The 57,671-nt window shown below is 42.3% G+C and carries 54 protein-coding genes and 1 tRNA gene (1 of these 55 running past the window's edge); 30 read left to right on the top strand and 25 right to left on the bottom strand.

The window, feature by feature from the left end:
* The 5 genes from V7K40_RS28320 to V7K40_RS28300 form a co-directional block, all read right to left on the bottom strand.
* Positions 1–187, bottom strand: partial view of an LL-diaminopimelate aminotransferase gene (locus V7K40_RS28320; RefSeq protein WP_334965677.1) — the start only. Its footprint begins 1,016 nt before the window's first position; only the first 187 of its 1,203 coding nucleotides appear in the window; the start codon lies at positions 185–187; its stop codon lies beyond the left edge, outside the window.
* A gap of 345 nt (positions 188–532) precedes the next feature.
* Complete coding sequence (locus V7K40_RS28315) at positions 533–871, bottom strand: thioredoxin family protein (RefSeq protein ID WP_298905159.1); 339 nt, start codon at positions 869–871, stop codon at positions 533–535.
* A gap of 392 nt (positions 872–1,263) precedes the next feature.
* Positions 1,264–2,040: a PspA/IM30 family protein gene (locus tag V7K40_RS28310; protein ID WP_298905158.1), complete on the bottom strand. Its 777-nt coding sequence runs from the start codon at positions 2,038–2,040 to the stop codon at positions 1,264–1,266.
* A gap of 333 nt (positions 2,041–2,373) precedes the next feature.
* Entirely contained in the window at positions 2,374–3,129 is a 756-nt protein-coding gene (locus tag V7K40_RS28305) for a PspA/IM30 family protein (RefSeq protein ID WP_334965882.1), read from the bottom strand.
* Between the two features lie 257 nt (positions 3,130–3,386).
* Positions 3,387–4,751 carry a hypothetical protein gene (locus V7K40_RS28300; protein ID WP_334965674.1) on the bottom strand — a complete coding sequence of 455 codons (1,365 nt, stop codon included), beginning with the start codon at positions 4,749–4,751 and terminating at the stop codon, positions 3,387–3,389.
* 372 nt (positions 4,752–5,123) lie between these two features.
* Between V7K40_RS28300 and V7K40_RS28295 the strand changes: the two genes are divergently transcribed.
* The gene (locus tag V7K40_RS28295; RefSeq protein WP_334965880.1) at positions 5,124–5,663 is read left to right on the top strand and encodes a DciA family protein; all 540 of its coding nucleotides are present in this window, start codon (positions 5,124–5,126) and stop codon (positions 5,661–5,663) included.
* 468 nt (positions 5,664–6,131) lie between these two features.
* Positions 6,132–6,446 carry a hypothetical protein gene (locus V7K40_RS28290; RefSeq protein ID WP_334965672.1) on the top strand — a complete coding sequence of 105 codons (315 nt, stop codon included), beginning with the start codon at positions 6,132–6,134 and terminating at the stop codon, positions 6,444–6,446.
* 123 nt (positions 6,447–6,569) lie between these two features.
* Here V7K40_RS28290 and menB read toward each other — a convergent pair whose 3' ends face one another.
* Positions 6,570–7,403, bottom strand: coding sequence for a 1,4-dihydroxy-2-naphthoyl-CoA synthase (menB, locus tag V7K40_RS28285; protein ID WP_334965670.1), 834 nt, complete (start codon positions 7,401–7,403; stop codon positions 6,570–6,572).
* 140 nt (positions 7,404–7,543) lie between these two features.
* Here menB and V7K40_RS28280 point away from each other — a divergent pair, with 140 nt between their 5' ends.
* From V7K40_RS28280 to V7K40_RS28265, 4 genes are all read left to right on the top strand, one after another.
* Positions 7,544–8,392 (top strand): Rpn family recombination-promoting nuclease/putative transposase, encoded by an 849-nt coding sequence (locus tag V7K40_RS28280; RefSeq protein WP_334965668.1) that lies wholly within the window; start codon positions 7,544–7,546, stop codon positions 8,390–8,392.
* 178 nt (positions 8,393–8,570) lie between these two features.
* Positions 8,571–9,734 (top strand): hypothetical protein, encoded by a 1,164-nt coding sequence (locus V7K40_RS28275; RefSeq protein WP_334965666.1) that lies wholly within the window; start codon positions 8,571–8,573, stop codon positions 9,732–9,734.
* A complete protein-coding gene (locus V7K40_RS28270) occupies positions 9,724–10,137 on the top strand; it encodes a hypothetical protein (RefSeq protein WP_334965664.1) in 414 nt (137 codons plus the stop codon). The genes V7K40_RS28275 and V7K40_RS28270 overlap by 11 nt, the downstream gene beginning before the upstream one ends.
* A gap of 2 nt (positions 10,138–10,139) precedes the next feature.
* Entirely contained in the window at positions 10,140–10,802 is a 663-nt protein-coding gene (locus V7K40_RS28265; RefSeq protein ID WP_334965662.1) for a hypothetical protein, read from the top strand.
* Positions 10,803–10,921: 119 nt separating this feature from the next.
* Here the strand turns inward: V7K40_RS28265 and menD are convergent, their stop codons facing one another.
* Both menD and V7K40_RS28255 read right to left on the bottom strand, forming a co-directional pair.
* Positions 10,922–12,682, bottom strand: coding sequence for a 2-succinyl-5-enolpyruvyl-6-hydroxy-3-cyclohexene-1-carboxylic-acid synthase (menD, locus tag V7K40_RS28260; protein ID WP_334965660.1), 1,761 nt, complete (start codon positions 12,680–12,682; stop codon positions 10,922–10,924).
* Positions 12,683–12,725: 43 nt separating this feature from the next.
* A complete protein-coding gene (locus V7K40_RS28255; protein ID WP_334965658.1) occupies positions 12,726–12,914 on the bottom strand; it encodes a hypothetical protein in 189 nt (62 codons plus the stop codon).
* Between the two features lie 134 nt (positions 12,915–13,048).
* Here V7K40_RS28255 and folB point away from each other — a divergent pair, with 134 nt between their 5' ends.
* Complete coding sequence (gene folB / locus V7K40_RS28250) at positions 13,049–13,417, top strand: dihydroneopterin aldolase (RefSeq protein WP_334965656.1); 369 nt, start codon at positions 13,049–13,051, stop codon at positions 13,415–13,417.
* A 497-nt stretch (positions 13,418–13,914) separates the two neighbouring features.
* Positions 13,915–15,198, top strand: a complete 1,284-nt coding sequence (locus V7K40_RS28245; RefSeq protein ID WP_334965654.1) for a diguanylate cyclase — start codon at positions 13,915–13,917, stop codon at positions 15,196–15,198.
* On the opposite strand, the gene V7K40_RS28240 is transcribed toward V7K40_RS28245, so the two are convergent.
* Positions 15,195–15,419 (bottom strand): hypothetical protein, encoded by a 225-nt coding sequence (locus tag V7K40_RS28240; protein WP_334965652.1) that lies wholly within the window; start codon positions 15,417–15,419, stop codon positions 15,195–15,197. The two genes, V7K40_RS28245 and V7K40_RS28240, sit on opposite strands and share 4 nt — an antisense overlap.
* Before the next feature lie 227 nt (positions 15,420–15,646).
* Here V7K40_RS28240 and V7K40_RS28235 point away from each other — a divergent pair, with 227 nt between their 5' ends.
* Positions 15,647–16,207 (top strand): sugar O-acetyltransferase, encoded by a 561-nt coding sequence (locus tag V7K40_RS28235; RefSeq protein WP_334965878.1) that lies wholly within the window; start codon positions 15,647–15,649, stop codon positions 16,205–16,207.
* A 3-nt stretch (positions 16,208–16,210) separates the two neighbouring features.
* Here the strand turns inward: V7K40_RS28235 and V7K40_RS28230 are convergent, their stop codons facing one another.
* A complete protein-coding gene (locus V7K40_RS28230) occupies positions 16,211–16,591 on the bottom strand; it encodes a calcium-binding protein (RefSeq protein WP_334965650.1) in 381 nt (126 codons plus the stop codon).
* 334 nt (positions 16,592–16,925) lie between these two features.
* On the bottom strand, positions 16,926–17,909 hold the full coding sequence (locus V7K40_RS28225) for a DUF1517 domain-containing protein (RefSeq protein WP_334965648.1): 984 nt from the start codon (positions 17,907–17,909) through the stop codon (positions 16,926–16,928).
* A 65-nt stretch (positions 17,910–17,974) separates the two neighbouring features.
* On the opposite strand from V7K40_RS28225, the gene V7K40_RS28220 reads away from it, so the two are divergent.
* The 3 genes from V7K40_RS28220 (at position 17,975) to blaOXA (ending at position 21,326) form a co-directional block, all read left to right on the top strand.
* Positions 17,975–18,223, top strand: a complete 249-nt coding sequence (locus V7K40_RS28220; RefSeq protein WP_334965646.1) for a hypothetical protein — start codon at positions 17,975–17,977, stop codon at positions 18,221–18,223.
* Positions 18,224–18,761: 538 nt separating this feature from the next.
* The gene (locus V7K40_RS28215) at positions 18,762–19,994 is read left to right on the top strand and encodes a glycosyltransferase family 4 protein (protein ID WP_334965644.1); all 1,233 of its coding nucleotides are present in this window, start codon (positions 18,762–18,764) and stop codon (positions 19,992–19,994) included.
* A gap of 519 nt (positions 19,995–20,513) precedes the next feature.
* Positions 20,514–21,326 carry a class D beta-lactamase gene (blaOXA, locus tag V7K40_RS28210; protein WP_334965876.1) on the top strand — a complete coding sequence of 271 codons (813 nt, stop codon included), beginning with the start codon at positions 20,514–20,516 and terminating at the stop codon, positions 21,324–21,326.
* Here blaOXA and thiS read toward each other — a convergent pair.
* Entirely contained in the window at positions 21,323–21,535 is a 213-nt protein-coding gene (gene thiS, locus V7K40_RS28205) for a sulfur carrier protein ThiS (protein ID WP_273763690.1), read from the bottom strand. The genes blaOXA and thiS overlap by 4 nt on opposite strands.
* A gap of 89 nt (positions 21,536–21,624) precedes the next feature.
* A complete protein-coding gene (locus tag V7K40_RS28200) occupies positions 21,625–22,683 on the bottom strand; it encodes a thiamine phosphate synthase (protein ID WP_334965641.1) in 1,059 nt (352 codons plus the stop codon).
* Positions 22,684–23,728: 1,045 nt separating this feature from the next.
* Here V7K40_RS28200 and V7K40_RS28195 point away from each other — a divergent pair.
* The 4 genes from V7K40_RS28195 (at position 23,729) to V7K40_RS28180 (ending at position 26,575) form a co-directional block, all read left to right on the top strand.
* Positions 23,729–25,645 (top strand): DUF1565 domain-containing protein, encoded by a 1,917-nt coding sequence (locus V7K40_RS28195; RefSeq protein ID WP_334965639.1) that lies wholly within the window; start codon positions 23,729–23,731, stop codon positions 25,643–25,645.
* 315 nt (positions 25,646–25,960) lie between these two features.
* The gene (locus V7K40_RS28190; RefSeq protein WP_334965637.1) at positions 25,961–26,137 is read left to right on the top strand and encodes a hypothetical protein; all 177 of its coding nucleotides are present in this window, start codon (positions 25,961–25,963) and stop codon (positions 26,135–26,137) included.
* Positions 26,134–26,313, top strand: a complete 180-nt coding sequence (locus V7K40_RS28185; RefSeq protein ID WP_100899738.1) for a hypothetical protein — start codon at positions 26,134–26,136, stop codon at positions 26,311–26,313. Before V7K40_RS28190 ends, V7K40_RS28185 begins: the two co-directional genes overlap by 4 nt.
* Before the next feature lie 52 nt (positions 26,314–26,365).
* Positions 26,366–26,575 (top strand): hypothetical protein, encoded by a 210-nt coding sequence (locus V7K40_RS28180; protein WP_334965635.1) that lies wholly within the window; start codon positions 26,366–26,368, stop codon positions 26,573–26,575.
* 222 nt (positions 26,576–26,797) lie between these two features.
* Here V7K40_RS28180 and V7K40_RS28175 read toward each other — a convergent pair whose 3' ends face one another.
* From V7K40_RS28175 to V7K40_RS28160, 4 genes are all read right to left on the bottom strand, one after another.
* Entirely contained in the window at positions 26,798–28,279 is a 1,482-nt protein-coding gene (locus V7K40_RS28175; RefSeq protein WP_334965633.1) for a hypothetical protein, read from the bottom strand.
* A 65-nt stretch (positions 28,280–28,344) separates the two neighbouring features.
* Positions 28,345–29,517 carry an NB-ARC domain-containing protein gene (locus tag V7K40_RS28170; protein ID WP_334965631.1) on the bottom strand — a complete coding sequence of 391 codons (1,173 nt, stop codon included), beginning with the start codon at positions 29,515–29,517 and terminating at the stop codon, positions 28,345–28,347.
* A gap of 25 nt (positions 29,518–29,542) precedes the next feature.
* Entirely contained in the window at positions 29,543–29,941 is a 399-nt protein-coding gene (locus V7K40_RS28165; protein WP_334965629.1) for a hypothetical protein, read from the bottom strand.
* 419 nt (positions 29,942–30,360) lie between these two features.
* Positions 30,361–30,717, bottom strand: coding sequence for a hypothetical protein (locus V7K40_RS28160; protein WP_334965627.1), 357 nt, complete (start codon positions 30,715–30,717; stop codon positions 30,361–30,363).
* A 123-nt stretch (positions 30,718–30,840) separates the two neighbouring features.
* Between V7K40_RS28160 and V7K40_RS28155 the strand changes: the two genes are divergently transcribed.
* Positions 30,841–31,263, top strand: coding sequence for a hypothetical protein (locus V7K40_RS28155; RefSeq protein ID WP_334965625.1), 423 nt, complete (start codon positions 30,841–30,843; stop codon positions 31,261–31,263).
* Between the two features lie 655 nt (positions 31,264–31,918).
* Here the strand turns inward: V7K40_RS28155 and V7K40_RS28150 are convergent.
* Positions 31,919–33,148 carry a TetR family transcriptional regulator gene (locus V7K40_RS28150; protein ID WP_334965623.1) on the bottom strand — a complete coding sequence of 410 codons (1,230 nt, stop codon included), beginning with the start codon at positions 33,146–33,148 and terminating at the stop codon, positions 31,919–31,921.
* 129 nt (positions 33,149–33,277) lie between these two features.
* Between V7K40_RS28150 and V7K40_RS28145 the strand changes: the two genes are divergently transcribed.
* The 4 genes from V7K40_RS28145 to dhaL all read left to right on the top strand — a co-directional run bounded on the left by V7K40_RS28145 (position 33,278) and on the right by dhaL (position 37,680).
* Complete coding sequence (locus V7K40_RS28145) at positions 33,278–34,159, top strand: fatty acid desaturase (protein ID WP_334965621.1); 882 nt, start codon at positions 33,278–33,280, stop codon at positions 34,157–34,159.
* Positions 34,160–34,861: 702 nt separating this feature from the next.
* Positions 34,862–35,737 carry an MBL fold metallo-hydrolase gene (locus tag V7K40_RS28140; RefSeq protein WP_334965619.1) on the top strand — a complete coding sequence of 292 codons (876 nt, stop codon included), beginning with the start codon at positions 34,862–34,864 and terminating at the stop codon, positions 35,735–35,737.
* A 203-nt stretch (positions 35,738–35,940) separates the two neighbouring features.
* The gene (dhaK, locus tag V7K40_RS28135) at positions 35,941–37,017 is read left to right on the top strand and encodes a dihydroxyacetone kinase subunit DhaK (RefSeq protein ID WP_334965617.1); all 1,077 of its coding nucleotides are present in this window, start codon (positions 35,941–35,943) and stop codon (positions 37,015–37,017) included.
* Between the two features lie 24 nt (positions 37,018–37,041).
* The gene (gene dhaL, locus V7K40_RS28130) at positions 37,042–37,680 is read left to right on the top strand and encodes a dihydroxyacetone kinase subunit DhaL (protein ID WP_334965615.1); all 639 of its coding nucleotides are present in this window, start codon (positions 37,042–37,044) and stop codon (positions 37,678–37,680) included.
* Positions 37,681–37,899: 219 nt separating this feature from the next.
* On the opposite strand, the gene V7K40_RS28125 is transcribed toward dhaL, so the two are convergent.
* Entirely contained in the window at positions 37,900–38,475 is a 576-nt protein-coding gene (locus V7K40_RS28125) for a hypothetical protein (RefSeq protein ID WP_334965613.1), read from the bottom strand.
* Between the two features lie 685 nt (positions 38,476–39,160).
* Positions 39,161–41,455 carry an IMS domain-containing protein gene (locus V7K40_RS28120; RefSeq protein ID WP_334965611.1) on the bottom strand — a complete coding sequence of 765 codons (2,295 nt, stop codon included), beginning with the start codon at positions 41,453–41,455 and terminating at the stop codon, positions 39,161–39,163.
* A gap of 767 nt (positions 41,456–42,222) precedes the next feature.
* On the opposite strand from V7K40_RS28120, the gene pdhA reads away from it, so the two are divergent.
* From pdhA to fba, 7 genes are all read left to right on the top strand, one after another.
* The gene (gene pdhA / locus V7K40_RS28115) at positions 42,223–43,257 is read left to right on the top strand and encodes a pyruvate dehydrogenase (acetyl-transferring) E1 component subunit alpha (protein ID WP_334965609.1); all 1,035 of its coding nucleotides are present in this window, start codon (positions 42,223–42,225) and stop codon (positions 43,255–43,257) included.
* 103 nt (positions 43,258–43,360) lie between these two features.
* Complete coding sequence (locus V7K40_RS28110; protein WP_334965607.1) at positions 43,361–44,230, top strand: aldose epimerase; 870 nt, start codon at positions 43,361–43,363, stop codon at positions 44,228–44,230.
* Positions 44,231–44,292: 62 nt separating this feature from the next.
* Positions 44,293–44,364: transfer RNA gene (locus V7K40_RS28105), tRNA-Lys, on the top strand.
* Between the two features lie 235 nt (positions 44,365–44,599).
* On the top strand, positions 44,600–45,469 hold the full coding sequence (locus tag V7K40_RS28100) for a sigma-70 family RNA polymerase sigma factor (RefSeq protein ID WP_334965605.1): 870 nt from the start codon (positions 44,600–44,602) through the stop codon (positions 45,467–45,469).
* A complete protein-coding gene (locus V7K40_RS28095) occupies positions 45,409–47,007 on the top strand; it encodes a tetratricopeptide repeat protein (protein ID WP_334965603.1) in 1,599 nt (532 codons plus the stop codon). The genes V7K40_RS28100 and V7K40_RS28095 overlap by 61 nt, the downstream gene beginning before the upstream one ends.
* A gap of 273 nt (positions 47,008–47,280) precedes the next feature.
* Positions 47,281–47,829 carry a hypothetical protein gene (locus V7K40_RS28090; RefSeq protein WP_334965601.1) on the top strand — a complete coding sequence of 183 codons (549 nt, stop codon included), beginning with the start codon at positions 47,281–47,283 and terminating at the stop codon, positions 47,827–47,829.
* A 702-nt stretch (positions 47,830–48,531) separates the two neighbouring features.
* Entirely contained in the window at positions 48,532–49,611 is a 1,080-nt protein-coding gene (gene fba / locus V7K40_RS28085; RefSeq protein ID WP_334965599.1) for a class II fructose-bisphosphate aldolase, read from the top strand.
* 186 nt (positions 49,612–49,797) lie between these two features.
* On the opposite strand, the gene V7K40_RS28080 is transcribed toward fba, so the two are convergent.
* The gene (locus V7K40_RS28080) at positions 49,798–50,610 is read right to left on the bottom strand and encodes a carbon-nitrogen hydrolase family protein (RefSeq protein WP_334965598.1); all 813 of its coding nucleotides are present in this window, start codon (positions 50,608–50,610) and stop codon (positions 49,798–49,800) included.
* A gap of 210 nt (positions 50,611–50,820) precedes the next feature.
* Between V7K40_RS28080 and V7K40_RS28075 the strand changes: the two genes are divergently transcribed.
* A complete protein-coding gene (locus V7K40_RS28075) occupies positions 50,821–51,414 on the top strand; it encodes a MarC family protein (RefSeq protein ID WP_334726357.1) in 594 nt (197 codons plus the stop codon).
* 154 nt (positions 51,415–51,568) lie between these two features.
* Here the strand turns inward: V7K40_RS28075 and trxA are convergent, their stop codons facing one another.
* The 4 genes from trxA to V7K40_RS28055 all read right to left on the bottom strand — a co-directional run bounded on the left by trxA (position 51,569) and on the right by V7K40_RS28055 (position 56,705).
* Entirely contained in the window at positions 51,569–51,892 is a 324-nt protein-coding gene (gene trxA / locus V7K40_RS28070; RefSeq protein WP_273763647.1) for a thioredoxin, read from the bottom strand.
* A gap of 440 nt (positions 51,893–52,332) precedes the next feature.
* Entirely contained in the window at positions 52,333–53,496 is a 1,164-nt protein-coding gene (locus V7K40_RS28065; RefSeq protein WP_334965595.1) for a GuaB3 family IMP dehydrogenase-related protein, read from the bottom strand.
* 528 nt (positions 53,497–54,024) lie between these two features.
* Positions 54,025–54,555: a YdcF family protein gene (locus V7K40_RS28060; RefSeq protein ID WP_273769621.1), complete on the bottom strand. Its 531-nt coding sequence runs from the start codon at positions 54,553–54,555 to the stop codon at positions 54,025–54,027.
* An 896-nt stretch (positions 54,556–55,451) separates the two neighbouring features.
* Positions 55,452–56,705, bottom strand: coding sequence for an exonuclease SbcCD subunit D (locus V7K40_RS28055; RefSeq protein WP_334965593.1), 1,254 nt, complete (start codon positions 56,703–56,705; stop codon positions 55,452–55,454).
* A gap of 265 nt (positions 56,706–56,970) precedes the next feature.
* Here V7K40_RS28055 and V7K40_RS28050 point away from each other — a divergent pair, with 265 nt between their 5' ends.
* Positions 56,971–57,612: a DUF4011 domain-containing protein gene (locus V7K40_RS28050; protein ID WP_334965591.1), complete on the top strand. Its 642-nt coding sequence runs from the start codon at positions 56,971–56,973 to the stop codon at positions 57,610–57,612.
* Positions 57,613–57,671 lie beyond the last annotated feature (59 nt).

Here is a 57,671-nt window from a genome sequence, read left to right as displayed (position 1 = left end):
CGTGGGTACTGCGATCGTGGAGAGATTGGGCGATCGCCTCGATGACGTGTGCCTCGGCGGGTAAATCAGAAGACCCCAACGACAAATCAATTACTTGTTGTCCAGCTACCAAAGCGACTGCCTTGGCTCTGTCCATATCAGCAAATACATTAGATTGCAGGGGTTGTAAACGCTTTGCAAATTGCATATTAGTCAAGAGTCAAGAGTCAACAAGAGGACTCTTGGGACAAAAGGATAGGGGGACTTTGGGGTTACCCCATAGATAAAATCTAGTTGCTCTGAACAAGGATCGGAGGCGGAGCGGCTTCGGCTTTGCGCCTTATACCTCGTTGCAAGCAATCTTGGGAAAAATTTTTCTTTTTCTGCATAAATGAATTCAGTCTTCTTGAAAAGAAAGTAGACAAGGGGTTTTTTCTTTTTTCCCCAAGTCCCCAAATCTGCCCTTTCAAGAGTCTTATAAAGGTCAAGAGTCAAAAGTCAAGGGTGAAAAACTCTCGGTATTTTGACTGTAGACTTTAATATTCATTAATGACTAATTACTATTTAAGTGCGTATCTAGGAGGCTAAGTAATTTTTCTTTGCTGATGACTCCCTCAGTAGATTCTAATAGTTTGTCTCCTTGAAATAGTCTCAGGGCTGGCACGCCTTCCACTTGGTACTGCTTAACAGTGAGTGGATTGGGGTCAATTTCCATTTTAACGATTTTGAGGCGATCGCTATATTTGGTAGCAGCTGAGTTAATCACAGGCGGCATCAATTGACAAGGCCCACACCAGGAAGCCCAAAAGTAAACTAATACAGGCTGTTCAGCTTTTAACACTTCTGTTTCAAACTCAGCATCAGTTATGGTGGTGATTACAGCCTTACTCATTGCAGTCTCCATCAGGTGGCGATCAAAGTTGACACACACAATACTTTATCCCAAAGTAGTCAATAGTTATTAGGACTGTTAACTATTGACTACGAATTTTATATTTTAGATTTTTTGGTTCATACCCTGCCCCAAACAACTCTTGGAGACGCTAACGCGTAGCAAGATCCCCGTAGGGGTACGTTCCACAAAGCTTTTGTGGGTGAAACAAATCCAAAATCCGAAATCGTTCGACTGAGCGACTTGTACCGAGGTAAGTCGAGGTAAGTCGAAGTAAGCCGTTCGCGTAGCGTTCCGCAGGAAAGTCCAAAATCCAAAATTGGTTGACTAATGACGTAAAATCCCACAACCAACAGGTGTGGGACTGGCTCAAAATTTGTTTTCTGCCAATTTTACAGCTGATCCAATTGCTTGCGTAGGGAATCCAACTCGGCATCAACTACCTCATTAGACTTAGCAGCAGTGGTTTGTTGTTGCGGTGGCAGTTGGGGTTGACTTACTGGAGTAGCGGGTGGTAACATTTGCGCTTTCAAAGCTGCCAACTCATCATCAACATCGCTACTACCTTCCAACTGGGCAAATTGGGTTTCTAAATCTGCACCTGCTAACTCTCCTTGTGCCTGGGCCCGGGCTTCTTGCATCAAGACTTTTTCTTCCATCCGCTCGAAGGCAGACATTGCACTGCTAGTATTCATCCCACGCACCATGCCTTGGAGTTGCTCTTGGGCTTTGGCAGTAGTGATTCTGGCTCTGAGCATTTCTTTCTTGGTCTTAGCCTCAGAAATTTTGCTTTCCAGCTGGATTAAATTGCGCTTGAGGGTTTCAACTTGAGTGCTTTGGGTATCCAAACTAGCTTTGAGGGCGGCGCTGGTGTCAGTATAAGTCTTCTTGCGCTCTAGAGCTTGTCGGGCTAAATTTTCATCACCTTTTTGTACCGCCAGTTGGGCATTGCGTTGCCACTTATTGATTTCATTTTGGGCATCATTGTACTGTTTTTCGCTGCGTTTTTGGGCGGCGATCGTCTGGGCTACTCCCTGACGCAGCTGAACCAAGTCTTCCTGCATTTCCAGGATGGCTTGTTCTAGCATTTTTTCAGGGTCTTCGGCTTTGTTAACCAGGTCGTTGAGGTTAGAACTAACTACTCGCTTAATCCGATCGAATAATCCCATAACTTTGTTTTTCCTTGTGTGGTTTACGCTTTTAGTTGGACAGTTAGCTTTTTTACTTTTTAATAGCCACCTATTTCAATGTAATCTTTCCAGTTTGGATCGGTACCTCCCAACAACTCTTAATTGTTAATTTAGAACTTGCACCAGTCTCCACAACAGTCTCGGAATGAATTCTAAGGTTATAGCTAAACTCTTCTAAAGAAGACTGAATGAGGGTTGTAGTCCAGCAAGCGTAGACTTGCACTATTAGCTAGAGATTATTTATTCTCTGGCGGGATATGGGGCAAGCGCAAGATATAAGTTAAGATATTTCCTGCGGCAACTACCCAAACTTCAAGAGTCCTGAGTTTTGGGTAACTCCTGTTTAGGAGGCTGCCCTATCTTCTGGTTCTCATGGGTAAGGAGACTGTTGTGCTGTGTGTTTTCTGCCTGGTTTAAAACCTGTACCTTCATCGCTGCCAATTCGGCATCCACATTATTAGTAGATTCCAAGGAAGTAAACTGTGTTTCCAAGTCGTCGCTACCGAGTTGAGCTATTGCTTCTGATTTAGCTTCTATCTGCAAAACTTTTTCTTCCATGCGCTCAAAGGCATTCAGACTGCTGGTGGCAGAAACTGTGCCAAGCATTTCCTGGAGCCGATAAGACGCTTCAGCAGAACGGGCGCGAGCAATATACATATCTTTTTTAGTTTTCGCCTCGGCAATTTTTAACTCTAGCGATCGCATATCCTTTTTTAGCCTAGCTACTATATCGTTTTGCTGCTCTATCTGGGAAAAGAGGGCTGTAGTGGTTTCTTTATAAGCTTGGCGCTTAGTCAAAGCTTCGCGTGCTAGAGGTTCGTTGCCTTGTTGCAGGGCCAATTGGGCGCGGCGATACCATTCTTCTGTTTGAGAGTTGGCAGCGGCTGCCTGTCGTTCGGTGCGTTTCTGGGTTGCGATCGCTTGTGCTACACCCTGCCGCAACCGCACCAGATTTTCCTGCATCTCTAGGACAGTTTGCTCCAGAATCTTTTCTGGATCTTCTGCACTGCCGATCAAACTATTGAGATTAGCGCGAATCACCCGCAGGATACGCTTGATTAATTCCATGTCGGCTCTCCATTCACGAAATTCAGTGCTGAGTAATGAGCTTTGATAATTACTGATCACCGCATATGTGGATGCCACATCCCAACTAACTTTGTGCTGAGTATTAAGACTCCTGACTTAACCAAGAGGATGCCAAAAGTGGTAGATACGGCAACACAGATAATTAAAATGTCCTCGTGTCCCCGTATCCTGTTTACGCAAGACTCAGCACTTATGACTCAGGACTGTTATCTCATGGTATCGTAGATTTTTGCAACTCATGGCTGCTGAACCCGTGGCTTAATTCCCTTTGCCTCTAACAATTGCATCTGTTTTTGTACTTGCTCTTTAGTCTTAAAAGCACCGAGATAAATCAATTCTTTGTTGGCTGATAAATAAGCATCGGGAACTACTTGCCGGGCTGAGGTAAAAGCCGCGCCTTTATTATCTATCACTACATGATAGAACCCATCTGTTCCTGGTTTGATTTCTGCATTCGGCTTTAGTGAGGTTGCGATTGGCTTGGGCGAGGTTTTTGTCGGTGAAGTGGGAGGCAAATTCCGGGGGGGCAAGGGCTGTAGCGTCGGTACTGGTGCTAAGGCGATTGGATTTGTCGCTTTTAGGGCTGTGTTGGGGTTAGGCAATACTGCTTGAGGATTTGCGGGGTTTTGGGGAACGACTGGATTAGGCACTACAGCGAGGGTTGGTTGGACTTTGGGTTTTAAGCCAACTACATCATTGGGGTCTTTCACCTCAGGAAATTCTTGGGCAGCTAGATTGGGATACTTGGGTATAGATGTGCTTGGTGGCTGGATCTGAGGTTGGACATTACTCCCAACTTCCTCAGTATTTTCTGGTGCGGGAGACGAGTTGCTGTTAAACAACTTGCCTAAATTCCACTGTGACAAACTTTTGGGATTGAATAAGACATAACTCAAGGTAAGACTCGCTACCAATAGCAGCAACATCGAGCCGATACCCAAAGGTGATAGCAGACTATCGCTATAATTGCTTGGTTTCTTGGTTTCTGGTTGTTCTTCTGTCAGACTTCGCAGCAGTGCTTCACTAGATTCCAAATAGTCATCTGGGTGCTTAGGGGTGTCATCTGGCTGCAAAAGATTTTTGCTCTTGGTATCTTTAACGACTGCTGGCACGATGCTGCTACTAAAGTTGGGCGGTGGTGGTGGAAGTTGAGTTTGTGTTTTAGGAGAATCGGAGGTGGAGGAAACATTAAGATTATTTAGTTCCTCAGTCTTTGCCGTAGCTGGCACTGGGTTCTTTTGAGGATTCACAGCTAGAGAAGAGGCGGGTAGTTCCTCAGTCTTTGCCGTAGCTGGCGTTGAGGTTTCCTGAGGATTCACGGGTACAGATGGAGGTGGCACGTTAGTTTTAATTTGCGTTGCTGATGAGTTAGTTGTGCCCGATGTTGTCGGAATGGCAGTTAAAGGTTGGGGTTGGCTGCTCATGTAACTTACAACACGGGGCTGGTTTGATGAGACCAAACCAGTTCGTGTGCGTCGATATCGAGCTAACTCTTGATCTAGCGGCACCTCTAAACTCGCTAGTGCTGCTGCTAGTGCTGGTTTCAACCCAGGTTTTTTAGACGATTGAGTACTGGAATCGTTTAGGGGGTTTTGAGTCATTGCCTCTGTGCCTCAAACGGAGATTGCTGAAATTAATTTGAGATATATTTGTGACAATAGTAGCGAAAATTATTTAAATAGATAAACTGAGAATTGGGCACTTGTACTGAGCAAAGCCGTAAAGCCTGCGGCATAGCTACGCTTAGGGCGCAGCCTCTCCAAGAGTTGTATTGGGCATTGGGGATTAGAAAAGAGAGATTTTCAGGCTTTGTTGTGAACGATAGTTCATGGAAGTCTATCTTGGAAATAGGGTATGGGGCAGTAAGGAGTAGTGGGATAACTCCTCACTCCTCACTCAGCACGGGCTAAACCATAGCTATCCGCTAACAGCACGGGCTAAATGCCCCGCTATCGCTAACAGCACTTTTAATGATGTCGTTGAAATCAATTAATGATATTTTAGGCGTTCTGGAAAAACAGGCTAAATGGCAGGAGCAACCATTTCAACGCCTGCTCAAGTGTTGGGCAGAAGTTGTTGGCCCAGTGGTTGCCGCACATACTCGACCATTGTCGATTCAGCGCGATGTTTTGTGGGTGGCAACTTCTAGTGCTGCTTGGGCGCAAAACCTGACTTTTGGTCGCACGTCTGTGGTTTTAAAGTTAAATAAGAAGCTACCAACGCCTTTGGTTGATATTCGCTTCTCTACTGCTGGCTGGCAGAATCCATCTGTGGAGAGAAAACAGCAACAAACTGTTTTGCCCCATGAGCATCCCAGTTACCTTGGTGATGAGATTAGCTGCCCTGATGTTACACCCACCAAGGATGTAAATGCTGCTTTTGGGCATTGGGGTAAGATCATGCGATCGCGATCGCATGGCTTACCTCTTTGTCCCCAGTGTGAATCTCCCACCCCATCCGGTGAACTCCAGCGCTGGGCAGTCTGTTTTGTCTGTGCTGCTAAACAGTTTTGAAGGAAGTCAATCCTGACCTAAATTAAAAGCAAAATAGTTTAGCGATTATTCATAAAGCAAAATTTATTCTGAAGTAATTTGCTGCTGCCACATGGAAAAGTTCTGATTACTCCTAAAAAATATATTTAACTGCTAAAGTATGCCGAATGTCGTATGCAAAGTGGACTATTTATCTGAAATTATATACGTTAAGCCATCCTTAAGGAGGAAGTTAAAAGACTGGATAAATCAAAAGTTTTAGTTTTAATCTTGATCCCTAATAACTTTTCGCCAAAATCCATAGCTAACCAGTCTCGGAATTATTTAAATATATAACAAGAATATAAAAACATCATGAAGTTTATTTTTTGCTTGGGATCGCTGAAACCTAGATAAAATAAGGGCTTTTTGGCTTTTATCCGTATTTATATATAGAAGCAAAATGGAAGAATGAAATTCAGCCAGAAACGGCACTAAAGATCAATCCAAATGAAACCCATTAAATTTTTAGCATCTGCCTGTAAATATTGCCGTCATTACCAGCCAGAAGGTCGCCGTGGCGGAACCTGCCAGCAGTTGGGAGCACCAGTTCAAGCTAGTTGGAAGGCTTGTCCTTTGGCGCTCGCACCTTTTGCACCTTCTTGGGAAACCTTGGAAGATGCTTGGGGTTTGCCAGATGCAGCCCCAGTTTTAACATCTTCTCAATCCCTAGCCTCAGATTTAGACAATGCTGCTCTTGCGCCTGTAGAGGAAACAGCTACCTCTATATCTAAACAGGTAAAGACTAAAGCAGTGGTTATTTAGTCATCCATTATTACTGAATTGAGTTTGTAATTTTCTATAAGATTTGTTTTTAAGATTTTTAATGCTGTAAAAGTTGACATATACAAAAATCGCACCTCACTAAAGGGTGCGATTTTTGCAATTTTAAGGTAACCAAGGAAAAGAACGGAAATCTGGTGGACGCTTTTCAAGAAAGGCTTGTTTGCCCTCAGACCCCTCTTCTGTCATGTAATAGAGTAGGGTGGCATTGCCAGCGAGTTCTTGTAAACCAGCTTGTCCGTCACAATCAGCATTGAACGCGGCTTTGAGACAGCGAATTGCGATCGGACTTTTTTCTAAAATCTCTTGCGCCCATTGAATACCTTCCGCTTCTAGTTGTTCCACTGGGACGACGCAATTAATTAAGCCCATTTCTAGAGCTTGTTGGGCATCATATTGGCGGCAGAGAAACCAAATTTCTCTAGCTTTTTTTTGCCCCACAATGCGGGCGAGATAGCTGGCTCCAAAACCACCGTCGAAACTGCCGACTTTGGGGCCTGTCTGTCCAAAAATGGCGTTATCGGCGGCGATGGTAAGGTCGCAAATCAAGTGTAGGACATGTCCACCACCGATCGCATATCCAGCTACTAAAGCAATCACCACTTTCGGCATGGAACGAATCAGACGTTGTAAGTCCAGCACATTCAAGCGGGGGATGCCAGTATCGTCCACATAACCCGCGTGTCCCCGCACACTTTGATCGCCACCAGAACAGAAGGCATATTTACCATCAGTGTGTGGGCCATAACCTGTAAAGAGGACAACACCTATAGTAGTATCTTCACGAGCATCACAGAAAGCGTCGTACAGTTCAAAGACAGTTTTAGGACGAAAGGCATTACGTTTGTGGGGGCGGTTGATGGTGATTTTCGCAATGCCATCGTTTTTTTGATACAGAATATCTTCGTAGGTTTTGGCAGTTTGCCAGTTAATTTGCATTGGTATGGAGTGCGCTGTTGCTTCAAGAATTTTATCGCGGTCTTAGGCACAAGCGATACCTACGGTGGGCTACGCCTACGCTAAAATTGGTGTCTCAGGTCTTTACAATCTGGTAATTGTCTGGGTGTTGAGGAATAAAAATGCGACGTGACACCATCTTCTACAAATTATTTAAGCAATTTCCAGGATTGCTATTTGAATTAGTAGATGAACCACCCCCAGAAGCGGAAAACTACCAGTTTGAATCAGTTGAGGTGAAAGAAACCGCATTTCGGATTGATGGAGTGTTTTTACCTCCCGGTGATGCAGTTTCCAAAACCGTCTTTTTTGCAGAAGTCCAGTTTCAGAAGGATGAAGACTTATATCACCGCTTCTTTAGCGAATTGTTTTTGTTTCTCTACCGTCACTCTATCCGTTACGATGACTGGTTTGGGGTAATAATTTTTGGCTCTCGCAGCTTGGAACCTTCTAACTCAACAATTCACCGCGCTTTGTTGGAAAGTGGTCAAGTTAGGCGAGTTTATTTGGATGAGTTGGGGGATTTGCGACAACAACCTTTGGGATTAGGTTTGATGTTGCTGACAAATGTTACTTCGGAAACGGAAGCAGTAGAAGGGGCGCGGTTTTTGCTGGAACAAGCACGGCAACAATCAGAGCAAGCGATAATTGATTTAGTGACGACGATTATCGTCTACAAGTTTTCTACCCTGAGTCGAGAGGAGATTCAAGCGATGTTGGGACTGAATTTGGAAGAACCACGGGCTATTCTAGAAGCGAAGGAAGAAGGACGAGAGCAAGGAAAGGTCGAAGGAGAAAGAAAGGTCGTTTTACGACTATTAAATCGGCGCGTCGGTAATATTCCTGATCCGTTTCTGTCCCAGATTCAAGAGTTATCGGTGGAACAGTTGGAAGCTTTAGGTGATGCTTTGTTGGATTTCTCTACTCTTGCTGATTTGTCAGGGTGGTTACAAGGTGAAGTAAGAGGGTAGGTTTCACCTACAGACGCAGAAGAGAAGGGCGATCGCACTCCCTAAAATAATTATGGCTAGCAAATAAAGTTTCCCGAAGTGAAGAAGCATTTGCAGATACGCCGGTATATCAGATGAGTTAGACCCAACCGTATAGTAACTTGATACTTGTTGAAATAAATGTAATACTAGTTAGGCTATGACCAAAAAAGCTAGTACACTAGATAAAAAAAAGTTGAACACCAGTCACTTATTAGAATCTGAATCGTCGATATCCATTAATCATATTAATCTTCTGCTTGATAATCTTCAGAGAACGGTTCCATGGCCAACAATGAAGACTATGTTGAATATCTGCGAACTCTCAATAGGGATGGGACGAGATAAAACTATCGAGAAGCTATTAGGTGAGAATAAAAAAGGAAATAAGTTCGATGATAATTTTGAAAAATTGAAAAAATTGTATTACGATTATTTATTTGTTGGCGATAAAGCTGTAAAACTATTTAATATTGAAAGAAAAATAATTGATGATTTAATAACTTCATTTCAATTGCATCAAATCGAAGAAACTGTTTTTCAAGAAACTTATCCTTTTTCGCTACCTGAAGAAAAATTGAAAGAAACCGATTTATTTCCAAAACTTGTTGATATTAAAGATACAAATGAGAATTTATCACTTGTTTTTTGTACTAGACGTTCCTTTACCGAGCGGATTGAGATAAATCCTAAAGAACTCAGTACAGAAGCAAAAGATCATTTTAATGATTATGACGAAATTTTTGGTATAAAACGGTACATTAGACAGTTTTTCAATGTTGTTGTTCTCTGGAAAAAAAAGATATTGATAGAGGTTAGAATTGATATCGCTAATGGAGTTTCATCACAAGAACGCAACATAGCCTTTTTTGAAACTATAGCGCAGTTTAACAATTTAGCAAGAGAAAAATTAGGTATTGAGGCAATGTTAAACGAATGTATTAACTTCTTCCCACTTATTGACAATCTATATGAATCTCGTGGTGAAGGAAAAGTGGGTGAAATTGCCTTCAATACTGATGAAGGTTCAACTAAGTCTGAAAGAATGCGACGAGGTGCAGTCGATCTCAGGGATGAGATATATCATAAAGCAGGCAGAGAGGCAGTAGATCATATTACTCTATATCGTCTTGCAATTTTGTGGAATTTTAAAATTTCGGAATACATAGAAACTCAAATCGAGCTTTTTTTGCCAGGAAAATCTCGTATTTTAAGTAGTGCTGAACAATGCCTTGAAGAAGTTATAATAAAAAAATGCAGTGTTATAGAAGAGTACAATTTTATTCTTGATAAAATGAATATGTATTTGAACAATGTTAGCTAGCAAGGAAGAGGTTATAAATCAAATTTATGAAGACTGGGGCGATAATCCACAGTCAGAAATTTGTTTTGCAGTACTAGATTACTTACTTCGTGTGCCTGTAAAAAATTTATTTCATATTACTTATGGTAGTTTCAAAAAAGTTGTTGGACAGAATTATACAAATGATGATGTGTTAAAAGCAATTCAGTACTTGTGTGGAGAGCGTATGAATTTGCTAGAAATGAATTTTGAAATTATAGAAAATGATGAAAATATTTTTATATTATCGAAGGAAGAAGTAAAGATTGCTCAAGAAACAGGGCAACTTATTCATCCGGAAACAGGAAAATTAGTTAATAACTTCAAAGAAAAAGTTTTTGTCTACTTTCAACCAAGCTCTTTAGTTAAAAGTATTGCTCAATAATAATGTCAATAGAGAATTTAAGCTTACTTGAATTACAAAAATATGAGGCAAATATTCCAGAACTTAGTGGTTTCATATCAAGAATTCTGACAAAAACCTATGATGACTTTATTGAAGTTCTTTATAAAGATATCGACACAGTAATTTTTGCAAAGGAAGAAAACCCTGAACTCTATCAGTCAGACAAGAAAGAAGATAGATTAACAGTAGAAATAATGCAACAATTACGTCGCATGGGCTACCAAGCATCACATGATACTAAAATTGGTGGTCATGCTGATATTGTTGTCAGAAAGAAAGAGTATATATGGATTGGAGAAGCAAAAATTCATAAAGACTACGAATATTTGTGGCAAGGTTTTCAGCAGCTTAATACTCGATACTCAACTGGAGATTGTAATCAAAAAGATGGTGGACTATTGATTTATATTTTTGTCCAAAATACAAAGTCTGTTATGGAAAAATGGCAAGAGTATTTATCTGCTAAGAATTTGAACAATTACGCCTATTTCTTTTGTCGAAACAGGAGTTTAGCTTTCTTCTCAACTCATATACATGAGAGGTCAGGGCAATTGTTTACAGTTAGACATATGCCAATTATACTTCATTTTAGTCCTAAAGATAAAAGTGCAATGAGAGCAAAGTTAGAGAAAAAGAAAGGGTAAATGTACTTTTAGCTTGAAGCGACGACTGAGTAATACTAGTAATCAGCATTTGCATTTGAAACGCATATATAAAAGTATTTTTAACTTTTATTCTACAAGTATTTCATCTAATGAGATTATTATATTACATTATCTGCGGCAAACTTTTTCAAATTATCCTGTCGCCACTTAGCATCTGCTTTGCGATTTGTATGCAACTCTAAAACCTGAATACCTTTAGTTGGAAGCGGGTTTAATCTTTGCTGCAACTGCTCCCAAGAAGTAATCAATTCATGTTGCACATTATAAGTAGCACACAACTGAGCGAAATCAATATCCTGGGGAGTGCCAAAAAACTCTTCAAATGGTGGGTCAAATTTGGCAATGGGTAACATTTCAAAAATTCCCCCGCCATTGTTGTTAATTAATAAAATTGTGAGATGCCCCACAAATTTATTGCGGATTAAAAAACCGTTGGTGTCATGTAAGAGAGCTAAATCTCCCGTTAACATCACACTACTTTGCTGGCGATGGGCAATTCCTAAAGCTGTGGATAATGTACCATCGATGCCATTTGCACCCCGGTTAAAGTGCGATCGCACTCCTAAATTATTCGGTTTCCAGAAATATTCCACATCCCGCACAGGCATACTATTAGCAATAAACAGAGGTGTTCCTGGCGGTAAAATCTGAGAAATTAACCAAGCTGCTTTACTCTCAATTATTTTATCTATTTTCCCCATCGTCTGGTCAACAACTAACCTGACCTTAGCTTCCGCATCACACCATTTCTTTCCATAGTCTGAGGAGAAAGATAAATTTCTCTCCTCTGCCTTTATGTCTTCTACAGATATCCGTAAATGCGTCGTTCTCCCGTGCAAAGGGTCGAGGTTTTGGTCACTGGGGTCAATTACCCAGCGTCGCGGTTGGGTTGCATCTATCCAGTTACGCAGTTCTTTACTTGTAGGCATTTCACCCACCTGAATCACCATTTCGGGCGCTAATTGCTTTGCTAGTTGCTGATTTCGCAAAATCAGGTCATAGGTGGAAATCAAATAAGGGTTGAGTTCAGCATAATTTCTGACTGGGGAGAGTCCCTCAGCTAGCACAGGCCATTTGAGAGTTTGGGAAAGTTGCGCGATCGCTTTTGCATATTCCTGTGGTTGCTGTGGTTGGGCAACACCTGCGATAATAATGCCGCGATCGCATTCCTTCCATTCTTTGAGAATAGGGAATGGGGCATGGGGTATGGGGCATGGGGTGGTGCTTGTTATTCCTGCAAAAAAATCTTCTGGGTGGAACTGTGATTGGAAATAACTCAAGTCAGTTCCATCAGAAACAGGCGCTAAGGGATCGCGAAAGGGAATATTCAAATGTACTGGCCCCTTTGTAGGAGTTTGCGCCCTTTCCCAGCTATGAATTACCATTTGTCGCAGGTAAGCTAGTATTCCCAGATCAGCGGAGGGTAAGGCTAACTCTGTTTGCCAATTTGGATAGTTTCCATATAATCTCAATTGATCTATAGTTTGCCCAGAGTGACAATCTCGTAATTCTGGCGGTCTATCGGTGGTTAATACTAACAGTGGTACGCGACTATATGAGGCTTCAATTACTGCTGAATAAAAATTTGCTCCTGCTGTACCAGAGGTGCAAACTAGTACCACAGGGCGTCCGGTTGCTTGAGCTTGTCCCAAAGCAAAAAAGGCGGCGGAACGTTCATCGAGAATGGGAATCGCTTCAATCTCAGGTACTTGTTGAGCAAAGGCGACTGCTAAGGGTGTAGAGCGTGATCCAGGACAAATGATCGCACAAGTCAATCCCAACCGCTTTAGCGTCTCTGTTAAGATATAAGCCCAAAGTTGATTAACATTCCTATAAGCGATCGGCATTAAATCAAACATAGCTATAAAACAATCTGAAATTTTAGATTTTTTCTAAGGAAATTCAATTTAAAATCCATCTGGGAAAGTTGAGCAAATAGAAGACCCAAGGAGGGAAACCGAACCTCGGAACTTCCAAAACAGCTTGACCTAAAGGTGGATTACAAGCCTGACAATTCAGGTTATCTGGAAAAGCCAACGCCAAACCTAACCCCTCAGCCCCCAACCATACAAGGGTTGGGGGAGAATTCAAAGCCTCTCCCTTAAAAGGGGAGAGGAATGGACAGTGAGGTTTTCCAACACTGCTACGTGAGTTTGTGAGAAAGAAAATCTCCAAGCAAACTTGCTCCACTTTCTACAAAATGCACAATTTGCTCTCAAACTTTTATGGACTGCATTCATTTAACGGGAATTCGCTGCTATGGCTACACTGGGTATCTGCAAGAAGAAAAGGTTCTAGGACAATGGTTTGAGGTGGATGTAAGGTTATGGTTGGATATCTCCACAGCAGCCAAGACTGACGCGATCGAAGACACTTTAGATTATCGCAGCGTCATTAGCTTGATACAACATCTGGTCAAAACGTCTAAATTTGCTTTGATAGAGAAATTGGTAACAATGATCGCAGATTCTATTCTCCAAGAATGCGATCGCGTAACACAAGTTCAAGTCATTCTAAGTAAACCTGCTGCACCTATTCCAGACTTTAATGGCAAAATTAGCATTGAACTGACTAAAAGTAAGTCCAATCTCTAAAGCACAAAACGTGTTTTTTTCAATATCTATAAGCTAGCAAAGAAAGGGGTTTAAGTAAGTCGGCACGATAAAAACCATGTATATTTAGTTTTTGATTGATTTATGTAGTTATACACTAACTTATACGTCAGTTCAATCTCTAAAGCACAAAACGTGTTTTTTTAATATTTATAAGCCAGCAAAGAAAGGGGGTTTAAGTAAGTCGGCACGATAAAAACTATGTATATTTAGTTTTTGATTGATTTCTGATAGTTATACACTAACTTATACGTAATGTTAATGACATGATACTAACTGTATCTAATGCTCAGAATTAGCTTTGACAAGCACAGAAATTATGGTAAATTAATGGTAAATTAATAACGTGTTATTTGTTTATTAGTCAGTATTTATATGAAGACAGGTAGGTACAGATTGTTTATGATAAGATAATAAATTTTAGATCGAGTTGACACTGACAACACAAATCTGAACCTTAGCAAACAGGTTATTGTAACATGTTCGCCCACAAAATCGTAGTTGTTGAGGATGAAAAAATTACCGCCTCAAATATTAGAAAAAGTTTACAAAAACTAGGTTATTCTATTTCAGAAATAAATAAGTCTGGTGAAGATGCAATAAAAAAGGTAGCAGAAACTGATCCCAATTTAGTATTAATTGATATCTGTTTAGCTGGGGAAGTTGACCGTGTACACGTAGCGAATATTATCCAGAATCACTTCCATGTGCCTGTAGTGTATCTAACAGAGGATTCAGAATATAAGATATTAGATAAAAATCAGCTAAGTAAGCCTTTTAGCTACATAGTCAAACCATTTCTTGAAAGTGATTTACATTTTGTGATTGAAACAGCTCTGCACAAACATCAGGGGAAAAACATATTATACGAAGAAAAACAGAGGCTGGCGGCAATTATTAACAGTATGGGCTGTGCAGTGATTGTGACAGATGTAAATGGTTGTATTCAAATGATGAATCCCATAGCAGAACTAATCACTGGCTGGAAGCAAAGTGAAGTGTTCGGTAAAGATTTAGTAGAAGTCGTTAACTTAGTTGACAAAGATGTAGGAGAAAAAATTAAAAATTTAGCCACATATGTAATCGAAGCAGATGAAGTTTTGAATCTTCCAGAAAACTGTACACTGATTACCAAAGATGGCAAAGAAATAGCAATTGAAGATAATGTTTCACTCATCCGTGATCAGAATGGCAATATTACTGGCGCGGTTTTGGTTTTTCAAGACATTACCAAACGCAAGCAGACAGAGGCGCAACTGATCCGCAATGCGTTTTATGATGGGCTGACAGCATTACCGAATCGTGTTTTATTCGTAGATAGGCTCAGACAAGCAATTGAACGTAGCAAACGCAGAAGCGATTATGATTTTGCAGTTTTGTTTTTGGATTTAGATGGTTTCAAGAAGATTAACGATCGCTTTGGGCATGGAATAGGGGATGATTTTTTAGTAGCGATCGCTCGACGCTTAGAGTCGTGTTTACGCGGTGGTGATACTGTAGCACGATTTGGTGGTGACGAGTTTACTGTTCTTTTAGAGGATATTAAAGACATTACCGACGCCACCAATGCTGCCAAACGTATTCAAGACTCCTTACGATTGCCACTTAACTTGAATGGATATCAATTATCTACTACAGCTAGCATTGGTATTGCTTGGAATTTTAGTAATTATGAGGAACCTGCAAATATGTTACGGGATGCTGATATTGCTATGTACCGAGCTAAACGGCAGGGAAAAGCTACTTATGCCATATTTAGTTAATTAGTCCTTTCTGCTGCCACTTCCATCAAATTACTCCGATTTTCTTTATAACTATAGCAGTTCTCGCTTGCGACAAATACAGGTGATCGTAAGGGCACAGCATTGCTCATGCGTGTCAACTTAAGCGTAAACCCTTTTAAAACCTCGTTTCCAGCCTCTGGCTGGAAATGCTCTTTCATTGCGGTGCTGCTAGTCTTGAGGCGGAGCGTCTCATTAGGCATTCCCAGGAACGAGGCATCTCTAAAAGCTTTTCTCGGCAGGCTTTCACCTTAAGTTGACATCAATGAGCATTGCTGTGCCCCTACCGTGTATCGTCGTGTATTGCATCCAAACCAAAAGCACTATCATCTGTGGAATTTTGATTTATAGCGGTTTTCATGTGGATGAAATATGTTATGGCCGCTACTAATGTGTATCGCACACAACCGAGAAGCCCCATAAGTCTGTCATTGAAAAAACCGAAAAACAGAAAATGCTCGCAGGCGAATTATATTTGGCGGAAGATCCAGAATTGACTGCCGAAAATAAGCGAGCTAATCGTCTGTTGCGAAGGTATAATTCCACAACAGAAGAACAGCAAGAGCAACGACAGCAAATTTTGCAAGAATTATTTGGAAAGATAGGTCACAAAACATCAATTGTGCCACCCTTTCACTGTGACTATGGTAGTAATATTTTCGCTGGCGACAGATTTTATATGAACTATGACTGTGTAATTTTAGACTGCAATACAGTTCATATTGGTGAAAATGTCTTATGCGCTCCTTATGTACAAATTTATACTGCTTATCACCCTATGGAGCCGGAAATTCGGCTTTCTGGTAGAGAATTAGCTGCCCCAATTAACATTGGTAACAATGTCTGGATTGGTGGCAGCGCAATTATTTGTCCGGGTGTAACTATTGGTGATAACACAACCATTGGTGCTGGCAGTATAGTTGTCAAAGATATACCTGAGAATGTTGTAGCTGCTGGCAATCCCTGCCACATCATTCGGTATTTATCCTAGAATTTAAAACTTATAACCTCTGGCAATCCAATAGAGCCAGTCTGCGATCGCTTCTTGAGTTTCACTGTCAGCATCAATGGCTGCTATTTCAGATAACTTTGCAGAATATACATCTTCATCTTTACCATTAATGTAAGCCACTTCTACAAACATATCTTTTAAGCACTCATCGTCTGGGGCCATTCCCAGCACTTCCACTGGTTTCTCCTCGGTAGAACCTGATTTGCGTCCCTTCTTAGTCCATTTAGCCATAAAGGGAAAATTCAAAGTCTCTTCAAGGTAATAGTACCAACCCATTGCCCGATCTTCTTTATCTTCAGCATCTACAATGATCTCTGTTTTAATGCGATGCTCTCGGTTTTCGTCGGCTTCAACACTAGGCATAAGATAACACTCTACGTATAATGCATTTTGATAATATTACCAAAGTCTAGCCTGGAAATAATTTTTCTACAAAATATTAAGTATATAGGACTTACGTAAAAGAGATACCCCAAACCCTTAAGAAAGAGGCTTTTAGAGCTATCCCCTTTTTTAGCGAGATTAGGGGGATCTAGGTTTCAGTTTTCAGTGCGTAAGTCCTGCTATATCTAAGTTATACAAAAAACCGCTTGTCATTGACAAACGGTTTTTTAGTTATTGCCCTCAAAGGGGAACTTATTTGTTGCACCAAAATGCAAAGTTTTTTCTTGGCACTAAAGCACGAAATTTTTAGAGATTAAACAAGTCTCAAATCAGGATAATTTGCCAATACATCATCAGATGTCAGTGTATCATTTTCAGCTTGCGGAGTCCAAAGAACTTCAATTGCCAGAAGTTTTTCGCTAGGGATACTACCAATTTGGCGCAAAGCTTGACGCAAATCATCAGCACTGTTAATCGCTGTGGGAATTTCAAACTTGCCTAATGTCGCCGCCAGCAAGGTGACGATAATGTATTCTCCAGCGCCTTCAGTAAATAGGCGGGTGGGGTTATCGAGTTCACCAGCCGGGGGTAAAGCATCTTTGGCTAAGGCTCCTCTTAGCTGGTTATTGACATTAGAAAGTGTTTCTTCGCTAAACTTGCTGCGTTCTGCCAGTGACAGCCGATTAAACTGACCTTCAGCTGAATTTAAACTAGCTTGTTGAGTGGCTCCACCTGCATATACAAAGTATTCGGGATGGCGCAGTAAAGCTAGGCTAGCTTCTTGCAGAACTTCTGCTCTCCCCTCTGGGGTGTTAGTATCAGCAGTTTCAGCAATCTGGTTGAGTTCATTTTGCAATTCACGGGCTTGAGCTAACAAACCTACTTGCAAACGAGTTACAGAAACAGGAGAGTTACTGCTGTAATCTGCTTCTGGAGTTTCACCGCTAGAGACGCGGCGGAAAGTTTGCAATAAGAAATTAGCGATCGCAAAGAAAATTAAGATGCCAAATAGACCACCAAATCCTCCCCCAATACCCCAGAAGGGAAGTAGGAAGGGAAAGCCAAAACCACCACCAAAACCACCACCAGGATAGTATCCGCCCCCACCAGGAGGTGCATAGGTGCGCGGTGTATAGGTGCGGCTAGAAGGCGCTCTAAAGGAGCCACCACCGATCCGACCTCCACTACGGGCCGCTAATGCGCCATCGGCGTGACTAAAAGCCAAAGTTAACACCAGTCCTAGCGCTAAGAAGGTTTTTAACAGTGGTTTGATGGTTTGTTGTAGTTTTTTACGCATAATACAATCGCTTGGAAAACGGAATTTTTTATGATTTATCCCCATGCTCTTAAGAGTGTTGCGGTATGTCGCTTACGCCAGCCCGTAACAAGCAAGCTTTGTCGCATTCACTTTTAGAGGCTACATATTCAATTTACCGCGTCTTATTTTGGGTAGGCAGCGATCGCAGGGGGGATTTCTCGACTGGGGAACCGTACCTTAAGACTTCTTCATCATCACATAAATTTGCGATGTCTACGACGGGCTACGCTTACGGGCAATTCTTGCTACGTCTTGGACTAGCACTTCCAGACTACAGTCTTAGATTATACTGATTATTTTGAATGATTTTTTAATATTTCACGCTGCCTATTTTATCACAAGGCGGGAGGATATTTTTAAATTATCAAAAGCATTTACTACATCTGGCGGCTTTTAATTTACGTATACGCCGTAGGTTAGCAAGTGTCCATGATGCCCATCAGTAAGCGCAGCTAGATCCTAAATAGCTATCAAATACTTATCCCATTTTTTGGCATTTTGGCACAACAGTCCAGAGGATTCAGGATATTCTATTGAACGGAGCTAAATTTAGGAATTTTCGCAACAGTTGTTCACTGAGCAATTTGGCTATAAGTGCTAGTTTCTATTTGTTGTTCATTCTGCACAGAATTCTCAAGGATTGAGAAATTTGCAGCAAAAATAAAATCAACACAATAAAAAAATAATCTTCCTGGCTAATCTTGTAAAATCGGCTTCAAATTTGTCTACCAGATTCGTTTTAAAAGAAATAAAATAGTAATTAAGGCTTTGAAAATAATCCTTATTGTAAATAAATTAAAAATTATTTGAAATATAGTCATCAACTTTGTTATGGAACATATTTCTCAACTTACAGCCGAAATCAGAGACAAAGCTGCATACCCAGATATCCTAGTCATATCCAGGATCTTCCTACCAAAAGAAGCTGTAATTGGGGAATATATCTACAATCGCTGTCTCCAAGATCCAGAACGAGTTATTGTGCTGGCGGCTAGTTGCTCAGGAGATCAAGTATTTGATCAAGGTCAACAGTTTCCCGTGCATCGCTGGTTTTACCCTAGATACTGGCGTAGTGGCTTTGTGGGGAGTATCCTGAAGCCTTTGGTCAATATCCTCTGCTCATTTGTACTAGCAATCAAACTTTATTTTCGCTATCACTACCGTTATATAGAGTGGGGTCACGGTTATGACTTTCCTTCACTGTTGCTATTGAGCTATTTGCTACCTATTCGCTTTTTTATCTATCTGCACGGTAATGATCTTCTTTGTGTATTACACAATCCCGTGCTGCGATCGCTCTTTAAATTAACACTCAAACGAGCCGAAGGCATTGTTTGTAACAGTTCTTATACAAGAGACTACCTCAGAACTGCTTTGCGATTAGATACTCCTACCCACGTGATTAACCCGGTAATCAGACCAGAAAAATTTGGTAATAATGTAGCGAGTCCCACTAGCCTTGATGATTTACGTGTCCGCGTGCGTCAGACTTACAACATTCCCGAAACAGCAATAGTTATTCTTTCCATCGGAAGGCTAGTAAAACATAAAAGTTTTGACCGAGTAATTGATAACATCCCACTATTGCTAACCTTTGGGGTCGATGTCCACTATATACTCTGCGGTCAAGGGCCAAGTGAATCGGAACTGAAATCTCTGGCGCATCGGTTGCGGGTAGATAAGCGAGTCCACTTTGCCGGATATGTGCCAGAGCGGGAATTAGCTGGTTATTATGCAGCCTGTGACATATTTGCGATGCTGACTTTATCGGATACTAAAGCTAATAGTATGGAGGGTTTTGGTATGGTTTATTTAGAAGCAAGTTACTTCGGTAAGCCTGTAATTGCCCCTCGCTTAGGCGGTGTTCTAGACACAGTGCAGCATGAGGAGAATGGAATACTGGTTAATCCCAATTCTGGTTATGAAGTTTTTCAAGCTTTCAATCGGTTGTGCAAAGACCAGCAACTACGTGAGCAACTCGGTCGTAAAGGTAAAGAATTAGCCAAGCGCAGAACCCTTCATCGATCGCTTTACAAATCAGAAGGGAGAAACGCTATTTTGTAAGATCAACCCATATCGAGCGATGTCTACGGCGGCACGCCAAAAGCTAATGCCAGTAATATCAAACACTCAATTTACCGTCATTTTAGATCCCTCAACACCCTTAAAAATGGGGCACTCGATTCTAGTTCTCCCCTTAAGGGGGATCTAAAATCTAGGTGGTACATCGAAAAATTTTCACTCTTCTTATCAGACTAAGCTTTCACCTTAAGTTGACACCAATAACAACTGTGCGCTTCTATCATGTATCTCATTGAAATGAAAATTGCTATAGTAATCCTAAATCATGAGATTCAAGAAAATACTAACAATTACAATTTGGTAGAAGTCCTATTGATAAATGGCTTCTAACAAATAGCTACAAAAACGAGCAAGATTGCAGTGTAGAATCTCGCTTGTGATTTGATTAAATATGCGATGAAAAATATCTTGTTTGGCATATGGCAATCCCTTCGGCACTACGCAAAGCGCCGAACGCAATATCTTGTGTTTACATTCATTGGATGTCTTACTGTATTGAGTATGATTACCTTTGGAGCAATGTATGTTCTGGCTCAACCTGCTTCAACCTCATCTGAACGTCCAGCAATGCTCACTGTTAAAGCGCCAAATTTGGGGCGACACTTTCTAGAATTCGGGCGTGAAGGCTCTATCTTGATTTACGACTCAAAAAACAACCGGATCTATGAACACAATCCTCAACGTAATGCAACTGCCATCGCTCCAGCTTCCACATTCAAAATTTTTAACGCACTGGTAGCGCTCCAAACAAATGTAGTCCCTGATGATGTGGCGGTTCTCACTTGGGATGGAATTCACCGAGAGATTGATGCCTGGAATCATGATACGAATTTGCGTCAAGCCTTTAAGGATTCAACTGTTTGGTTCTATCAAGTACTCGCACGTAGGGCTGGATATGAACGGATGCAGCAATTTATTAACAAAGTAGGCTACGGTAACCGTCAGATTGGCACTGCCGCAGACATTGATCGTTTTTGGCTACAGAAGCCCTTACAAATTACACCCAAACAGCAAATTGAGTTTTTACAACGGTTGTATCAAGGCGATTTGCCTTTCTCGCAGCGGACAATAAATCTTGTCAAAGACATTATGGTACGTGAACAAACTCCAGACTACACACTGCGAGGAAAGACGGGATGGTTAACGAGTACCAAACCAGAAGTTGGTTGGTTCGTCGGTTATTTAGAGCAAAATAAAAACGTCTACTTTTTCGCCACAACCCTTGATATGCAGAAACCAGAGGATGCACCCGCCCGGATCGAGATTACACGACGCAGCCTTAAGGATTTAGGCTTGCTGGCTCAAATTAACTAACCACCACCAACAATAGTTACTACTTCTAAGCGATCGCCTGGTTGCACTTTTGTTTGCGGCCAAAACTGGCGGTGTAAAATTTCGCCGTTATATTCTACAGCCACCAAGCGGGGATTAAAACCCAACTGTTGGAGCAAATCGGGTAAAGAAGTTTGAAACGAGCAGCTATGGGTTTCCCCATTTACCTGAACCGTAATTTCATTGGACATAAGTCATGTTGGAAATTGGGTATTGGGCATTGGAGGCTAGTTTTTCATCGTTTGTGCTAAGTTGCAGAAAACCATTTTGAATTTAGAATTTATAAAGGTTCTGGTTTAATGCGATTGAGTTGGGAGAGGAAATATTGTGTTACTAGGGTAGGCTGTTCGGCTTGCATGAGCGATCGCACCACTGCTACACGTTCGGCTCCGGCATCGATCACATCATTGATATTATTGGCATCTATTCCCCCAATAGCAAACCAGGGAATTGAGCAATTTTTGGCAGCATAACTGACATATTCTAAACCTGTTGCGATCTTACCTAGTTTCGTGGGAGTTTCATAAACTGGCCCCACCCCGATGTAATCTACACCTTCAGCAATTGCTCCTTGCATTTCTTCTTTATTTGTGGTAGAAAGACCTATCAGACGCTGCGAACCGAGTAATTGCCGAGCAACAGCAATAGGCATATCTTGTTGTCCCAGATGCACCCCATCTGCATCGACAGCTAAAGCTACATCCACGCGATCATTAACAATGAACAAAGCACCATAGATATGGCATAACTGCCGGAGTTTTTTAGCTTGTTCCAAACGCAAAGAATCATCGGCGGTTTTGTCGCGGTATTGTAAAAGCGTTAATCCACCTTTAAGTGCAGCTTCGACGTTGTTCAACAAATTTTCACTAGGGGAAGTAACAAGATACAAACGCGATCGCCACAACAATTGATGGCGCTGATGACCCATTAAACTACTTTCTAGGGTATAAACCTGATAGCGCATTTGCTTACAAGCTTTAGCCATAGTTGGGTGGTAAAGCTTGCCGTATTCTTCCAGTACCCGCAATGCTTCTTCTATACGGCAAAAGTTAGCTTGCAATACTGATTTTATACTAGCTCGTTGTTCTTCCTGAGGATGAGTTAACTCAGTTCCAGGATCGCCTGGTGTATCTCGCGCCGCCCGCAATTCCGGGGTATGCAACTTAGCTACCTCTTGTCGCAAGCGCTTGCATTCAAGAGCCAACTGGGCATTATTCAATCCAAAGCGACACCATTCCTCAATAATTCGCAAGCCTTCACGAGCACGGTCTAAATTAGCATCTAAAATGCGGTAGACAACCTGCTGTATTTGCTCTTTTTGGCTGTATGGCTCGACCATTACAACAACCCCGTTAGTGCTTTCATCGAAGTGTGAATTATCATATATCCTAGTAACCATAATTAATTAATTTGCTTTTTTTTACTCAAATTTTGCGAAAATTACGCAAAAGAATGTAAAAGTGAGGGTTACGGTAAATTATCCCATGTTCCTATAGCCAGTGATAAGGGTAGTTTGAGGCTACAGTTTTGCACTAAGGTTAGTCAAGTATTTTACGGTAAACGACAAGCTTACAAAAGACTGGTAAAAGCGGATACACCAGAAAATCCCCAATGGGCAAATTAAACTTGAGACTGCATGGATACTATTTAGAGAGCATTAGTCTTTGAGGAAGATTTAAATATCAATGTTGGTATCAAGGTGGAATGCAAATAAACCGTGTCCACCTTGAAAACTGTAGTTCTTTCCCTATGAAAAGAAAAAACCTCATCCCCCAGCCCTTTCTCCCAAATTTGGGAGAAGGGGAGCCGGAAAGAAGTCCCTCTCCCCCAACTTGGGAGAGGGATTTAGGGTCAGGGCAAAAATTACGGTTCTCAACATAGATGAGGTTTAGTTTCCGTTAGAGAACTTGAGAATCTTCTTAATTCAGATACTGTAAATCAATCGCGACAAATTCGTTATAACTTCTTATCAAACGTTTCCCAAGAGATTCAAGATATTATCGAAAATCGACGTTTTACCTGGGAAGGAAACGACCCTGTAAATGCGTTTCCTGTTTTAAACGCCAACCTGATAGCCAAAAGCAAATTTTTGATGTCAATTCACTAGTACGCTACGGCGTAAATAGAGCAACCATTTAAAATTCCTAAAGAGCTTATTCCATAATACTTTTGACTTTTGACTTTTGATTTTTGACTTCCGCCTTGCGGTGCCGCCACCCCGAATACTATCATCTGGGATGATAGTGCTATAAAGAATAACTCAATATCAATTATTACTATGTATTAAAAATCGCCAATTGCACAATATATGGGTAATATTATCGACATAATACTTTTTATAGAGTATAAGAATTTATTGTTACTTATAAGGAGTTGTGTTAAAGATGATTCCCCTTCGTGTGTTTTCTAAGTACCGTAAAGTAGATGTTCTAATTGTAAAGCTGAAGTTTCTGAAATCAGCAAGGCTTTTATTTTTTAGTTTTTCAGTATTATCTTTTACCGTAGGTATGGTAGCGGTAAGTATAGGGTTCTTGGGTACAAGCCTGGGTAGTGCGATCGCTCAGATTCCATTGACACCAGATTCAGCATTTCTGGGTGAAAAAAGAAATTCTCAGGTTAACGTGCTGTTTGTCAACCCAAGTGGCAAAGATGACAGCACAGGTAATGGCAGCGAATCTGCTCCGGTGAAAACAATTACCCAAGCGTTGCGATTAGCTAATACCAATACTGTAATTATGCTCTCCACGGGCACTTATAGCGCCGAGACAGGAGAGATTTTCCCCTTAATACTGAAACCGGGTATTTCAATTCAAGGTAACCCTAGCAATCAAGGAAAGGATATTATCATTCAGGGAGGTGGTGATTACCTGAGCCGGAGCTTTGGCGGTCAAAATGTCGCAATTGTCGCAGCAAACCAAGCCTTCCTGACTGGGGTGACGGTGACGAATTCCAATCGCCGTGGTTACGGTTTATGGATTGAATCTAGCAATCCGGTAGTCGCAGAAAATACATTTATTGGTAGTACCCAGGATGGGATTTCCGTCAGTGGTAATGCTGCACCTACCATTAGCAAGAATTATTTTGAGCGCAATGGAGCCAATGGCATCACAATTGCCGGTAACTCCAGTCCCCAAGTGAAGGAAAATGTCTTTCAGCAAACGGGTTTTGGGATCAATATTGCCCAAAATGCTGCTCCTATAGTCATAGGCAATCAAATTCAAAACAATAGATCGGGAATTATTGTGCAAGCAAATGCCCGCCCGATTTTACGGAATAATTCTATTCAAGATAATAAAGAAGATGGTTTAGTTGCGATCGCTCAAGCAATGCCAGATTTGGGTAATGCATCCGAACCTGGGGGTAATGCATTTCAAAATAATGCTCGTTACGATATTAACGCCAGCGCTGCTAAACAAGTGATTTCTGCTGCTGGTAACAATCTTGTGAGCGATCGCATCACTGGTAAGGTAGATATTAACGGTACAACTGCACTAGTAACCCAAAATTCCCAACCCGCCCCTGTGCCCAATAATGTGTTACGAGAAATACCACCAACTGGGGAAATCACCTTCTCGGCTGCTGGAGTTTCTGAAACTACTAATGGGCAAACCAGCAACAGCATTTCACCAAATAATCCTGTTCCTGGACAATTAAACAGTCAATTGCTCCCATTAGTGCCAGCTAATATACCACTTTCCGTCCCCATATCCAATCAACAGCAAGCCACCTCTAAAGTTGCCGGTTTTCCTACTCCTAGCAGCTTGTCAGGTAGACAAATACCAACTAACACTTCAAAAATTGCAACTTCCAGTCCAGCAGAGCCGCCTGATAGACCACAGTTGAATTATGTGCGGATCGATCCCAATACAATTGAGTTTACAGCTCCTCAGTACCCATCTAATTCAGTAGCACAGCCACCAGTTCCCAGCGTGAGCGATCAAACACAGCAGCCATTACCAATACTAGAAACTGCTGCCCCAAATGCTGAAGCACTTTTGCCAGTTCCTGATCACAATATCCCCATTGCTAATACTCGCAATCTGCAAACAAGTTCTGCAAGTATTCCTTATAATGGTAACTCTGCGACACAATTTGGTATCCGCTATCGCGTAGTAGTGCCACTAGCAACCGATAAGGATAAAGATTTAGTACGATTCCTTGCTCCTGATGCGTTTCCCACAATTTGGCAAGGTCAAAGAGTTATGCAAGCAGGAGTATTTAGCAGTGAATATAACGCCAAAGAAATGCTCAAAACACTCTCTAGCAACGGTTTAAGGGCCATTATGGAACCGTTGAATTGAGTAGGGAATTGGGGATTGGGAATGGGGTATGGGGCAAAAGATATAGAATTAACGACAAAAGCACCTCAAAATGAATATTGATCGACTTGAGAGAGCGATCGCTTTTTTACTGTGGGGAGGCATCGCTCTTTTTCAGGGAGCGCGATCGCTTAATCTTTGCACTCATCATTCACTTTTCTGCTTAAGCTAAGTACTAAGCTTAACTTGATACTTTATTTTCTCTTCACTTTTCAGCGGAATTTATAATTGACAAAAGCAATATTATCCTAACTTGTCACGAATGAACCGATTTAATTTTATTCAATGGTAAAAGGTATGGAACCGACCATCGAACAACTTAAAGCATTCTTTGACTTTTGTGTTCGGGCTAGTAATTTGCTTAGAGATATAGCATTGGTTAGATTTAATCAGAGGACAAGCCGAATCGTGATTTTGATAGGCGAAACCATCCAAGTAGAAATTCTTAGTAATGGGGAGAACATTATCCGATGACAGACTATTTAACTCTTAATGAGCAAGAATTAAGACAATATGTAATATCAAACCCCCAGGATGAGGAGGCATTTCAGCATTACCTCAGCATCATGAGAGCGAAACCGGGTGTAGTAGTCAGCACTCCAGAACAATTAGAGGCTGAGTTAAAACGGCGTATTAATCAAGCTAGTTAACATAGAACCCGTTAGTGACATTCCAGTAACGGGGTTTTTTCAATTTAGCAACTTGACTCAATGTGAATTTTGGGACTTGCCTTCAGCCATCATCTTCTTGGATATTCCCGCGATCGCACACCCTTATATCTGCGCTGATTTGGCGACTTGCGTCTGGATACAGCAGGCTAACTTTTTTCCGTTTTACCAACTTTCGGTGATTGGCAATCGGCTAAGATATCCAGGGCAGAGAAATGACGAAACTCGACCGAACAAAGGGTAGCGTTACCGTCAGTATGCCAGATTTTTATCGTTTTACCAACATTCGGTTATTTGTTGGATTTACAAAATATTTTTAAGAGCGTTTATTTTAGTTGCCTTCATGATAGCGGGTTATTTTTGACAAGCGAGGTGTGCTCACCGTCGAAAATAACTCGTTATTGGGGTGTGTTCCACCTAATGGCTCTTTTGTTCAATCTGAGCGTGGCACTAAAGATGTTGTTTTTTAGTGCCACCAGCGGGACACATCTTGAATGGCATTAGCTATATCTTTCACTGCAAGTTTATCACCTAAAATAAATATAACAGGAGTTAATGCGTTTATATCCTTGAGTAAGTCTGTGCGAGTGTGAACAGATAAGATGTGAAGTGTTTCTCGCCAGTACTCAAAAAGTGGAGTTTTTTGTATTTGTGAAAGTTTACCAGCCAAACTACGTAGGACAGTGACGCGATTATCCTGAGACTGAATCTCCCTAGCAGCAGCCAGTGCTTCTGGTAACAATTCTGGCAGAATAGCCGCCAAACTACTTAGGGCTTTTGCGCGATACCACTCAAACTGAATCTCCCTAGCAGCAGCCAGTGCTTCTTGTAACAACTCAGGAGACAGTTTAACAACCAAACTACTTAGGGCATCGGCGCGATCCATCTCAGATTGAATCTTCCTAGCAGCAGTCAATGCCTCTAGTAACAATTCTGGCAGAATACCCGCCAAACTATTTAGGGCATCGGCGCGCTCCTTTTCATCCGGAATCTCCCTAGCAGCAGCCAGTGCTTCTTGTAACAACTCAGGAGGCAGAATAGCCGCCAAACTACTTATGACATGGGCGCGAGAATACTTATCCGGAATCTCCCTAGCAGCAGCCAGTGCTTCTTGTAACAACTCAGGAGGCAGAGCACGTGCCAAATTACGTAGGGCGATGGCGCGATAATACTCAGACTGAATCTTCCTAGTAGCATCCAGTGCTAGAGGTAACAACTCAGGAGACAGTTTATGAGCCAAATTACGTAGGGCGATGGCGCGAGAAAACTCAGACTGAATCTCGCTAGCAGCAGCCAGTGCTAAAGGTAACAATTCTGGCGATTTATCAGCCAAACTACATAAGGTATAGGCGCGAGTCCAGTCATCCGGAATCTCCCTAGCAGCAGTCGTTGCCTCTGGTAATAATTCTGGCAATTTATCAGCCAAACAAATTAGGGCATAGGCGCGATGCGACTTATCCGGAATCTCCCAAGCAACAGTCAGTGCTTTTGAGAGTCCTAATTCTTTTAAGTTTGGTGGTAAATGATTGGCTAGCTTAGTAAGCGAGTATACTTTCTGTATTGGATTCGGGCTTTGTAGAACGTAAGCAAGTCCTTGTTCGGGAGTCCATACATTTTTTTCGATCAACGCCAGAAGCAATTTAATTGGTAAATTAGCTGCCAGACTATTAAGGGATGCAATAATCAAAGCATAGCGACACTGCAATCCAATAACTTGAGGTAGGGTTGCGAGAGTCCAGGTGTCTTCTGCCAATTGCCAAGCACGAGCAACATCAGTTACAAAATTGGCAGTTTGTCCCAAGCGATCGCACGCCTCATACCAACCATTAGCTCCTGTTTTTGACTCCTCCCGCAATAATGAATGAATTTCTTCTACCTTTTCAGCTTTTTCCAAATGCCAAACTAGATGCTGATGGATATAACCATCATTGGGCAGGGTATGCCACAAACTATCTTGGGTTTTTTGTCGGTATTTCTCTATAAAGGTGGCATGAGCATTAGTAAGAGTTATACCTAACCCTGGGAAATCGCCTTCGGACTTTGGGTTTGGTGAGCGGTTAACAAATTACGTGCAAGGTCATGAAATAAGTCATGTAAACGGTAGGTTGGTGTGCCATCTGCCAAAGTAACTCCAGACAATAACAGTGCTTTATTTTGCAAATATTGCAATGTCTTGGCAGTATCACGTACATCCATTTTCCACAAAGTCGTTGCCATCATCTTAGTTATGGTGACATCTTCCGGTAATACTCCCAACCAAGAGAAATGCTCCTGCTTTTTTTTAGGCATTCTCTTGACACTCAAATTTAATGATGCTGTTAAGCTGAAGCGTTTTAAAATGGCTTCATCAGTAATTTCTTCTGCTTCTGGTCGGTCAAGAGTTTTTAATCGGGCTATCTCTTGCTGAAAATCTTCTAACAATTGAGTCCAAGTTGTACCACTAGCCACTTCAGCAGCTACCAATTCTAATGCTAGTGGGAGATAACCAATGGCTTTGGCTAAATCGGACGCTGACTGATGTTCTGCACCAGTAATCGCGCGTCCTAACTTCTTAGTTAACAGTTCTATAGCCTGCTCTGGTGTCATGACATCTAGGCTATAAGTGCTTGCTCTTAATACATGAGCGATCGCAGCGTCACGGGTTGTTACTAAAACTTGACAACGCGCTCCACCAACATTAAATACTTGTGCATCCTCTGGATTCCAAGCATCATCTACTACTAGCAGCACAGCTTTGTCATACAGCAGTGTACGCAGTTGATTGGAAGCAGCTTCTGTGCTGGTGGCTTTAAAGTTGTAGTCCCCCAATGCCTGTACCCAACCACTAAGCAGGGTTAGAAGATTAGGCTGTTGACCTAAAGTTGCCCAGAGAATACCGTCACAAAAATGAGCTTGTATCTCTTGATCTCGTGCTAAAGCCGTTGCGAGGGTAGATTTACCAACCGAACCTAAGCCGTGAATGGCAGTTACTACTAAGGTACGTACATCTGATGAATCTGTGAGTAGACGAGCTTTTAGGTCTTGGCTGTATTCGGGACGATTTACATAGTAAGTTGGTAATGGTGGTGCTTGGAACGGACGTAACTGCTTTTGCCCTTCAATATTTTGAGTGCCGATGAAAGCTTGACCAGCAGGTGCAACATAAACACCAATTTTCTCAGCGAAATTCCCGACATCGTTAGACATTTATACAGTTAAGAGTCACGCTCGTTTAAAAGGACATGTTATCGATCTTGCCTGTTCCACCAGGCATAACCACCTGACCAATTTTTTCTGCCAATTTTTGTAAATTAGGCATGGCAAGAATTTCATTAAGTCTGGGATTGGGTTCTGCTTTCGCTGCTGCTGCTAATTCCTGCATGGCTTGATTAACTTCAGGATTAGCTTTTGCTGCTGATTCTACCTCTAGTACAGCTTTACCATAATCAAGTGGTTGAGACGGTGCTTTTTCAATAGCAACTACAGTATCGGGAGAGTGTTTTTTGAGGGTGACGAGAAACTGACCAGTCTTATCCCATAACCCTTCGCCTACCTTTTCGCCAGTTTTTTCTAAAGCTTTAGTCGCAATCACAGTTCCAATAGCGATCGCACCAGCAGTTAATGGCTCCATCTACTACCTCTTAAGCGCGGCATCATATTTTACTTTTATCACATAGTTTCTCTTTTAGATTTCGCAATTAATGAAGAAAATATCTAGTTAGCTTATGATTTAGGCTCCTAATTTAGACTGCATTCCACTTTTGGGCTATTAAGTAGAATGGGTGGCTGAAAGTATTCATTACTCGTGTTCGTGAGCGGTGTCACCACATAAGTGTGTTTTACCAACTTAGGGTTATAAGTTGGTATTTGAGTTCTGACTGGATTATTTAGTAACTATGTACTAAAAAAGTGTCTGCTTGTAGCCTTCTTGTATTTGGTTAAAACAGAGAAGTAAAAAGTTGAATTATATTTATGATATAGCAGGGGACAGGGAACAGGGAACAGGGTCGAAAGTCGCTTGGTGTCTGGGTTTTATATTAGGTTTATGTCCTAAACGACTTGGCGACAGCTATAGTTTTCAGCGCGATCGCCTTCGCCGTAAATCGGATTAAGGCAAGAAAACTCATCATCTAATACCTCAAAACGACTTTGAAGTACCTCAAAACGACTTTGAAGTACCTCAAAACGACTTTGAAGTACCTCAAAACGACTTTGAAGTACCTCAAAACGACTTTGGAGTACCTCAAAACGACTTTGAGGTACCTCGAAACGACTTTGGAGTACCTCAAAACGACTTTGAGGTACCTCGAAACGACTTTGGAGTACCTCAAAACGACTTTGAGGTATCTGTTGCTTATTTAATGTTACTTTTTTGACATTTTTAATAAATACCTCAGTACAATCCACTAAAAATAATTAGGTCGATCTTAATTTGCTTTAATTTTTCCGAATTATTTCTCAGAGAAGTTTATGGTTGCATTGGCTAGAGTACATGCAGTAATCCTATAACTTCCTTCAGGAGCGCATTTTATGGCACGACTCAAACGCAGTTCACTGACTCTCGAAAACGCTCTCCGTCGAATTGCAGGAATGCGATCGATTAGCCCGACGCTAGAATTTGGCAACGGATTAAATTTGACAGACTACGACAGCCGCATCCAAACCTTGCAAACCCAGCTATCTACCTACAATACTTTACTCTCTAGCATAGATGAAATGGCAGGTCGCCTCTCTTTAATTGAAGAAGAATTGCGCGGCTATTCTGAAAAGATGTTAATGAGTGTGGCAACCCATTATGGCAAAGACAGTTTGCAATATATCCAGGCGGGAGGCAAGCCACGCAAGAAATTATCACGCCGTTCGAGCAAGACCCAATCCCCATCTGAGAGCACAGCTACAATCTTGAATGGTGCAAATAACAATAGTAGAGAAACCTCTATTGTTTTACCTTAATCGTTTAACTGCATCATGCTGACCGATTCAGTTATCAGTTATATAAATTGTCATTGCGAGCGCAACGTAGTGGAGCGTTCGCGGAGCGTCTCGTAGAGAAGCAATCCCATATATTGCGATTGCTTCATTACGCTGTCGCTTCGTTCGCTATTGACTTACATGTTCTTGCAAAATTGGGATGCTCCCCCTTTATCTAGTTACAAATGGGGCAATTGCTCCTAACTTTTGAAAGAAGCAAAAAAGAGAGAGTGCGCCACCATCAATTTAGTCAATTGTCGGATCGGAATTGATTGTGGCTATACCGCTTAATATAAACGAAGCTTTACTCTAAAAAGATGTTTTAAAAGTATAGTCTAGCACATCACATTGTGATATTACCCCCCAACCCCCCGATGTATTGGGGGGCTTTAAGAGGCTATTTGCCCCCCTTTATAAGGGGGGGTATTAGATACTTTTGGTAACAAATATAGCTTTTCAAACATCCTCTAAGAGGCATTAGCACTTGACGACCAGGCAACCCTTGATTCTCTCTGAAACAGCACTTCACAGTTATCAGTTATCTGTTCACTGTTAACTGTTCACTGATAAGTACCTCTGTTTGGTCACTGGCTGTGCGTCGGAGAACGCCACCTGATACTCCTTATCTCCCCACTCCCTATCCTGGCTTATGATCCAAACGGGTGGCTTGCTCTAGGGCGGCTTTTTCTTTGGCTCGGCGGGCATAGGGTTGTAATTGAGCGCGATCGCAACCTGTTAAAATACTCAAGTTTTCCAAGGTGATCCCCCGCATTAACATTTCTACGCGCCAGGTTTGTTGTGCCTGGGCGATTACTGGCGTTTGTCCTTGGGGAGTTAACAGTCCCTCACTCCATACTTGCCAACGTGTCTGAAGGTCTGATTCTGAAATCGGTTTGCCTGTTTCATTCAAAAACATGGCTGTTTGAGCATCTTTACGGCTTTTGTGCCATTTAATTAGAGGATTATTAGTGTAAGAGCCATAGCGTTTGCCCAGAATCCACTGATTCACAGGTACTTGACGAACAAATCCTGGGATTGTGATTTGCAGGAAGTGCCCTTGAGTATCGTAGATTTGGTGCGATCGCTCCAAGCTAATTATTTCTGTGGCAGATAATCCAGCCCCAAATAAAACATAAGCCAAGGCATAATCTCGTACTCCCCATTTTCTAGCTTGTTGCAGAATTTCATGAACTAAACTAGCAGGTAAATCAGCTACTTCTGTGGTAGTAAAGCCTCCTTGTAAAGAGTTTGTTGCTGATTCCGCTGAAGATGACATGGCTCCATGTAAAAACAACTCCACCAAATTTTCCAAAAAATCATCCCGATCCTCCCAAAGTTCGTGAAATTCGCTGGTGAACTCAATTACGGCATATCCTAAGATCATCCCATTCAGCAAACTGGCTAATTTTTCTGCGGGTAAATAGGTATTTAGGTGTCCTTGCTGGATTACAGTAGCTAAATACTGAGCTACATAGCGGTTTGCCTCTGTTACTCCCCTGCCTAGTGCGCGGCGATTTTCTGCTGGGAATTGGTCGGCTTCACCGACCACAGACCGCACGAACTCTGGCACTCGTTCTAATGCATGTAAGCTATCACTTGCATAATCTTTAAGAGCTTGGTAGACATTGCCGGGAGGCGTTGCCCGCCGCACCAGCGACTCACCTAAATCCTTGAAGGCTGCGGACTCTTCCAGTACTGCTAAAAGCAGTCCATGCTTATTGCCAAAATTCCGAAATAGAGTTACTTCATTGACTTCAGCTTTTTCAGCAATTTGGCGGGTTGTGGTAGCGCTAACTCCCTGAGCAGAAAATAATTCAAGTGCAGCTTGAATCAGGCGTTGACGAGTGGAAATGAGTTGAGACGACATAGAAAAATGCAAGTGGCACTTGCACGGATATCAGAGTTCTGCTAGCATAACAAATGTAAGTGATACTTGCTTGACTCTACCCTCCGGGTGACAAGCAAATCGCTTTATCATCCATCAACAGGAATTTTTATGACCGCAAATTTTGGGGCGTTCGCCAAAGGCGTTGGCGAAGCCATCGCCCCTGAGAGAGGCAACTCACCTCGACTCAGTTGGACAAATGTAGTATTTTTTGCTGCATTTCATGCTTTAGCACTTCTGGCACCTTGGTTTTTCTCCTGGTCAGCATTAGGTTTGCTAGTGTTTCTGCACTGGTTATTCGGGAGCATTGGTATTTGCCTGGGATATCACCGACTACTGAGCCATCGGAGTTTGCAGGTTCCTAAGTGGTTAGAGTATGCGATCGCCCTGATTGGAGCGCTAGCTTTGCAAGGCGGGCCAATTTTTTGGGTAGGTGGACACCGCCAGCATCACGCCCACACGGAAGATATCAATTTAGACCCCTACTCTGCTCAAAGAGGATTTTGGTGGAGCCATATCCTGTGGATTTTCTACCCGCGTCCAGAATTTTTTGACTATGACACCTATAAAAAATATGCCCCAGATTTAGCAAGACAACCCTTTTATTGCTGGCTGGATCGCTACTTCTTGCTGTTGCAAATACCCTTTGGACTGCTGCTATATGCCTTAGGAGGATGGTCTTTTGTGATTTACGGAGTGTTTGTCAGGTGTGTCTTGCTTTGGCACTCAACCTGGTTTGTGAACTCAGCATCACACCTGTGGGGTTATCGCACCTTTGATGCCAATGATGGCGCTCGTAATCTTTGGTGGGTATCCATCGTTACCTATGGAGAAGGATGGCACAACAACCATCATACTTATCCCCACATGGCAAAATCTGGGTTGTCTTGGTGGGAAATTGATGTTACTTGGTGGAGCATCCTAGTTTTGCAGACTTTGGGTTTAGCCAAAAAGGTTGTCTCGCGTCCTCCTCAAGGTGCAACTCACGGCTAAATTGCAACTAAATTATCATGAATTTGTTATGCCGATTGCTTCCCGCAGTCGGCTTAATAATTTTTATCAGTAGATGCAGTTGGTGTGCGATCGTATTACGAAAGTGTATTCCGACTCGCTGGAAGACACAGCCAAAAATTTATTGCAGTTATTAGGAAAATTGACTCGGCCCTACTTGACTGCTGTGGAAGAGAAGCTGTTGAGTGTTCTGGAGTCGGAATATAAGAATGGAATAATATTAATATGAAATTCTTCTTATTTCCCTTAGCAATCATTTTCCAATTATCAGATATGGTACAGAATTTACAAAAGCAAAGTTCTGAGTATACATCTGGTGTTGGGCGAAGGCAATATGGTGCTGGTCGTAAGTGAGGGCGTTTACGAGAACCAACCCGCTGCTTTTTATGATCTATATCGTCTTGCAAACGATAAAATCGCTGAACACTGGGAGGTTTTTGAAACAATACCCTCTCGCGATACATGGAAGAACTCCAATGGCAAATTCTAGAGCGTAAAGCATATTTGGGAATAAGCAGATGGTGTCTATTAAGTTTTCCCATTTTCTGCTTACTGGGTTTCACGACTCTCTATTTTTGAGCAAATTTACTTCTAGTGGTGTCTACAATCTCAAGTCACTTTTGCTAGCGTAGTGATATAGAGTTTATCGCTCCCCGGTAAACGGCTGGAAGCAAAAGGATTAATATGGCTCATTTAAATCAACGTCGTTCCCAAAATCTCAACGGCGATTTTTATGTAGATACTACCTGTATTGATTGTGATACCTGTCGCTGGATGACTCCTGAAGTGTTTTCCCGTGTTGATGAACAGTCGGCGGTTTATCATCAACCAACGAATGATGCAGAAAGATTAGCAGCACTTGAAGCACTTTTGGCATGTCCTACTAGCTCTATTGGCACAGTTGAAAAACCAAAAGATATCACAGTTGCTCAACAACAGTTTCCAATATTAGTAGCGGAAAATGTTTACCACTGCGGCTATCATTCTGAAAAATCTTACGGTGCTGCTAGCTATTTAATTCAACTTCCAGAAGGTAACATATTGGTGGATTCTCCCCGCTTTACGCCGCCTTTAGTTAAGCGTTTAGAAGAGATGGGTGGAATTCGTTATATATACTTAACTCATAAGGATGATGTGGCAGATCATCAAAAGTTTGCGGAGCATTTCAAATGCGATCGCATCCTTCATGCTGATGATATTTCTGCGGGTACTCGCAATGTGGAAATACAACTAACTGGTTTTGAACCATTTACTTTGACTCCAGATTTATTAATTATCCCAGTTCCTGGTCACACTAAAGGAGAAACTGTTCTACTTTATAAAAATAAGTTTCTGTTCACTGGCGACCATCTCGCTTGGTCAGAAAGCTTGCACCAACTGGTTGCATTCCACAGTGTCTGCTGGTATTCTTGGTCAGAACAAACTAAATCAATGCGTAACTTGGCTAATTACTCTTTTGAGTGGGTGCTACCAGGTCATGGGCGAAGGTTTCATGCTGATCGGGAAACCATGCGTCAGCAGATGCACAAGTGTATTGAGTTGATGGAATCTTTGAATTGACCAAATAATTCATAATTATTTGGTTATCTGAAAAAGCCCACGAAAAACCTAACCTCCTAACCCCCTTCCCGATGCTCTAAGGTGAAAAATTCAAAGTCTCTCTCCTAAAAGGAGAGAGATTTAGAGAGAGGTTAAACTGTATTGCATACAAACGAGAAGCGCTATAACCTGGGTTTTAGCACCCTTTTAACCAAACACGGATTATGAAAAAGCTGATCAACAAGCCGGAAGACTTTGTACGGGAAAGTCTAGAAGGTATGGCGGCGGCTCATTCTGATTTAATTAAACTGAACTATGATCCCGTTTTTGTCTATCGAGCTGATGCATCTATACAGGGGAAAGTAGCAATTATTTCTGGTGGCGGCAGTGGACATGAACCAATGCACGCTGGCTTCGTGGGCAAAGGAATGCTTGATGCAGCTTGTCCTGGTGAGGTTTTTACTTCACCTACTCCTGACCAAATGCTAGAAGCAGCCAAACGGGTAGATGCAGGCTCTGGTATCCTTTATATCGTCAAGAATTACAGCGGCGATGTGATGAACTTTGAGATAGCAACGGAGTTAGCCCGTGGTGAGGGCATTCGAGTGCTAAATATTTTGATTGATGACGATGTGGCAGTGAAGGATAGCCTCTATACCCAAGGACGCCGGGGTGTGGGAACAACAATACTGGCAGAAAAAATTTGTGGTGCTGCGGCTGATTTGGGGTATGATTTGCCACAAATAGCAAATTTATGTCGCCGAGTAAATCTAAATGGGCGGAGTATGGGAATTGCTCTAACATCTTGTACAGTCCCCGCTAATGGAAGGCCGACATTTGAATTGGGCGATCGCGAAATTGAATTAGGTATCGGTATCCACGGGGAGCCAGGAATAGAACGTACAGCCATAAAATCAGTAGACGAGATCACCGAAATTTTGACGCGATCGCTGATTAAGGATACAGCATACAGCCGCACACTACGTGAGTGGAATGAAAACAAGGGAGAATGGGTAGATGTAGAACTAATAAATCTCCCATTTGCAAAAGGCGATCGCCTGTTAGCTTTCGTCAATAGCATGGGTGGAACTCCCATTTCTGAACTGTATATTGTTTACCGCAAACTCGCCCAAATCTGCGAACAGCAAGGATTGCAAATTGTGCGAAACTTGATAGGCCCTTACATCACATCTCTAGAAATGCAAGGTTGCTCCATTACCCTGCTGAAATTAGATGATGAGATGATCCGGCTATGGGATGCACCAGTAAAAACACCAAGTTGGCGCTGGGGAATTTCATAATTACGAATTACGATTTATGCTGATATGGTAAGTCAAGCGCAGATATTACAATGGTTGCAGGCTTATGCAACCGAGATAGAGGAGAATAAAGCATATTTGACAGAATTAGATGCTGCCATCGGAGATGCCGACCACGGGATCAATATGGATCGCGGCTTTAAAAAGGCGATCGCTCAGTTACCCACTGTTGCAGACAAGGACATCGGTAGCATTCTCAAAACCGTGAGTATGACTTTGATTTCTTCTATTGGCGGTGCTAGTGGCCCTCTTTACGGTACTTGGTTTTTACGAGCCAGTACAGCAGTAGCTCTTAAGCATGAATTAACAGAAAAAGATTTGTTAGAGCTATTGCAAGCAGGTTTAGACGGCGTGCTGCAACGTGGTAAAGCCCAACTAGGGGATAAGACAATGGTAGATGTGTTATCTCCGGCTGTAGCGGCTTTTCGGCAGGCTGTCGGAGAAAATCAGGCTACTGTGGAAGCTATGCAACAGGCTGTAGCAGCTGCCCAAAGAGGCTTGGAGGAAACTATACCAATGCAGGCGAAAAAAGGACGTGCTAGTTATTTGGGAGAACGGAGTATTGGACATCAAGATCCGGGAGGGACTTCTACTTATTTTATGTTGAAAAGTTTGTTAGCGATATTGGAAAGTTCTGTGGAATAACACTGGCTGTCTGAAATTTTGCAGTTGGGCAGCAGCTGTGAGGGCAATTGCGGAGCAATTCATCCGGGCAAATCAGTCTCGTAGACGGGAGGAAAGGCAGCTTTGAGAGGAAATGAATTCCGGGGTAGAGCCGGAACTTATGTGGCGTCGTCGTCAAACACCCAACACGACGCCACGAAACCCGACGACGAACGAGAAAAAAACGGTAGTACAGATGAATTAGAACCAAGTAGGAGCATCATCATCATCATCCTCTCCATCACTTATTTCCTCCGGATCGTGCCTCCCCGTATCGTCTAAACCTCTAAAAGAACCGGAATCGTCTACGGCAAGAGCAGGTGCTAAGATCCACGAGTCGCCAGCATTTTCCACGGTAGTTATATAACCATCGTACTTTGTATCGGGAGCTAGGCTTTGATTACTGTAGGAGATGTTGGTGATGCGAACGCGATCGCCATAGCGGATTGGACCTGCATCGCCATCCGCTTTAGTAATCTGCCAGCTCTGTTTATCCTCATCATAGCCATCTTGCCAATAGTAACAATCATGGCTATCTGCAAAAGCCCCCAAAACATTATTGTTGCTTATTGCTGATTCTGTCGTTCTGATTTTGATGCGGCTGTTGGATTGAACCTCGCCATTGCCGCCCACAAGTTCAAGTTTTGCTAATTTTTTTTTCTCTTGGCTCAACTTCGGCCAGTTGTAGCGTCCTTGTTCAACTGCAATCAAGTATTTACTGCTCTCATGCTTGATATAGAAGGCATCACCAAACTTAACGACATCTTGATTAGACATGAGGATGTTCTCCTGATTAATTACACATTTGTGTTACCGAAACTTATCCAGAAACAGCAAAAGGTTTCTTGACGACCTCAAATTAACCGTTACACATCCATCACTCAACGCATAAACTCTTCCCCTCGATCCCCACCATCCATCTAAATCGTATGTAAGCGATTGGTGCGCCTGTCCAGATGATGAACTCGCTTGAGGAGTTTTTTGACTTTAGTGCGCTCTAGAAGCAAAGCGCATGTAACCTATTCGTGACTAGTATCATATTGATTGTGATTATTTGTAAGTACTGCTGATTATGAGATATTCTCCCACTTTTCGTCCAAAGTAAAATATATAAAGATCATATTTTGATCGCAAAAATATTGATTTACATACAATAAAGTAAATTTGTCAATACATAATATTCATACTTTAACGATTTATTAACAGCTAATCTATTAAGACTTCTTTTTGTCCAAAGTCCAAACATAAAAATACAACAAAAACATAAAAGCGAACAATTATTAGCACAAGCCCTTCAAATTGCTAAAAATATACATTTCTAAAAAATAGTTCAATATCGATACATAAAGGTAATAAGATTACCTCTAAATTTTGATCGACAAAAAGACTGTTTGCATAGGACAGGCATGGGTTCCCAAATTCTTTGACTCTTCGTAGACATCGCCTAAAAATTCCAACTTATCTAATTGACAACAGATATACTCTTGATACGCCATTTACCTCGTTCTCGAATCAAATCATACCGAACTCGCAATTTATCATTAGAAGACTTTTGAAACTGACCATTTTCATATAGCTGTGTTGCTTCCTTAACCGTAGCTTCCACTGCGGCACGATCTGCAAATAAATCAATTTTCTCTACAGATTCCACCTTCAGGCTATGGTCGTACTTGCGGTAGCGGTTGTCTGACCTGTCCTGTTGAGCAATCAGCCGCCATTGAGATAAAGCTGAACCAGTTAAAATCTGCTCTAAATTATTAATCTCATGATTGGGCCCTAAAGCTGCGGCTTTAGTAGATAGCCAAGTCCGAATAACTTCCTCTGCCGTTGCATCTGTTATAGGGCCATCTAGTGCTTGTGGTTTACTATTTGGATCAGGAATAGCTATTGGTGGTTGATTTATTTGTACAAACAACTGTGAGCTATGCACAGATGGTGTAGGAAAAAATAGATTTTTTAACCATCCAAAAGTTGTTGTGGCTAACACCCAGAAAACTAATATACTCACCAAAGAAATAAACACTCTCCATACCAGCCGTGTTTTCCCTTCTATGGTATTAGCAAAAGTTCGCCGCCGCCGAGGACGACGAGACTGAGGACGATTATCTGGTACACGCTCTCGGCTAACAGATGGAGTCGGTTTTCTCCTTCTACGCTTTTGGTTATGACCGGGTGCAGCAGTCTTAGCTGAACCATTCAAATGCTGATTAGTATTTCTGCTCATCCGTTCGGCAGTAGGAACATCTGATTTTACACTCCCAAATGAATTCCACATGGGTGGTAATAAATTTGAATATTCGGGTGTTTGTTTTGTTGGTGTTTCTGGCAAATCTAGGTCAGGTGTTCTACTGTGATTAAATTGCCCTGAAGTTCTAGTTGAATTGTTGGGGAAATGGGGATTATTTCTCTGGGGCTGGGGAAAATACTGGGAGTTAATTACAGCCCATTCATTAGTTGTTTCTGCATCAGTTGGCAGTGCTTCTAAATAAGCTTGCACCTGTTGGTTAGCAAAGTAATCTTTTAGGAAAGCTTGCTGGTTTGCTAAATCTCGAAAATGGGGAAATACTTCGTGTTGCAACCACTGTTCTGCATATAGACACAGTCCCGGTAACAAATCTGGAGAGTCTTGAGATTTTTCCCGAATAAAAGCTAAAGCTTCGTACTCCTGACTAAGTTCTAAAACACGAGTTGCTTCTTGGGTTTGTCCCAAGAGTAATGCACATAGCGACTGTTCTAAATGTACATCTTGGCGTTTGCCCAGGCGCATGAGCATTTGCCTTGCTTGACGAATTAAAGCAGGTTGACGTTGAGCAAATCCGCGTGCTATCAAGGCATAAACAGCTAAATAAGTGGCAACAGCAGAAGGACGTTTGCTTTGGGCTTCAAATAACTTGTGCTGCTCTGCGACTGTTAAGTGGTTGCGTAACTGCTGAATAAATCGGAGAAAGTCATCTATATTTAAACCAGATTCATCATTGCTCGTGCCATCAATGCCACCACGATCTTCTAAAAGATTTTGCAATAATTCCAAGCCTTGGCGTCGTTCGGCAGTCTTTTCTTGAGGTAGTGCTAGCAACTCCAAAATTCGATATGGTCGCAATTTGTAAAGATCCGCCTGAATTTCTGCCTGTACACTGGAGAACAACCCTTCGCGTGCTAGCAGTTCTTGACCAGTTTCTAGGGATATGGCAGCATTTTCATAGTGACCTTGCTGCCACTGTTCGCGACCTAATTCTAGACAAGCAAGGGCAACAGTGAGAACAACATCTGGATGTTCAGCACTTTCGTGTATTTCTTCGTCTGCTAGATTATTGCCTTTTCTTGCACTTGTAGTACCATTTTTATTTACTAGGTACGGACGACCTAGTTTCAATACAAGTTCGTATTCCCCCAACTCTTGCAAAATTAATAAAGCGCCAACTAATTCGTCTGGGGTAATTTCGATCCCCAGACTCTGGGTGTCAATGCCCTTTTTGGTGCTTTCTGTACGATTTTCCAGTGCTACTGCGGCAGCAGCAAGGTTATCAGGGTCATAGGCGTGGGCAAGATAAAGCTGATCGTAGGTACTGCGTTCTTTTGGATCTGATAAAACCACGTAAGCTTCTTCTATGAGTTGTTTACGAGAAGAAATTGCTGCCTGAGAATACTCACGTCGTGGCAATTGTACAATGCGATCACTATATGCCTGCCGCAATTGTTCATCACTTGCCGCCAACGGTAGTCCTAAAATTCGGTAGTAATCTAGCGGAATTCGCACAGCCTACTTCCCCTGCACCGTGATCAACATAATTCACCTAGAGCGTTCCAGGCCTGTAAAACCGTGCCATAAAAATACCGTGTAGAATTTACTCTACAAGTGTATATTGCAACAACTTGTTTTGTACCTTCCCGAAATTTTGAGTCACATTCTAGTACTAATTTTTTGCTTTCGCCTAGAAAGCCTCAATTGTTTGTCTTAATTCTTAGTATTTTTGTTTAACACGACTATTATCAGCCTTCGATACCACAAACCACAACTACCGCTTTTAATCACGGCAAAAATGTTGTGGTTACAAGAATCTATTGATGATTGATTTTTTTGGGACTTTCCCAGTAGGTGGTAACAAAAATACCACTATTGGGAGTTTGACCCTGATAACAGAACAGGAGAAAAAAATCATATCATAATTAACCTTTAATTACAATTACCTATTTGGATATATAGACTTTTACTTCCTTTTTTTTAAATTGTTAATGAATATGCAGAAAGCAGCCTATCTTGATTGCTAGTCTATAAAGGGCAATCGTGAGAGAGAACCCAAAGCGACAGATATTGTCGTTAGAGTCAAATCCTCACGGGGCATGGGCTGAAAACTTAAAAATCAAAAATTAAAAATTCAGCTATTCCCTAAGACCCTTTTTGGTGCATAAATAAAGTTTGATTGTTGAGTCTTGCAAACGCTAGCCTGTAAAAGCTTAGGTGTTATCAGACCAACTTATTTAAGACTGTAACTTTAAGTTGTACAACAGGGATACTCAAAAATAATGGTTCAAGAGCGTACTTTACCCACATTTAATCCTGCTACTACGCACATTACTAAGGAAGAAGGGTTACGGTTGTATGAGGACATGGTATTAGGACGCTTGTTTGAAGACAAGTGCGCTGAAATGTACTACAGGGGCAAAATGTTTGGTTTTGTCCATTTGTACAACGGTCAAGAAGCCGTTTGCAGTGGTGTTGTGCAGTCAATGCGACCGGGTGAAGATTTCGTTTGCAGTACTTACCGCGACCACGTTCATGCTCTGAGTGCGGGAGTACCAGCAAAAGAGGTAATGGCAGAATTATTTGGTAAAGCCACAGGTTGCAGCAAAGGGCGCGGTGGTTCCATGCATATGTTTTCTGCTGAACATCGCTTGCTGGGTGGCTATGCTTTTGTGGCTGAGGGAATTCCTGTAGCAGCTGGAGCGGCTTTTCAAAGCAAATACCGCCGCGAAGTGCTAAAAGATGAAAGTGCTGACCAAGTGACAGCTTGCTTTTTTGGCGATGGTGCAGCTAACAACGGTCAGTTTTTCGAGACGCTAAATATGGCAGCCCTATGGAAACTGCCAATTCTGTTTGTAGTCGAAAATAATAAGTGGGCTATTGGGATGTCTCACGAGCGAGCCACTTCCCAGCCAGAGATTTATAAAAAAGCCAGTGTATTTAACATGGTAGGCGTGGAAGTAGATGGCATGGATGTACTAGCAGTCCGAGCCGTGGCCCAAGAAGCTGTAGCCCGTGCCCGTGCAGGTGAAGGCCCAACATTAATTGAGGCACTTACCTACCGCTTCCGGGGTCACTCCTTGGCAGATCCTGATGAAATGCGAAGCAAAACAGAAAAAGAATTTTGGTTCGCCCGTGATCCAATTAAAAAGTTGGCAACTTATTTGCTGGAGCAAAACTTGGCGGATGAGCAAGAAATCAAAGCTATTGACCGTAAAATTCAGGGTGTAATCGACGAAGCAGTTAAATTCGCCGAAAGCAGCCCCGAACCAGACCCCAGCGAATTATATCGTTTCGTGTTTGCAGAAGACGAATAAAAAGTTAGGAGTTAGGAGTTAACAATTTTTAACTCCTGTACGCGATTAATCGCGTCTCCCCTAACTCCTAACTCCTAACTATCCTAAACTCAGGACTAAATTTGTGTTTACCATTGCAGTTCAACAGCAACAATACAAAACCTACATCCTTTCAGATGAAACCGCTGGTTCTCAACTGGAAGTTGTTCCACAACGTGGTGGGATCATCACTCGTTGGCGTATACAGGGGCAAGAAATTTTCTATTTAGATACTGAACGCTTTACAAATCCTGAGTTGAGCGTCCGAGGTGGAAATCCTATTTTGTTTCCGATCTGCGGCAATATACCGGATAATACCTATACTCACAATGGGCAGCAGTATACTCTCAAACAACACGGCTTTGCCCGTGATCTACCGTGGGAAGTAACTGACCAACTAACTCAAGATAAAGTTAGCCTCACCCTCGTCCTTAACAGCAACGAGCAAACACGGGCAGTTTATCCTTTTGACTTTCAAGTACTGTTCACTTACGAACTCCAAGGTAATACTTTAGAAATTCGCCAGCATTATAAAAATCTCTCATCCACATCACTGCCCTTTTCTACGGGTTTCCATCCTTATTTTCTAACGGTTGATAAAACTCGGTTAAAGTTTGAAATTCCTTCCCAAAAGTATCAAGACCAGATAACCAAAGAAATTCACCCCTTCAATGGTAATTTTGACTTTAGCCGCGATGAAATTGACGTTGCCTTTAAGCAGCTAACCAGTCAATCCGCCGCTGTGACAGACAACAGCCGCAAGTTGAAACTGACTCTGGATTATGGCAATAAATATCCGATTTTAGTGTTTTGGACGCTCAAAGACAAAGATTTTTACTGTTTAGAACCGTGGAGCGCTCCCCGTAACTCCCTGAACACTGGTGAAAACCTGACTGTGTTAGAACCAGGAAGCAGCTACACGGCATCTGTGCGGTTAACAGCGAATTTTTTCTAAAGTCCTTTACAAATCTATAAATATGTATGCTATGATGGCAAAGTTGCGAAAAGCAAACTAACGGGTCGCTAACTCAACGGTAGAGTACTCGGCTTTTAACCGATTAGTTCCGGGTTCGAATCCCGGGCGACCCATATAAAACTTTAAGGAATACTCGCTGAAGCTTTTGAGATAAAGCCAGAGGCGAGTTTTATTGTTAGTAAAATTTTGTGAATGCGATCGCACTGGGGAATAAAACACCTGAGGAAGAGCGATCGCGAATTAATCAAAATTAACTAAGCTTTAAGTGTATTTCCGTAATATTACGGCTGCTTTAGTGCTGGTTGAAAGTGAATAACTGAGTTTGAGCTTTTCAACTGGAAGTAGTAGATGCAGGTAAATTTAGAGCAAAAAGCCTTTATTTCCTTGGCAGGGCTAGAAACCATGATCGCATTACCAGAGCAAATCAGATTGAAGTGTTTGTCTCAAAGCCGTACTGACTTTTGGTATTTATGGCAGCAATATGAAGATTATTTTTACAGTCGTTGCTTACAGTGGATGAGTGGTAATCCTACAGATGCTGAAGATGCACTGAGTCAGGTAATGCTCAAAGCGTGGAATCAATGGCCAGACTATGCTAGTAAAATCACCAATCCTAAAGCTTGGTTGAGCCGAATAACGCATAACCTCTGCATGGATATCCACCGAAAACGCCAGCGCGAAAGGATAGAAAATATTGAGGACATTCAATTTGTAGATCATGCAGTAGTTATTTCCAGCTTTGAATCTCCTGAGTCAGAAATTTTCCGTCGTGAACTGAGGGCATATCTTTGCTACAGAATTGAGTCCTTACCACCCAGACTGCGCGACCCTTTTATCCTCCACTTTTGTCAAGAGAAGTCCTACAGAGACATTGCCAAGGAACTGTCCCTCTCTGAAGACAACATTCGCAAACAGGTTAAACAGGCGCAAACCATTCTGCAAAAGCACTTAAATAAGTATCTGGCGGGGGAAGATCAGACTTCTCTAGATTTTCCCCCCTTAAAAAAGGTGAATTTAACAAATCTCTCCTACAAAGAGCAACCTGATGACAAGTTTCTACACCCTGTTGCAGGGAAAGTCGAATTCACATCTGACTGGGAAGCACCGATAACGGCAAAAAGCATCATCGAAGAAATTAATTATAAAGTAAGCGTGATATGGTTGGAAACCTTGCCACATATTTGGTACAGTTCTCCCAATCCTCTGGGGTGGAGATGAATATTCACTTGGTGTTAGACGAAAAGCCAAGTAGACAAGACCAGAAGCTAAAAACCTTAAGTAAGTACGTCCAGAAGTATCCCCAAGGATGGAAGAAACGATTAGAACTAGCTGATTTGCTGTATGGAATGGGAAGCTGGGAGCAGGCGATCGCAGAGTATCGCCAAGTGATTGAGCGATCGCCTCAATTGCTCAATGTGCGACTGCAACTGGGGAAAATCTTACAAATGATGAAAAGAGAGGCAGAGGCTATAGAGGTATATGGGAGCGCCTTACCACTGTCCTGTAATAGAGCAACTCAGCACCACATAGGCGGATTAATTGCTGTCTGTAAAGGTGACACTCAAAAAGCAATCATAGCTTTTGATTCTGCGGCTGACCTAGAACCTGACAAAATAGTTCACTGGTTGGTATTGGGACAAGTGCAGAAGGGGAGAGAAAATCCGATTGGGGCTTTACGAGCCTTTTCAGGGGTTTTGTCACTCAACTCAAATGATATTGTGGCTTTGATTCACAGCTATGATGCACTGATGACAATGGGGAACTTTCAAGAAGCTAGGCAGAAGTTAAGTAGAGCGATCGCTCTAGCTCCCGATGATTTTCAGGTACTCCAACGACAGTTAGATCAGCGTTGCGGGATGAGATTGGTATCCGGTGAAGAAGGGAAGCAGACTAAAAAGCTGATTAGTTCTGTGCTGCGACAGGCTCCTCACGCAGCTGAAGCTTACAAATCACTGGCTTATTATCACCTTTATCGGGGAGATTGGGCGCAAGGGGTAGGGGTTTTAGCAGAGTTTGCCGAGGAACACCCGAATAACCCAAGCGGTTGGTATTACTATGGGCAGTGCTTGTTCTACACGGGGGAATATCAGGCGGCGGCTGAGATGATGCTGAAAGCTTATGGTTTGTATCCCAACGATTGTGAAATATATCGGGCGTTGTGCGAGATTTTGCCTGTTGCTGGGCGACTAGAAGAATTACAACCTCTATTAGAAGAGCTGCTTGAGCGTTTTCCTGAACGGTGGAGTCTTTGGACGACGGTGGGGCGAGTGCTGGTGGAAAGCTTTCAAGAGATTGAACGAGGGTGTAGTTTCTCTGCCAAGGGAATGCAACTTCAACCCCAATTAGCTGATGCTTGGTTTGGTCATGGGCGGGTATTGGCTTTAGCGCTTAAATATCAAGAAGCGGTGGCGGCTTTGGAAAAAGGATGGCAGTTTTTGTTAGCAGCCGGAGGTGATCTGCAATCTGTGCCTGCTGCGGTGTGGCTGGGAGAAAGTTACCGAGGGCTGAGGGATGATCGGGTTAGTCGGCAGTGGTGGGAAGAGGCTTGTGTGCGAAGTCAGGAGCTGAGGTCGTTTAACTCGGCTACCGCTGATTACTGGAAAGGGAGAGCGTTGGATGGGTTGGGGGATACTTTAGGGGCGATAAAGGCTTATCAAAGTGCCTTGAATTTGCAGTTGTTTTATCCGGCTCGTGGGGAAGTTAAGGAAGCTTTGATCCGGTTGCAAGCAATGGTGCAGAAGGGTTCTCATGCTTGAGTCTGGTTTTATCCGGTGGATTTATTTATAGGACTTACGCAAAAAACCTCTCAAACTCTTATTCCTCTGTGTCCTCTGCGTCCTCTGTGGTTCGATTTTCCGTTGCTTGTGCGTAAGTCCTAATTTAGAGAAAAAACGCCTCTAACTCGAAAAATTCCGAAATTGATGTTGGGAAACGTCTTATAGATGTGAAGAACAAAAAAAGGCATTCAGATGCTTATTAACAGAGTGCCATTCTGAACACAACACCAAACACAAGAGGCCAAGAAACTTATGACAAAGTTAAAAGTCGAATTAGTTGACGTTTATTGCCGAGATACCGAAGATGTAACCGGTGCTGACGATTTTTATCTCGTCGGTGGTTTGGTAGGAGGACAAACCACCAAGGCAATTCTGACAACTCCGATTAAAATCAATGATAAGCAAAGGAAATCTTTCAAACCAGACCAAACCGTTTTATTTGAGGGCGAAATCCCACAAGGACAAAGCCTCAAAGGTGGACTAAAGGCTTACGACGAAGATGCTGCAAAAGACTGGGCTAAGTACGGTGACACAGTTAAAAAGATTAGTAGTGCTATTTCAGGTGCTATAGCAGCAACAGGTCCACAAGGAGCTGTTGCGGGAACGATACTTTCAGCAGCTACAACCGCGGCAAGCTGGATCGGTTCTTTGGATAAAGATGACTTACTCGGTAGTACCGAATTAGAAATTTCCTCCACAGGACCCTCGCATGAAGAGCGATCCTGGGTAATATCCAAAAAAAGCGGTACGGGCTGGTCTACCTGGGACTACACACTTACCTATCGTATTAGCCGTTCCTAGAGGACTGATTAATATTAGTATGATCGTCTGATCTAGGAAGGTGCGTTAGGAAGAAACCTTACCCACCTTCTTAGATGTCTGTGCGATATCTATGACCGGCTGTGACGCTCCTGCGTCGCTAACGCTACGCTATCGGCGTCGCGTCTTTGTTAAGCATTTGAATTGAGACAGCTTTGAAGATGTAAAGCGATCGCTGCTCTTCGCCTTTGTCAGTGCGATCGGTTAACAACACTATATTGATTTTTGATTGTAAAAAGAGCGATCGCCCTACACGATCGCTCTTTTAATTGCAGTCAGTGCGATCGCCACTTTATGATAAAATTTTACTAATTCCGTGGGCTACGCATAATCTAATCCCAAATGCAATATTTAGGGGAAAACACCCTTATAGCATTTGTCAAAAGTTAGTACCTTTAGGTTGAAGCGATCTCTTTGAGATGACTATTTTGGATACTGGGCTACCAAAACTACTAGTTGCAGGGTAGCTAAATCTACAGCAATACAGAGCAAGTATGGGGCATAGTACAGTAGTAGAGAGTAAGTATAGGGCATATTTATAGTAACTATGGCGTAAAGTTTTTCAACATAGACACACCACACTAGTTATAATTTCCTATAAGTTGAAAAAACTCTTAAGATTTAGCGTGATTATTACGCTTCTTTCACACCGACTAGCTGACAACCACATTAGGAGGACTATCTATGGCGCTTGTACCACTGCGGCTGCTGTTGGATCACGCAGCTGAAAACGGTTACGGCATCCCAGCTTTCAACGTTAACAATTTGGAGCAGATTCAGGCGATCCTGAAGGCTGCTGTCGAGACAGATAGCCCCGTAATTTTACAAGCTTCACGCGGCGCTCGTAATTATGCAGGAGAAAACTTCCTCCGCCATCTGATTTTGGCAGCGGTAGAAACCTATCCTCATATTCCCATTGTCATGCACCAAGATCATGGGAATGCGCCTGCTACCTGCTACTCAGCAATTAAGAACAACTTCACCAGCGTGATGATGGATGGTTCTTTGGAAGCTGATGCTAAGACCCCCGCTAGCTTCGAGTACAACGTCAGCGTTACCCGCGAAGTTGTAAATGTAGCTCATGCTTTGGGCGTCAGTGTTGAAGGTGAACTCGGTTGTTTGGGTTCTCTAGAAACTGGTGCTGGCGAAGCTGAAGATGGTCACGGGTTTGAGGGTACACTCGACCACTCACAACTGCTAACTGACCCCGATGAAGCTGTTGACTTCGTAGAAGCAACCCAAGTAGATGCCTTGGCTGTTGCCATTGGCACAAGCCACGGGGCTTACAAGTTTACCCGCAAGCCGACTGGGGAAATTTTGGCAATTAGCCGCATTGAAGAAATTCACCGCCGTTTGCCTAACACCCACCTGGTAATGCACGGTTCATCCTCTGTACCAGAAGATTTGCTTGCACTGATTAACCAATATGGTGGTGCAATTCCTGAAACCTACGGTGTACCTGTAGAAGAAATCCAAAAAGGTATTAAGAGTGGTGTACGTAAAGTAAACATCGACACTGACAACCGTTTGGCTATTACTGCTGCTGTACGTGAAGCTTTGGCTAAAAAACCAGAGGAGTTTGACCCCCGTCACTTCCTTAAGCCTTCTATTACATATATGCAGAAGGTTTGTGCTGAACGCTATCAGGAATTTGGCACGGCTGGGAACGCAAGCAAGATCAAGCAAATTTCTTTGGAAGATTTTGCCGCTAAGTATGCTAAAGGTGAACTCAACGTTGTTACCAAGTCAGCTGCTAAAGTTTAATTTTGACAACAAATAAATAGGGGCACAGTGCTGCTATGCTCCTAAAAGACTGAGGATTCTTAATATCGGCATAAACCGGGTGGTTACCCGGTTTTTTGTTTTATTCCCAGGTAATGGGCATTGGTTATTTCCCCCTGCTCCCCTGCCCCTCTGCCCCTCTGCTCCTCTGCCCCTTGTCCCCAGCACCTAGAATACTCGATGTTGTAAAGAGGGCATTTGACGGCGGACTTGTTCGAGCCTAGTGGGCTTGATTTGTGCGATCGCAATTCCCGGTTTTTCTCCAGCATCGGCTAAAATTACGCCCCAAGGGTCGATAATAACCGCGTGTCCGTGGGTTAAACGGCGGGCGTAGTTATTGCCTGTTTGGGCAGGAGCAATGATGTAAGCGGTATTTTCGATGGCTCTGGCTTGTAGTAGTACTTGCCAGTGGTCTTTGCCAGTTAAAGCGGTAAAGGCGGCGGGAACAAAGATAACATCAGCTCCCTTATCTGCCAGATGACGGTACAGTTCAGGGAAGCGGACATCATAACAAATAGAAAGTCCTAAATTACCGAGTTTTTCTGAGAAATGGACGGGGGGTAGTTGCGTACCAGCTACAACAGTGCTGGATTCACGATAGGTATTGCCGTCAGGGACGTTAACATCAAATAGGTGTACTTTGTAGTAGCGGGCAAGTTCTTGACCGTTTGGGTCGATGAGTAGAGTGGTGTTATAAACTTTGCCTGTATTGTCTACGGGAAGTGGAAAGCTGCCGCCCAAGATGGTAATTTGAAAGCGTTGAGCCATTTTTTTGAGAAATTTTTCACTTTCAAGAGCGATCGCATCGCCTTGGGCGAGTTTGTCTTTTTCTTCTCCCATATAGGAAAAGTTTTCTGGCAAACCTACCAATTCAGCACCTTGACGCACGGCGAGCTCGATTAATTCTTCTGCCTGGGCCAAATTTTTCTGTAAATCTGGCACACTGGTCAATTGAATAGCGGCGGCTAAATAAGATTTCATAGGTTCAACAACGAACAGTTGATTTATGGAAGATAGATTATCAAAATATATCGCTAGTTAAACATTTGTGGAATTTAATTAGAAATGTGTCAGCGAAGATTTTCTTTAACGGACTTGTTTTATTGCTGCTCTTAATATTCCTCTGGGTTCTAGCAAACTGAGCAAGATTAAGATTAGGTTGTGATTAAACCCTGATCAAAGCTACCTGCTGTGGATATTCCTATTCTCATTCAAACATTTATCGCTGTGTTTGTCCTGGCAGATGCAGTGGGCAATATACCAATTGTTTTAGTTTTGACTAAGGGCATGATGCCAGACCAAAGAAATAAAGTTATAGATAAAGCAATTATCATTGCGATCGCAGTTCTTTTGCTATTTGCCTTTGCAGGGCAAGTAATTTTAAATTATTTAGAAATCAGTATCGGCTCTTTGCGAGTAGCAGGAGGACTATTGTTGCTGTTAATTGCTTTGCAAATGCTGCGGGGAGAATTAGATCAGCCGATTATTGAGGAAGGACGCGATGTTGCAATTACTCCACTAGCTTTACCACTGCTAGCGGGACCAGGGACTTTGACAACGGTGATGTTGCTGATGTCGAAATCACAGAGTCCGCATATTGCTGTGGCGGTGGGTATCTTAGGGGCGATGTTTATGACTTGGTTGATTTTGCGTTTAGCAAATCTGATTGACCAGTGGATTGGTGCAGAAGGTGGAATAATTGTGACTCAACTTTTGGGTTTTTTGTTGGCGGCGCTAGCAGTGGAAATTGGTAGTACAGGAATTAGGGAGTTGTTTTTGAGCTAGAAAACTTCTAAAAATGTTCGCAATTGCAAACTATATACAAATGTAAATAAGTTTGAAAGACGAGAAATTCGCGCCTCTCAAACTTGTTTATAAAAATTAACCTAAACTTAGAACAACATGGATAACTCAAGAGGATTTTATTGCCGATTGAGTTTCAAAGATACTTTTCGAGGGTGGAAGCTAATGTAGTTTTAGGCACAGCGCCGACCACCATATCCACTTTTTGTCCACCCTTAAAAATCATTAATGTGGGAATGCTGCGGATGCCGTATTGACTAGCAACATTAGGATTTTCATCTGTATTGACTTTTACGACCTTAATTTGACCTTTGTACTGTTCGGAGATTTCATCGACAACAGGAGCTACCATACGGCATGGTCCGCACCAGGGTGCCCAAAAGTCAACTAAAACGGGTACCTCGCTGTCGAGTACTTCTTGCTTGAAACTAGAATCGGTAACTTGTGCGGCTGTTGACATGCCTAAAACCTTCGCCAATAATATCTGAACTTGGTGAAAATTCTACCATAGCAAAAACCTCAGCTTGGAAGTGCGAGGATGTACATTTGCAAAGAAGCTCTAGAATTTATTTATAAACATAAGGAACCGCCCGAACAGTAGTCCGGGCGGAGTGTGGTGTGAGGAGTGAACGGAAACATGCGTCTCCGCTATTTCTATTGTAGGCGACATATCGGATTTTTCCAGCAATTGTTTAGGGGCCTGGAAAAATTTATTCCAAAATTAGACATTGGGGAGCCACTGCGTTGCCGGGGTTTCCCCGGTTGAAGCAAGTGGCGTCATTGGGCATTGGGGAGCCACTGCGTTGCTGGGGTTTCCCCGGTTGAAGCAAGTGGCGTCATTGGGCATTAATTATTTCTTCCCTATCTCCCTCATCTCCCTACTCCCTATTCCCTATTCCTTTATTTCCCCATACCTAATTGTTGAGCTTTTTGATAAACTTTACCCTCAGTTAATAAAGAAGGCGCAATCACAACTTCCACTTGTTGCATTTCTTTAATATTTTTAGCTCCTAAGGTGCCCATGCTCGTCTTTAAGGCTCCTAAAAGATTGTGAGTGCCATCATCTAGTCCTGCTGGGCCAATGAGTATTTGCTCTAGGCTACCAGTGGTGGCAACGCGAATGCGGGTGCCACGAGGCAAGACTGGACTGGGAGTCGCCATACCCCAATGATAACCTTGTCCTGGGGCTTCGGCGGCTCTGGCAAAGGGGGAACCAATCATCACACCATCAGCACCACAGGCGATGCATTTACAAATGTCGCCACCGGTGATTAAACCACCATCAGCGATGACGGGGATATAGTTGCCAGTTTCCTTATAGTAATCATCTCGTGCCGCAGCACAATCAGCGATCGCAGTTGCCTGTGGCACACCCACACCCAACACGCCACGGGACGTACAAGCAGCACCAGGTCCAATTCCCACCAGTACCCCAGCCGCCCCAGCTTTCAACAAATTCAACGTGACTTCGTAAGTCACACAATTCCCCAATACTACGGGGATGGGCATGGAACGGCAAAATTCTGCTAAATCAAGTGGTACTAAAGACTCTGGTGACAAATGTGCAGTAGAAACTACCGTAGCTTGTACAAAAAATAAATCTGCTCCAGCTTTTGCCACCGCCTCACCGTATTTACTTGCACCGGCTGGAGTTGCACTCACCGCCGCAATACCACCTTGTTGTTTAATTTCCTGAATACGTTGTTCAATTAATTCCGGCTTTATTGGTTCGGCATAGAGTTCTTGCATCAAGGCAACAAATTCATCTTTCCCCACAGAGGCAATCCGATCTAATATTGGCTCTGGGTCAGCATAGCGAGTTTGAATCCCCTCTAAATTGAGGACACCTAATGCTCCTAACTGTGACAAACGTACAGCCATGCGAACATCTACTACGCTATCCATTGCACTGGCAATTATCGGGATTTCTCGTTCAATATTGCCAATACGCCACTTAGTATCTGCCAAACTGGGGTCTAGTGTTCTGTTACCGGGGGTTAGAGCAATTTCATCTATTCCGTAAGCTCTGTGAGCTGTTTTTCCCCGCCCAAGTTGAATTTCCACGCTTTAACTTTTCTCAAATCTGTTTAAGCTAGGGTATCAAATTGTGAGATAGATTGGGGCGTTTTTTTTCCGAACTACACAGATAAATTCGAGTTACCTAAGCTGCCGCTCAAAACTTTGGTGGAGGCAAAGTATGCACCAAGGAAGCAAATGAGCAAAAGTTGTTAATTGGTTTGAAGGTTAGTGTTGTTTGAAGATTAGTGTTGCACTAGTTTTTCGACAATTGGACTTTGATGTGTTTGTTATTACTAAGTTCATCTCAAGATGATTGGCATTAGTTCTCTTAATTTCCTTGTATTTACTAAGGTCAAGCTCATGCAAATTCCTATAAATGATCCCAAATTGGAATAATTTGTATTGTTTCAAATCGAGAAACCTTCTGAATATGAAGATTTTCAATTCCATTATCCAAAATCGTTCGACTGAGCGACTTGTACCGAGGTAAGTCGAGGTAAGTCGTACCCCTACGGGGAAGCAAGCTACGCGTAGCGTTCCGCAGGAAAGTCCAAAATCCAAAATTGGTTTGATTTATCGTTTATTTTTAGCTGCATCCACACCAGTGTAACCAGTGGCTAACCAAATTATCGCTCTGGCTCCATCGCGAATAGATTTTTCGATAGATTCAGGAGGTTTTTCGGAAGGAACTGGCACTGGTTTTAAATAAATACCCCGACTACCCAAAATAATTTCGCCGATGACACAAGCTCGGCGCATATGGAAGTCTGAAGTAATCAAATAAACGCTCTTGATGCCACGAGCTTGCAAATCATCCACTAACGTAGTAAAATTAGTAACTGTATCTACAGCTTCATAGTCCAAGTGTAAACGTTTGCGATCAACACCAGCTTTGGTAAACACTTGTTGGGTGAATCTAGGTGGACTACCCCCAGTAATCCAAATTGGTATGTTTGGATGCTCTCGAACAAATTTTGCTGTAAACTTCTCTCGCTCCAAATGTCTCGTTGAACCACCTAACACTACAACTGCTTGCGGCTGTACAAATTGGTTTTGTACTTCTTTGTATCCCCACCAGATGATTAAGGGTAAGACAAAAGCCATAAAACGAAAAGATTTACCTGTAAAGAGTAGCTTATTCAAGGCTGGATAACTTTATTTACTGAGTCACTAATTTTCTCTGGCTAGAAAAAACAATTGATATGTAGAGTAGCAAACTCCTCAAAAATCTGCCCAAATTTATATTTGAATGGTTTTCATGTTAGAGCTAATTTGTAAACTCAACTAAAGCACTTGTCTTGTAAGGATTTCAGGAATTTAAGTCAATAAAGCACTTATTCTCTGAAACTCAGATATAGTAACGAGTTGAGTATCCTTAAGATTTTCTTTACGAATTAGCTCTTACAGCGCGATTAAGCGTGCTTGAAGTTTTTCCTCTAATTGATGGATTATCCTAACCTGTATCAGACAATCTATCAAAGGGTTGTAGCAGCTTGTTGAAGAACCCCATTTAGTGGTACATTGTATTTTTTTAACCGCCCACTGTTGCAAAACCCAGAGTTACAACTCGTTCCTTGGCAGGTCGAGCATCAGCGCCGCAAGGTCTTTTGACATTCTGGGCTAATGGCTTTAACTTGACACCAATCGCGAGACACTCCGAAGTTCTGAGTGCTGGAAGCCGACGCTTAGACTACTCTCCATTCCACAAGAAATAGTCGAATATTTTTTTACTTAGAACTCCCTAACTAAAAACAACTTTGTTAGGATACATTACAATACAGTTCAGTTAAGCATTTTTTCTCTTCTCTCTGTTTCGCGCCAGTTGCTAAGAAAGCGGGAACGCTAAGAGCGAACAAGTCTCTTAACCGCAAGGGCGCAGTGGCTTCTCTGCGCCTCTGCGGTTCGTTAAAAAAGTTGACTTTGATAAAAAGTTTTAGCCTTAACCCAAGCGTATTGGGATACATTAGCCTTAGAAGATGAAAATATAATTAGCATCTATTTTACTCACTAGTTGCTGCTTCCAGCCAGACTTCCACATCATCTGCTAATAACTTCTGTGCAGCCTCCAGCATTGATGCTGCTATGTCTTTGAGGTCTTCGCGGTTGTTCAAATAAGTTTTCAACGCTTCCATTGGGTCGATGCTGCTACTCGCACTCAATTCAGGAATCCGGGGCCTGGCTAGTTGACTGACTAATTCTGCTTGAATGGTGTAGGTATGAGCGGCACTTAAAGCAGTATGTAGAGAAGAACTGTCAATTAAATCCATCTGTTCAGAGCGGAGTTTGTAAATTAGCCGCACTACTGCATCTTGAATATCATATTTGGCGATCGCTTTCATTAATACTGCCTGGGGATCATCTGCTTTCGAGACATCCACTTCAATGGTGCGGAAAGTCCGAACTGTTAAGGGACAAAATTCCCACTCAGCGCTCCCCCGCTCCAGTTCTAACATCACATAGCCTTTGTCTTCTTTTTCTTCGCTAAAATCTACCCGCTCAATACTCCCTGGATAAATCACCGGTGGATTGTTAGATTTATTCAGATTTTGGTGGCGGTGGACATGTCCCAACGCTACATAATCAAAACAAGGTCGCGTCAGCAAAGATAGGGGTAGAGTAAACCCTTTACCCACCGCCAAAAAGCGTTCTGCGCCTAAGGCAGCATTGTCAGACATCAAGTGAGCCAGAAGGACAGTTGGCACATCCGGGTCAAGACGGCGAATTTCCCCTTCTAGAACAACTCGCAGGCGTTCCGTTAACAGTTGGTTAACTTGTGCCAAAGACAAACCTTCAGTCTCTTGGCGAGTCATCAGAGTCGAACGGGTTAGCCAAGGGAGGGTGATTACTTGCACTTTGCCATTGCGGGTTTCAATGCAGTGAGTAGTTAATGTATCACCGACAACAAATCCTGGCACTCCCAAAGTGCGGTAAATATTTAAACTCGCGCCTCCCTGTCCTTGGGAGTGTTGGTCGTGGTTGCCTACCAACAGCACTGTGGGAATATTGGCATCCATGAGACGGCGAAACTGGCTGGCAAAAGCTTGTTGTACATAGGGCGGTGGTGTAGCATCTGGGAAAGCATCGCCACCAAATATCACCATATCTACAGCATCTGTCAGCGCTCGCTCAATACATATAGACAGGGTATTGACAAAATCTTCTAATCGTGTATTTAATCCAGTATCGGGATTAATTCGTCCGTGGGAGAAGCCGCTTCCCATGTGGATGTCAGAGAGATGAAGGATTTTAATCATACATATCTTAATTTAACTATATGAGGTTAAATTACCATGCCAATCATACTATTGCTTAGAGCAGTCTGCGTTTTAATAAACCATAGCTTAGAAGCTTTACATCTAACGTCGCTAAAATTGAGATTTTTAAAAGTGTCGTCTACTTGAATAATAATCGCTGTATCTGCAATTTGTAACAAATGATGATTTTTATAATACATATTACTTACAATTTAAGTATTAAAACACAAGCTTAGTCTTGTTGATCACTACCAATTCAAACCGAATGAGTATCTCGGACACTCAGGCAATCCAAGAAAAAATCAATATTTGGAAGAAAAGACTTGCTGGCGACTCCAACAGTAATCCTTTACTTGATTTTCGCAAAAATAAAAAACCAGTAATTGATATTCTTACAACCTCTTCAGTTTTATATAAAAACTTTGTAGGAGAAGAACCCACTCCATTTCCTTTTAGTCAACTCACAAGCAAGCAGAGTGATCCTGACCGGATCAGGCTATTAGATGAACTTCGTAAAGGTGCGAAATCAAGCTTGGAGGAGAAGGGTTTTAATAGTCTCTTTCTAATTTTTGGTACTTTAACATGGTTTGACCCCGAAAAACCCCAGGAGAAGTATGTTTCCCCAATGCTGCTTGTTCCTGTAAAATTGGAAAAAAAGGGCAGAAAGTTGCCAGAGTTCACACTCTACTCTACTGATGATGAAATTTCTGTTAACTTTATTTTAGTCAACAAGTTACGTGAAGATTTTAATATTGTACTGCCTGAGAGTGATCGCGTTCCAAAATTAAGTTATGAGAGTTTTTTTGATACTGTTCGTGGTGCGATCGCTAAACAACCTGGCTGGCAAGTAGAAGAAACAGTACACATTACTTTAGACTTGTCGCTAAATAAGAATAAAAAATTATGAAATGCTATTGTGGATTTCACTCTGGCAATTTATGCAGCCATCAAGTAGAAATTCCATAA

The organism is Nostoc sp., from assembly GCF_036917195.1.
Lineage (GTDB): Bacteria > Cyanobacteriota > Cyanobacteriia > Cyanobacteriales > Nostocaceae > Nostoc.
This window is presented reverse-complemented; position numbering and strand designations above follow the sequence as displayed.

Bases quoted from the DNA above. Each gene is read 5' to 3' on its own strand.
- V7K40_RS28225 (WP_334965648.1), bottom strand. From the start codon at position 17,909: ATGCGTAAAAAACTACAACAAACCATCAAACCACTGTTAAAAACCTTC.
- fba (WP_334965599.1), top strand. From the start codon at position 48,532: ATGGCGCTTGTACCACTGCGGCTGCTGTTGGATCACGCAGCTGAAAAC.
- V7K40_RS28100 (WP_334965605.1), top strand. From the start codon at position 44,600: ATGCAGGTAAATTTAGAGCAAAAAGCCTTTATTTCCTTGGCAGGGCTA.
- V7K40_RS28315 (WP_298905159.1), bottom strand. From the start codon at position 871: ATGAGTAAGGCTGTAATCACCACCATAACTGATGCTGAGTTTGAAACA.
- V7K40_RS28275 (WP_334965666.1), top strand. From the start codon at position 8,571: ATGACCAAAAAAGCTAGTACACTAGATAAAAAAAAGTTGAACACCAGT.
- V7K40_RS28230 (WP_334965650.1), bottom strand. From the start codon at position 16,591: ATGCCTAGTGTTGAAGCCGACGAAAACCGAGAGCATCGCATTAAAACA.
- dhaL (WP_334965615.1), top strand. From the start codon at position 37,042: ATGGTAAGTCAAGCGCAGATATTACAATGGTTGCAGGCTTATGCAACC.
- V7K40_RS28190 (WP_334965637.1), top strand. From the start codon at position 25,961: ATGGAACCGACCATCGAACAACTTAAAGCATTCTTTGACTTTTGTGTT.
- V7K40_RS28165 (WP_334965629.1), bottom strand. From the start codon at position 29,941: ATGGAGCCATTAACTGCTGGTGCGATCGCTATTGGAACTGTGATTGCG.
- V7K40_RS28095 (WP_334965603.1), top strand. From the start codon at position 45,409: ATGGTTGGAAACCTTGCCACATATTTGGTACAGTTCTCCCAATCCTCT.
- V7K40_RS28240 (WP_334965652.1), bottom strand. From the start codon at position 15,419: ATGCCTAATGAGACGCTCCGCCTCAAGACTAGCAGCACCGCAATGAAA.
- V7K40_RS28185 (WP_100899738.1), top strand. From the start codon at position 26,134: ATGACAGACTATTTAACTCTTAATGAGCAAGAATTAAGACAATATGTA.
- V7K40_RS28055 (WP_334965593.1), bottom strand. From the start codon at position 56,705: ATGATTAAAATCCTTCATCTCTCTGACATCCACATGGGAAGCGGCTTC.
- dhaK (WP_334965617.1), top strand. From the start codon at position 35,941: ATGAAAAAGCTGATCAACAAGCCGGAAGACTTTGTACGGGAAAGTCTA.
- V7K40_RS28090 (WP_334965601.1), top strand. From the start codon at position 47,281: ATGACAAAGTTAAAAGTCGAATTAGTTGACGTTTATTGCCGAGATACC.
- pdhA (WP_334965609.1), top strand. From the start codon at position 42,223: ATGGTTCAAGAGCGTACTTTACCCACATTTAATCCTGCTACTACGCAC.
- V7K40_RS28080 (WP_334965598.1), bottom strand. From the start codon at position 50,610: ATGAAATCTTATTTAGCCGCCGCTATTCAATTGACCAGTGTGCCAGAT.
- folB (WP_334965656.1), top strand. From the start codon at position 13,049: ATGGACTGCATTCATTTAACGGGAATTCGCTGCTATGGCTACACTGGG.
- V7K40_RS28295 (WP_334965880.1), top strand. From the start codon at position 5,124: ATGTCGTTGAAATCAATTAATGATATTTTAGGCGTTCTGGAAAAACAG.
- V7K40_RS28170 (WP_334965631.1), bottom strand. From the start codon at position 29,517: ATGTCTAACGATGTCGGGAATTTCGCTGAGAAAATTGGTGTTTATGTT.
- V7K40_RS28200 (WP_334965641.1), bottom strand. From the start codon at position 22,683: ATGGTCGAGCCATACAGCCAAAAAGAGCAAATACAGCAGGTTGTCTAC.
- V7K40_RS28220 (WP_334965646.1), top strand. From the start codon at position 17,975: ATGTCGCTTACGCCAGCCCGTAACAAGCAAGCTTTGTCGCATTCACTT.
- V7K40_RS28140 (WP_334965619.1), top strand. From the start codon at position 34,862: ATGGCTCATTTAAATCAACGTCGTTCCCAAAATCTCAACGGCGATTTT.
- blaOXA (WP_334965876.1), top strand. From the start codon at position 20,514: ATGATTACCTTTGGAGCAATGTATGTTCTGGCTCAACCTGCTTCAACC.
- V7K40_RS28155 (WP_334965625.1), top strand. From the start codon at position 30,841: ATGGCACGACTCAAACGCAGTTCACTGACTCTCGAAAACGCTCTCCGT.
- V7K40_RS28270 (WP_334965664.1), top strand. From the start codon at position 9,724: ATGTTAGCTAGCAAGGAAGAGGTTATAAATCAAATTTATGAAGACTGG.
- V7K40_RS28215 (WP_334965644.1), top strand. From the start codon at position 18,762: ATGGAACATATTTCTCAACTTACAGCCGAAATCAGAGACAAAGCTGCA.
- V7K40_RS28305 (WP_334965882.1), bottom strand. From the start codon at position 3,129: ATGGAATTAATCAAGCGTATCCTGCGGGTGATTCGCGCTAATCTCAAT.
- V7K40_RS28310 (WP_298905158.1), bottom strand. From the start codon at position 2,040: ATGGGATTATTCGATCGGATTAAGCGAGTAGTTAGTTCTAACCTCAAC.
- trxA (WP_273763647.1), bottom strand. From the start codon at position 51,892: ATGTCAACAGCCGCACAAGTTACCGATTCTAGTTTCAAGCAAGAAGTA.
- menB (WP_334965670.1), bottom strand. From the start codon at position 7,403: ATGCAAATTAACTGGCAAACTGCCAAAACCTACGAAGATATTCTGTAT.
- V7K40_RS28245 (WP_334965654.1), top strand. From the start codon at position 13,915: ATGTTCGCCCACAAAATCGTAGTTGTTGAGGATGAAAAAATTACCGCC.
- V7K40_RS28050 (WP_334965591.1), top strand. From the start codon at position 56,971: ATGAGTATCTCGGACACTCAGGCAATCCAAGAAAAAATCAATATTTGG.
- V7K40_RS28145 (WP_334965621.1), top strand. From the start codon at position 33,278: ATGACCGCAAATTTTGGGGCGTTCGCCAAAGGCGTTGGCGAAGCCATC.
- V7K40_RS28290 (WP_334965672.1), top strand. From the start codon at position 6,132: ATGAAACCCATTAAATTTTTAGCATCTGCCTGTAAATATTGCCGTCAT.
- V7K40_RS28060 (WP_273769621.1), bottom strand. From the start codon at position 54,555: ATGGCTTTTGTCTTACCCTTAATCATCTGGTGGGGATACAAAGAAGTA.
- V7K40_RS28125 (WP_334965613.1), bottom strand. From the start codon at position 38,475: ATGTCTAATCAAGATGTCGTTAAGTTTGGTGATGCCTTCTATATCAAG.
- thiS (WP_273763690.1), bottom strand. From the start codon at position 21,535: ATGTCCAATGAAATTACGGTTCAGGTAAATGGGGAAACCCATAGCTGC.
- V7K40_RS28300 (WP_334965674.1), bottom strand. From the start codon at position 4,751: ATGACTCAAAACCCCCTAAACGATTCCAGTACTCAATCGTCTAAAAAA.
- V7K40_RS28265 (WP_334965662.1), top strand. From the start codon at position 10,140: ATGTCAATAGAGAATTTAAGCTTACTTGAATTACAAAAATATGAGGCA.
- V7K40_RS28150 (WP_334965623.1), bottom strand. From the start codon at position 33,148: ATGTCGTCTCAACTCATTTCCACTCGTCAACGCCTGATTCAAGCTGCA.
- menD (WP_334965660.1), bottom strand. From the start codon at position 12,682: ATGTTTGATTTAATGCCGATCGCTTATAGGAATGTTAATCAACTTTGG.
- V7K40_RS28195 (WP_334965639.1), top strand. From the start codon at position 23,729: ATGATTCCCCTTCGTGTGTTTTCTAAGTACCGTAAAGTAGATGTTCTA.
- V7K40_RS28280 (WP_334965668.1), top strand. From the start codon at position 7,544: ATGCGACGTGACACCATCTTCTACAAATTATTTAAGCAATTTCCAGGA.